Genomic DNA, 57,671 nt, shown 5'->3' with positions numbered 1-57,671 from the left:
GACGTCGCGTCCTCTCGTTTGTCCGCCGAGTGGGACGTCAATCCGGACTTCCAGCTTCGCTTCGCCGCCGACTACACCAAGGACGATTCGAACGCCCGTCAGGGCCACCGCCTGATCCCTGACCAGTTCGCACCCTTCACCTACCCTGTCCTCGACAGCGAATATGACACGCGGGCTGGCCTGAATGTCGTGAAGCAGGAATCGGAAGCCTATGGCGGCTCCATCGTCGGCGAATACACCCTGTCCGACACGATCACGCTCAAGAACATCCTCGCCTATCGCGAAGACGAGAGCACCTCGCCGATCGACTTTGATAGCCTTCCCGAAGCCGATCTCGACGTTCCGGCCAACTATGCGAACGACCAGTTCTCGGAAGAATTCCAGGTCCTGTATTCCAGCGAACGCCTCAACGGCATCGTCGGCGTCTACTATCTCGATGCCAATGCTTCGACCGTGTTCGACGTTCTGCTCGGCACCACCGGCGACCTGCTTTTGCTGCCTGGCCTGAATGCCCAGACTTTCGGCGATGTCGGTACCAAGACATGGTCGATCTTCGGCGACTTCACCTATGATCTGACGGATCGCTTCAGCGTCACGGTCGGCGCCCGTTACACCGAAGACGAGCGGACCGCGAAAGTCCTCCGTCGCACTTATATCGGTGGGTTCTCTGAATACTTCGGCGGCAACCCGCTCCTGATCGCGACAACGTCAGACTTCAACGGCTCGGCCACGTTTGACGATTTCAGCCCGCGCCTTTCGGTCAGCTACAAGGCGACCGATTCCAGCAACCTCTATGCAACCTATGCTCAGGGCTTCAAGGGGGGTGGCTTCGATCCACGCGGCCAGACAACGGCTGCTCCCGACCTCGACCTCAGCGGAACGGTCACTGATGCTGAAATCTACGAATTCATGCAGTTCGAACCGGAAGAAGTCGACAGCTACGAAATCGGCTACAAGGGCAGCCAGTATGGTGGCGACCTCAACTACAGCGTCGCGGCCTTCTATTCCGACTACAAGGATGTTCAGGTTCCCGGTTCGGTTGGCATCGACACCGACAATGACGGCGTCAACGATACATTTACCGGCGTAACGACGAATGCCGCCGCTGCCACGATCTGGGGTATTGAATTCGAAGGCAGCGCCACGCTCGCCGAGCAGGTGTTCAACCAGTCCGACCTGTTCAACCTTGGCTGGTCGGTTGGCTATGTCGATGCACAATACGACGAATACATTGATGCGTTCGGCAACGACGTCGCCAATGCCCGCGTCATTCAGAACACGCCGGACTGGACCGCAAGTGGCCGTCTTTCCTATGACACGCCGCTTACGATCCTCGACAATAACGGTCGCCTCCTCATGAACACGCTGGTCTCCTATCGTGGCGACTCCAGCCAGTTCGAGGTGCCGAGTGCATACCTCGACCAGCCGGCCTTCACGCTTGTCGACGTCGGCATGCGTTGGGAAACCGAAGGCGGACGTTGGGGCTTCAGCCTCAACGGCAAGAACCTCACAGACGAACGCTACATCGTGGCGGGCTATAATTTCGTGAACGTCAACACGAACGGCACGATCACACCGACACTCGGCCTCGAAGGCACGCTGACCGGCTTCTACGGCGATCCGCGTACCGTCACGTTCGGCGTCGACTTCAAATACTAGGACTTGAACTTTCCTCACGGAAACGACGGCGGCATGGCAACATGCCGCCGTTTTCGTTTCCGGATCAGGTCGGCCGGATCGACTCGAACCCTGCCGTGATGAAGCGCACGACATGTTCATACGCCCCGGCCAGGTCATCCGAGTGGCACAGGCCTTTCGACAGCAAGTCGATACGGCCGGTCTCGGCAAAGGTCAGGGTCAGCGCGCCGGAAAAACAATGGTACGACCAGTACAGCGCCTTCTCGTCGACACCGCCGAGGCTCAGTCGCAGCGCATCGATGAACTGGATGATCAGCGGATCAAAGAACTGGGTCATCAGCTTGCCGCCCCATTCGGTCGAATTGTTCACATAGGCGATCAGCGCATAATAATGCTTCCAGCCCGGCTCGGTGACATGCGATCCGGTCAGCAGCGGCCTGAGATAGGCCCTGACAATCGCCTCGACGCTTGGCGGGTTCGGCCTCGCCTCCGACAGCGCGTCCTCCAGCGCCTTGAGGCGCCAGGCGTTCAGCACTTCGGCCCGTCGCATCAGCACCGCGTCGAACAGGTCGCGCTTCTTCCCGAAATGGTAATTCGCCAGCGCGACATCCACGCCGGCATCGCGGGCGATCGCCCGCAGGTTCACACCATCATACCCGTGCTGGGCGAATTGTGCTTCTGCGGCGTCAAGGATCGCCGTCCGGCGAACGGGTTTGCCGTCATCGGGCAGTGCTAGGGACATGGGTTATTTCTCTTCGGGTTCGGTCGCAGGAATTCACTGATACTAACGGGCAGGACGCATTTGTCTTGCCCCTCATGTGAAAGCAGGCCATATTTCAACACTTGTTGAAGTGGGGATCAACCTCGCTCATTTCGCTTCAAGGGGAGCCGATAGCTGATCGCGCGAGACCTTTCGGTCTCCACTGCCTCTCCGGCTCTTCCCCTTCGTCCGCGTGCTGCGCGCCAGAATACAGGTCCCGACACATGTCCAATGCTCCGTCCCTCCCCGCGAAGGCTGCCAATTCAGGTCGCCTTTGGGTCCTTATGGTGCTGACGCTCGTCTACACGTTCAACCATGTCGACCGGCAGATCCTCGTCATCCTGCTCGAGCCGATCAAGACCGAACTCGGCCTGAAGGACAGCCAGCTCGGCATGCTCACCGGCATCGCCTTCGCGGCCTTCTATGCGACGTTGGGCATTCCGGTCGCGATGTGGGCCGACCGCGGCAACCGCCGTAACATCATCGCCATCGCCCTGACCATCTGGTCGGGTATGACCGCCCTGTCCGGCCTGTCGCAATCCTATTGGCAGCTCCTCGTCGCCCGCATGGGCGTCGGCGTCGGCGAAGCCGGCGGCACACCGCCCGCCACCAGCATGATCGCAGACCTCTACCCCCCTCAGGAACGCGCCACAGCCCTCGGCGTCTACACGACCGGCATCGGCCTTGGCGTCATGCTCGGCTTCGCCCTCGGCGGCCTGGTCTATGAAGCCTATGGCTGGCGCATGGCCTTCTTCGTTGCCGGCGTGCCGGGCCTGTTGCTGGCCCTGCTCGTCCGCTTCACCATTCGCGAACCCGTGCGCGGCCATTCCGAAGCGCGCCAGGACGACCGTCCCGCGCCGTCGCTGAAGGAAACACTTCGCTTCATCATGGGGCAGACCTCGTATCTGTGGCTCCTCGCCGGCTGCCTGCTAATCTGCATCTCGGCCAACGCCTTCCTCGTCTTCACGTCCAGCCACCTCCAGCGCACCTACGGCCTCACCCCCGGCCAGGTCTCATGGCCGCTCGGCCTCCTCATCGGCGGCGTCGGCAGTATCGGTGCGGTTGTCATCGGGCTGGTCTGTGACCGCCTGTCGAAGAAAGACCTGCGCTGGCGCCCGCTGATCATCGCCCTCTGTGCGGCCATCGCCCTGCCCTTCGCCTGGATGTTCCTGCGCGCGCCCACAGTCGGCCTCGCTTATGCGTGGAACGTGGTGCCCAGCTTTGTCGGCCTCATCTATGCCAGCATCGCCTACACGGCCTCACAGGAACTGGTGCAGCTGCGCATGCGATCCTTCGCCTCGGCTTTCATGCTGTTCTGCCTGACGCTGATCGGCATCGGCTGCGGTCCGTGGATCGCTGGCAGCCTCAGCGACTATTTCACCGCGCAGGGCGAGGCTCACCCGCTGGCACGGGCGCTCGAGCTCATCCTCATCTTCAATGCGCTCAGTATTCTCTGCCTGTTGATGTCCAGCCGGAACTACCGGGCCGACGCCGAACGGGCTGCCCGGCTCGACTAGGCGCCTATTCGGCGGTTACCGTCACGACGGGGCCGCCGCCAAGTGCCCGGAACAGGGCCACGACATTCAGGGCCCGGTCCAGTTCGGCACCGATCAGGTTCTGGCGCGACTGGTAGTCGGCCCGCTGGGCATCCAGAACGGAGAAATAATCGTCGATCCCGACGCGGAACCGTTCCTGCGACAGGTTGAGGGTCACCGACGTATCATCAACGAGGCGGCGCAGCGCGTCGATCCGCTCATCAACCGTCTGCGCGATCGCCAGCGCGTCTGCGGTCTCGCGGAAGGCCGTCTGGATCGATTGCTCATACTGCGCCAGCGCGAGGTCGCGGCTGGCCTTGGACACGCCAAGATTCGCCTTGCGGCTGCCACCGTCGAAGATCGGCAGGGACACTTGCGGGCCAATGCTCCACGCGCCGCTGCCATCGAACAGGTCGTCCAATCCAGTGCTACTATACCCGGCGCTGCCGGTCAGAGCGATCGTCGGAAAATAGGCGGCGCGGGCCGCACCGATATTCGCATTCGCGGCGCGCAACTGCCGCTCGGCCGACAGCACATCAGGACGATTGAGCAGGATGTCCGACGGCGCATCCACAGCCAGCCTGTCCTTGATCGGCGACGGGCTCAGCACGGCCTGCTCCGCCACATTCGCAGGCAGGTTCGCGCCGACAACCAGCCGCAGCGCATTCACGTCCTGCCGCACCAGTCCGGTAAACTGCGCCACCTGCGCCTTCGCCGTCTCGACACTGGCCGAGGCCCGGCGCACATCAATCTCCGTCACGACACCGGAATCAAACAATTCCCGCGTCAGTGCCAGCGACTTGCCCTGGCTCTCGACAGTTTCCTGCGCCAGCCGCAACCGCTCCTGATCCGCCGCAAGGGTCAGCCAGGATTGCGCGACAGACGAGATCAGCGAAATCTTCACGCTGCGCGCGCCTTCAACCGTCGACAGGTAGGCCTGCAGCGCTGCCTCATTCAGGCTCGCGACCCGGCCGAACAGGTCCAGTTCATAGGCTGTCACGCCCAATTGCGCCCGCGCGCTGTCAGTCAGGAAGGCGGACGCATCGTCGCCATCAAGCGCGCCCGCTTCCGTCACCGATCCCGTGGCTGACAGGGTCGGCAGGCGCGCGGCCCGCGTGATTCCGTATTGCGCCTCGGCGATCGCGATCCGCGCGGTTGCCGATCGCAGGTCCCGATTGTTCTCAAGTGCCAGCTGTATCAGGCTTTCCAGCGCATCGGATTCGACAAGATCCTGCCAGCCGCGTACATCCGCAGCCCCCGTGTCAGCATCCGAAACCGGCAACGCGTCCGGCACGGGGGCCGCCACGCGGTCATAGGCTGGCGCGAGATTGACACATCCCGCCAGCGCGACAGACAGCATCAGCGGGGCAAGGCGAAGCGTGTGGGTCATCATACAGTTCCATCGACTTGAGGGCGCGCCTTGGGCGTGCGGGTCGTCAGTTTCCGGACGACAACATAGAAAAGCGGCGCAGCAAACAGGCCGATCGCCGTCACGGCAATCATCCCGCTCAGGACAGTCGTACCCAGCGCGGCGCGAGACGCTGCCCCGGCACCCGAACTGAACACAAGCGGCGTAATACCCAGCCCGAAGGCCAGCGACGTCATCAGGATCGGACGGAAACGCAACCGCACCGATTCCATCGTCGCTTCGATCAGGCCTTTGCCTTCCGCTTCGAGCGCACGGGCGAACTCGACAATCAGGATGGCATTCTTTGACGCAAGCCCGACCGTCGTCAGCAGGCCCACCTGGAAGAAGACGTCATTGTCATACCCGCCCAGATGCGCACCGACGACCGCGCCAAGCATGCCCACAGGCGCAACCAGCAACACGGATATCGGCACCGTCCAGCTTTCGTAAAGCGCCGCAAGGCAAAGGAAGACGAACAGTCCGGACAACAGGTACAGCAAGGTGCTCTGGTTGCCGGAGCTGCGCTCCTGCGCACTGATACCCGTCCATTCGAGGCTCGTGCCAGCCGGCAGGCGAGACACCAGCTCTTCCATCTTGTCCATCGCGACGCCCGAGCTTTCGCCCGGTGCAGGCTGGCCCTGGATGTTCAGTGCTGGCGAGCCATTGTAGCGTTGCAGAAGCGACGCGCCATAGTCCCACTCGGACGACACGATCTCCGACACCGGCGTCATGTCGCCCGTACCGTTGCGCACGCGCCAGTCACCGATATCGTCTGGCTGCATCCGGAACGGGGCATCGCCCTGCACGTAAACGCGCTTGATCCGGCCACGGTCGATAAAGTCGTTCACATAGGTTCCACCCAGGCCGACCGACAACAGGCTCGTCGCATCGGCCAGGTCAATGCCCAGCGCCTGCGCCTTCTGGTAGTCGAGATTCAGCTTGAATTGCGGGCTGTCTTCCTGCCCGTTCGGACGCACGCTCGTCAGGCCCGGTTCCTGCGCGGCCATGCCAAGCAACTGGTTGCGGGCATTCACCAGCGCATCATGGCCGATGCCGCCCGTATCCTTCAGGTAAAGGTCAAAACCGCTGGCATTGCCCAGTTCGCGGATCGGTGGCGGGATAACGGCGAAGATCATCGCATCCGTGCGCTGGCTGAACGCAGCCGATGCCCGCCCGGCAATCGCCGACGAAGACTGGTCCTTGCGGGTCCGCTCCGACCAGTCCTTCAGCGGCGTGAAGGACAGGCCGACATTCTGGCCCGCTCCGGCAAAGCCAAAGCCGGCAATCGCCATGACGCCCTGCACGTTCTCGGTATCGTTCTCACGATAGTGCAGCGACACGGCATCCATGACTTCTGTTGTCCGCGCCAGCGTCGCACCCGTCGGCAGCTGGACAATCGTCATCACGGCGCCCTGGTCTTCGTTCGGCAGGAATGACGTTGGCAGGCTACGGAAACCCAGTCCCAGCAGGACAAGCATCACGGCGAACACACCGACGAACAGCCAGACACGGCGCAGCACACGCGCCACGACCGCTTCATAACCGTCACGCAGGCGCGAAAATCCGCTCTCGAACAAGGCACCGCCACGCGCCGCCAGGTTTTTCTTTTCGGACGCGGCATGTCCGTTCGCTTTCAACAGGGTCGCACACAAGGCGGGCGACAGGATCAGTGCCACCAGCACTGACAGGGTCATGGCGGTAACAATCGTGATCGAGAACTGGCGATAGATCACACCCGCCGATCCCGGAAAGAATGCCATCGGAATGAACACGGCCGACAGCACAACTGCGATGCCCACAAGCGCGCCGGTAATCTGTTTCATCGACTTGCGCGTCGCATCGCGCGGCGACAGGCCTTCTTCGGCCATCACCCGCTCGACATTCTCCACCACCACGATCGCGTCATCGACCAGGAGCCCGATCGCCAGCACCATGGCGAACATGGTCAGCGTGTTGATCGAATAGCCGAACATCAGCAGGACCGCGAATGTACCCAGCAGGACCACCGGGACCGCAATCATCGGAATGAAGCTGGCCCGGAAGCTTTGCAGGAAGACAAGGATCACGAGGAAGACCAGGATCACCGCTTCGATCAGCGTCTTCTGGACTTCATGGATGGACGTGCTGATGAAGGGTGTCGTGTCATATGGATAGACCACGCCGAGATCGTCCGGAAACTGTTTCCCCAGCGTGTCCATCGCAGAACGCACGCCTTCCGCCGTCTGCAAGGCATTCGCGCCCGATGCGAGCGAAATGCCCATGCCAGCGGCCGGCTGGCCATTATATTTTGCAACCGTCGAATAGTTCTCAGCACCCATCTCGACCCGTGCAACATCGCGGAGGCGTACCGAGGCGCCGTCGCCGGTCGTCAGGATCAGCAGGTCGCGGAACTGGCCGGGAGTGGAGAGGAGCGTCTGCAGCGAAATCGTTGCGGTTATTTCCTGGCCTTCCACCGCCGGGCTGCCGCCCAGCGCACCCGTCGAGACTTGCGCGTTCTGGGCGCGGATCGCCGCGATCACGTCGCTTGGCATCAAATTGTACTGGTTCAGTTTGCTCGGATCGAGCCAGATACGCATCGCATAGGGCGAACCGAACAGCCGCACGCTGCCGACGCCATCGACGCGGCTCAGCACGTCGGTCACGTTCGAGCGCGCATAGTCGCCAAGATCTGTCTGGTCGAACGTCCCGTTCGGCGAGATCAGCGCCGTCACCATCAGGAACCCGGACGAGGCCTTGCTCACGGTCACGCCCTGGCGCTGCACTTGTTCGGGCAAGAGCGGGGTCGCCAGCGCCAGCTTGTTCTGCACCTGCACCTGCGCGATGTCGGGGTCCGTACCCGTCTCGAAGGTCAGCGTGACGGACGCGGCGCCCTGCGAGCTGGACGAGGAGGAAATATAGTCGAGGCCGTCCAGCCCCGTCATCTGCTGTTCGATCACCTGCGTGACCGTGTCTTCCACGGCCTTGGCGGACGCCCCCGGATAGACCGCATTGATCGACACCGTCGTCGGCGCAATGTCCGGGTACTGGGCCACAGGCAGGGTCCGCAGCGCGATGCCACCGGCGATCATGACAATGATCGCCAGGACCCATGCGAAGATGGGCCGGTCAATGAAGAAATTAGCCATGGGGGTTCAACTCAGTTGAATTATTGTTTGACGACGGTTTTCGCCGCGTCGGTCGGTTGGACCGATGCCGTCATCGGAGGCACCAGCGCAACGGGCGCGCCGGGGCGAACCTTCTGCAGGCCGCCAATGATCAGCTTGTCGCCGTCTTCCAGTCCGTCCGATACGATCCAGTCGTTTCCGCTGGCTTCAATAATCGTCAGGTTGCGCACTTCGGCCGTGCCGTCATCACCGACCACCATCACCGTCGGATCACCCTTGACCGTGCGCGTCACGGCGCCCTGCGGCACCAGGAAGACATTGTCATAGGTCCCGGCACTGAAGCTGGCATTCACATACATGCCCGGCAACAGGTATCCGTCGGGATTGGGCACCACGGCGCGAATGATCACCGATCCGGCGCTTTCGTCGACGCTGACTTCGCTGAATGCCAGCCGGCCCGGCTCGGAATAGGTGCTGCCATCTTCCAGTGCAATGGTCACAGCCACGCTCTCGCCGTCGGAGGACTTGATCCGGCCCTCGGAAATGTCGCGCTTCCAGCCGAGAATCTTCGAGCTGCCCGCCGTCAGGTCGAGGTAGATCGGGTCCAGTTGCAACACCATGGCCAGCGGCGTGGCCTGGTTCTCGGTCACCAGCGCACCCGGAGTCACGCTCGAACGGCCGATCCGGCCGTCAATCGGCGAGGTGACCTTGGTGCGCGACAAGTCAATATTGGCCCGCTGCAGGGCCGCCTTCTGGATCGCTACGTCGGCCTCGGCCTGTTTCTGGGTCGCGATGGCCTGATCGAGGTTCTCGCGGCTCACGGCATTGATCTCGGCAAGGCGCTCGAACCGGCCTGCCGTCTGGCGCGCCGCTTCGGCTGTCGCCTCGGCGCGCTGAACGGCGGCTTTCGCGCTGTTTACGGCAGCAGCGTATTCGGAGGCATCAATCTGGTAGAGGGCCTGTCCCTGGCTGACCAGTTCGCCTTCCGTGAACAGGCGCGACTTGATCAGACCTGTGACCTGGGGGCGGATCTCCGCCTCCCGGAAAGCGCGGGCGCGGCCCGGCAATTCGCGCGTACTCTCAACGCGTGTCTTGTGCACGACCATGACGTCAACGGGCGCCGCAGCAGGGGCCTGCGCCGCAGCTTGCTCAGAGGCGCTGGGCTCTGACGCCCCACAGGCAACGACTGCGCCGATCAGTGCGGTTGCGATCAGCGCTCTGAAACTGTTTGATATGCTTGGCATTAATGTCACCTTGATCAATCGGGCCTATGTGTACGCGACGGATTGTAAAGTTAGAATGAACGTTCGAAATAATGTTGCAGCGCAACAAATCAAGTGCCTAAAGCAGAAGTTTTCATGAATATGACGAATCAGATCGACAAACGCTCACCTCGCACCAAGGCGCGGGTCATCCAGATCCTCGATGCCGCGACGGCCTGCTTCGTCGAGCAAGGCTTCCACGGCACGGGAATGGCCCGCATTGCCGAGCGCGCCGAGATGAGCGCCGGGCACATTTATCACTATTTTGACAGCAAGGACGCGATCATCGCGGCCATCGTTGAACGCGAAACCAGCGCCCATGAAGCCAAGATGCGGGAGTTCCAGTCCCTCCCCTGCGAGAATTTGAAGAATGAAATGGTGGCGCGCGCCGAAGAGGGTGTGCGCACCAATACAGACCCGTTCCGGTCAGCCCTCAGCCTCGAAATCGTGGCTGAAGCGAAGCGAAACCCGGACATTGCCGAACGGCTCCGCCGCCATGACGTCATCGTCAGGACCGAGTTCGCCCGCCTGCTAAGTGAAAAGCTCAAGCTGGATCACGCCGAAGGCCGCGTCGAAGTCCTGTTCACCCTGTTCGATGGCCTCGCCATCCGCATGCTTCGCCATCCCGATCTCGATCAGGCCGGCCTGACCCGCTTCATCCGTCAGGCCATCCTCGCCGTTCTCGCCGATTGATCGCGCCGCGCCGATAAACCGGCCACGGCTCTGGACAGCGCAGGGCAAAGCCGGGCAAATCAGCGCCATGACCCAATTCTCCGGACCGACCTCGAACAGCTTCATTTCCCAGCGCCTGCGCCTGCACTATGTCGACTGGGGCAACCAGGATGCGCCGCCGCTCGTCCTGGTCCATGGCGGCCGCGACCATTGCCGCTCATGGGACTGGGTCGCCGAGGAACTCAGCAAGGACTGGCACGTCGTCGCGCCCGACCTGCGGGGCCATGGCGACAGCGCCTGGTCGGAAGACGGCGAGTATTCGGTCCGCGCCTGCGTCTACGATCTCGCCCAGCTGATCCACCAGCAGAAGTTCAATCCTGTCACCATCGTGTCCCATTCCTATGGCGGCGCCATTTCCCTGCGCTATGCCGGCATCTACCCGGAAAATGTCCGCAAGATCGTCGCCATCGAAGGCCTTGGCCCGTCGCCGAAGATGATGAAGGAGCGCTTCAGCACCTCACCGGGCGAGCGCATGCGCGACTGGATCGATTCCAAGCGCGCCGCCGCCGGTCGCACGTCGAAGAAATACCCGACGCTCGAAGACGCCTATACGCGTATGAAAACCGAGAACAGCTACCTCACCGACGAACAGGCTCGCCACCTGACCATCCACGGCATCAGCCAGAACGAGGACGGCACCTATTCCTGGAAGTTCGACAATTATTTCCGCGTGATGACGCCCTACGACATCCCCTATGCCGACATCGAGACCCTGTGGCAGGCCATCACCTGCCCCACTCTCCTGCTCTATGGCGAAAAGAGCTGGGCCTCGAACCCGGCCGAGGACGGCCGCCTCGAGCATTTCCAGGATGCCGAAGTAAAGCTCTACGAGAATGCCGGCCACTGGCTCCACCACGACCAGTTCGACCGCTTCATTGCCGACCTGAAAGCCTTCCTCTAGCTCCGCTTCCTGTCTGACAGGCAAAACTTATCCACCCCCCTCCGGCGCGGCCGCATAATGGGCCGCATGACAGATACGTCCGCCCCCACCCTGTTCACCCGCGTGATCGACATGGTCGCCGAGTTCATCGACTGGATCGGTGGCCGTGAAACGCTGACAATTCCGCGCGCCTTCTACAGGAAGGCCCAGCGCCATCTCTGCGTCATCGAAGACATGTTGCGCGGCGCGCTCTACATCCTGGCGCTCGACATCACGGTCGCACCCTTGGCCCCGAAACCCGCCGCACCCGCGCGCGTCACACCCGAGACGCCCGCGCCTCTCCCCCGGAAAGCCACGACGCGTATCGGCCTGTTCAATATCCGCCCGGTCACCGACCGCGTGCCGCCGACGCCGCCCACCGGCCCGCGTGGCGTGTCCCCGCGTGCACACGTTTTCAAGCCAGACCTCACAACCGACGCCTTCCTGCGCCGTATCGCCCGCATCGAGGCGGCCATGGCCAATCCTTATACGCATGCAATCCGGCTCGCCCGGCATCTCGCCAAACCAGAGTCCAGGCCAAAACCAGCTCCCCGGCCCAAGGCCCCGTCACGCCCGCCATCGGTCCGCGCAACCGTCTCACCGCGCAGCATCCTCTGCCTGCAACCCCACTGGCCGCCGGGCTAAAGGTCTCGAAAATCAGAACTGCACAGCCGCCATGCGCGGCCGCTGGTGCTGGTGCTGGTGGAGATGCGCCTCCTTCAGAAGATCAGGTCAGCCCCAGCGCCTTCAGCGCATCCGCCACGCCCTGCATGCGCGGCTTCATGTCATCGGCCAGGTGCGCATGCGTCGGAATATAGAACAGGCCGAGATCCATGCCCTTCAGGGCAATCTCCGCGCATCGCTCCGGCATGATCAGGCCCAGTTCCGGCGGTGCCTTTGACGGGTCCGGTAAATGCTTCTCGATCAGCGCCGTATAGACGGCGCCCGGCATCAGCACATGCACGTCCACCGGCACATTGCCGCTGGCAAACTCGTCCCGCATCCATTCTGCCATCACCAGCACGCCATGCTTGGTCGCGCCATACAGGCCCAGCCCGTTGCCCTTCACCGCCGCAGGCACGCTCAGCGAATTCTCGGACCCCGTAATCATCAGCCGCCCCTCGCCGCCACTGGCTTCCAGCCAGCGCGCATAGGCCTGCGCCACACGCAGGTTCGCGAACAGGTTCACCTCGAACAGGCGCTCGGCCCGCTCGTCCAGTTCCTGCTTGATCAGCCGCCGGTTGAGCCCGATCCCCGCATTCGAACAGACAAGGTCCAGCCGTCCCTGCCACGTCCCCGCATCATGGATCAGTGTGGCCGCCGCATCATGGTCGGCCATGTCACACACCATCGCCAGCGCGTCGGCGCCAAGGCCGTCCGCCGTTTCCCGCACGCCGTCCTCATTGATGTCCGCGCACACGACTTTCGCGCCGCGCGCCACCAGTGCCTGCGCCAGCGCCCGGCCAATGCCGGAGCCGGCACCGGTCACCAGTGCCACTTTGCCTTTGTAATCGATCATGCGTGCCCTCCCCGGGCCCTATTCGTCAACGAACTTGCCAGCGCGCTTCTGCAGCCCGGCCATCACGGCCTCGATCTGGTTCTTGCTGCCCATCAGCTTGTCCTGCACGACAGACTCCGCCTGCAATGCCTCGGCGTCCGACTTGTCGCCAATCTCATTGTACAGCTTCTTCGCCGCCTGCACCGCGCTCGGGCTCTTCTCGGCAATCAGGCGCGCCAGGTTCATGGCGTCCTCATAAGGCGTCTCGGACAGCTTCGTCGCGAAACCATATTCCAATGCTTGCGTCCCGGAGAAGATACGACCCGTATATGTCAGCTCCCGGATGATGTCCTCGCGCGCCAGCCGCCGCATGATCGCGGTCGAGCTCATGTCCGGCACAAGGCCCCATTTCACTTCCAGGATCGACAGTTTCGTCTCCGGGTGCACGATCCGGATATCTGCGCCCAACGCCACCTGGAAGCCACCGCCCAAAGCGACGCCATGCACAGCGGCAATCACGGGCACACGCAGGCTATGCCAGCCCCACACGGCCTGCTGCGCCCGGTTGGCAATGCCGTGCGTGCGGGGCGTCAGCCGGCCACCCGCCGCGCTGTCATCCTTCGGACCGCCTTCAGCCATCTTGCCGAAATTGCCCATGTCGAGCCCGGCGCAGAATGCCCGGCCCTGCCCCGACAGGACGACAACCCGCACGGACTTGTCGGCATTGATCTCTTCGGCTGCCGAGATCAGCCGCGCGAACATCGCGTCGTCCAGTGCGTTCATCTTGTCTTCGCGCACGAGGCGCACATCGGCGACGCCATTGTCGATGAAGATATTTATGCGGTCGGTCATCCTGGAATTCCTGTCTTGTTGTGATTCATCCTATGCCCCCTGACAGGCATACTCAACGTACGCGCTCTCAGCGCGTGTCCATCAGGTTGCGCGCCACTACCATGCGGTGCACTTCCGACGGCCCGTCATAGATCCGCATGTTGCGGATACGCCCGGCAAACAGGTGCAGCGGCATCTCCTTGGTCATGCCCATCGCGCCAAAGCACTGCATGGCATTGTCGATAATCTCCTGCGCCATCTCGGTCGCATAATATTTCAGCATCGAGATTTCGGTCCGCACATCCTTGCCGGTATCCAGCTTCCACGCGCAATCATAGGCCATCAGCCGCGCCGCATGAATCTTCGCCGCGCCGTCGGCCACCCACCATTGCACGGCCTGCCTCTGTGACAGTTTCTGGCCAAAGGTCACCCGCTGCGGCGCGTAGTCGATCATCATGTCCAGCGCCCGCTGCGCCGCACCGATGCACCAGGCCGCCATCTCCATCCGGCGCGTTCCCAGGCGCACCTGCATCGGCCCGAACCCGTCGCCTTCCTTGCCGAGCAGTTTCCAGCCCGGCACCCGGCAATTCTCCAGCACCACTTCATACGTATATTCGCCGCCCAGCATCGGAATGCGCCTCAGCACATTGAAGCCCGGCGTATCCCGGTCGACGAGAAAAGCCGACATGCCGCCCCGCGCCCGCTTCACCGGATCGGTAATCGCCATCAGGATCGTGAAGTCGGCCTCCGCCGCCCGCGTGATCCATATCTTGCGGCCATTGATCACCCAGTCATCGCCATCCTTCACCACCTTGGTCAGCATGCCCGCCGGGTCAGCCCCGGCGCCGGGCTCGGAAATGCCGATCGCCGAAATCGTCTCGCCCCGCGCATACGGTTCCAGGTAAGCGGTCCGTTGCTGGTCGTTGACCGCTGTCATCAGCATCCGCAAGTTGGGTGAATCCGGCGGCAGCGTGTACTGGGCCACGGTCGATCCCAGCGCCTCGTTCACCCCCACCAGCGCCACATGCGGCAGGCCCATGCCGCCCGATTCCTCCGGCGCATCGAGGCTCCACAGGCCCATCTCTTTCGACACTTTGTCGAGCCGCGTCCGTTCGCCCTCAACAAGGTGCGACCCCTGCCCTTCAGCATCACGCGCCAGCACACCCGCCTCCAGCGGCATCAGTTCGTCCCGCACGAAGCGCTGCACCAGGTCGCGCAGCATCCGGTATTCTTCGGCCAGTTCAAAATCCATGACGCAGTCCTCGTCTCTTGCCAGCCAGTGTGCGCGTGGGTTCAGGTCGCGAATTCAAGGCCTTCCATCACGCCCGTATCGCGCCAGCCATCAAGGATCGCAAAATACGCATTCGACCCTGCCCCATAGGACGTGTTCTGCCGCGCCATTTTGCTCAGCTTGCCCTCATTATTGTAATAGCCGGGCGTACATTCCTCGAGGAACTTCTCGCGCATCATCGCCTTGCTGACAATCTCGTCGACCCAGGCCTCTTCCGCTTCGGCGCTGACCTCGAACACTTTCGCTTGGCGCTTCTCGGCTTCGGACACGAGATAGGCGATCTGCTTGGCCTGCTCGTCCAGCAGGTGCGGATAGTTGGCCGTGAAGCCGGCCTGCGTCGTGCCCATGACGATCAGGTTCGGGAACCCGTTGACCAGCATGCCGTGCAGGCTGCGATAGCCGTCAGCCCAATGTTCCGACAATTTGCGCCCGTCGCGCCCGCCGACATCATAACCGGCCCGCCGCGTATATTCGGTGCCAACTTCAAAACCGGTCGCATAGATCAGGCAGTCAATCTCATGCGTCTCGCCATTGGCGATGATCGCATTCTCCGTGATCCGCTCGACGCCCCGGCCTTGCGTATCGACCAGCGTGACATTGTCCCGGTTAAAGGTCGGCAGGTACCCGTCATGGAAGCAGGGCCGCTTGCAGAACTGGCGATACCACGGCTTCAACGCCTCGGCGGTGGCCTTGTCCTTGACTATCTCGTCAACGCGGGAGCGCACCTGTTCCATCTTCTGGAAATCGGCAATCTCGGCCAGTTCGGCCAGGTGTTCCGGGCTGAGGTCCTTGTTGCCTTCCTGCGAGGCGATAAACAACAGGTTACGGATGATATGCGTCCAGCCATCCATCACCAGGTCCTGCGGCGCAAACCCGCCCGAGACCAGCGTGTTGAAATTCTCCATCCGGTCCTTGTGCCATCCGGCCTCCAGGCTTTTCGCCCAGTCCGGATCGGTCGGCTTGTTGTCGCGCACGTCGATCGACGACGGCGTCCGCTGGAACACGTAGAGATGCTCGGCGCCTTCCGCGATATGCGGCACACACTGCACCGCCGTCGCGCCCGTTCCGATGATCCCGACGCGCTTGCCCTTCAGGCCGGTCAACGCGCCCGCATTAGTGCCGCCGGTATAATCATAGTCCCAGCGGCTGGTGTGGAAGCTGTGCCCCTTGAAGCTCTCGACGCCCGGAATGCCCGGCAGCTTCGGCCGGTTCAGCGGCCCGTTCGACATCACGACATGATCCGCCGTCATCCGGTCGCCGCGGTCAGTCTCGATCACCCAGACGTTGGCTGTGTCATCCCAGTTGAGGCCTGTGATTTCGGTCTGCATGCAGGCCTTGTCGTACAGGTTGTACTGGTTCGCGATGCGCCGGCTATGCTCGAGGATTTCCGGCGCCTTGGAATATTTCTCGACCGGGAGGTAACCCGTCTCTTCCAGCAGCGGCAGGTAGATATAGCTTTCGATATCGCAGGCTGCGCCGGGATAGCGGTTCCAGTACCAGGTGCCGCCAAAGTCGCCGCCCTTTTCGATGATCCTGATATCCTTAACGCCGGCATCGCGCAGGCGCGCCCCGGCCAGCATCCCGCCGAAGCCGCCGCCAATGATCACGACATGCGTATGGTCGGTCAGCGGCGCCCGCTCGACCCGTTTGACATAGGGGTCCTCGATATAGTGCGCGAACTCGCCCGCCATGTTGACGTATTGCTCGTTGCCATCGTCGCGGATGCGCTTGTCGCGTTCTTCGCGATACTTTGCCCGCAACTCGTCCGGATCAAGTCCGAGCCCTTCAACCACATTGTCCGAGGCCATAGCGCGTCACTCCCATTGACTGCATTTCCGGACATCTTCGGCCCGTGAAATTGCGGAGACCGTCGCACGGTGCGAAGTCTCTCTCTGTGGCGAGTTTACCCGACTATTCCCCCCTGCAAATCTATTCCCTTGCGGAACCTGACGCGCTGTCTCTTCCGGCCCCGGCGCCAAAGGAGAGCGCATCACATCATGCCTGACGGTTCCCAGCCAGACAGGACCGCAATCTCGGCCCCACTCTCTGTCTCTTCATTCGTCGAGAGCCCCTGCGACAGGAGGCTTTCCCAGGCCTCCTCGGCATCATCGGCAAAGTCGAAGCGCGCAAGGTCCGTCTCGGCGATCACGCCCGCGTCGACAAGCGCCTCGAAATTCACGATCTTGTTCCAGAATGCCCGGTCATACAGCACGACCGGCATCTTCGGAGACTTGCCGGTCTGGTTCAGCGTCAGCAGTTCGAACAATTCGTCCAGCGTGCCGAACCCGCCCGGAAAGACAACCAAAGCCCGCGCCCGCATCGCAAGGTGCATCTTGCGCATGGCGAAATAGTGAAACTGAAGGCACAGGTCCGGCGTGATATAGGGGTTCGGCTCCTGCTCGAACGGCAGGGCAATGTTGAAGCCGATCGTCACTGCGCCCGCGTCCTGTGCGCCGCGATTGGCGGCTTCCATCACACCCGGTCCGCCACCCGTGGCGATCACATTTGTGCGCCAGCCGTCATTCTCGGCCAGCGCCCCGCCGCGCGCCGAAGCCAACCGGCCAAACTCGCGCGCCGCCGCATAGACCCGCGCCTGCCATTCATTGCCATCCTCACGTACGCGGGCGCTGCCGAACACAACAATCGTCGACAGGATTTTCTGCACCCGCAAGTGCTGCTCGGCCTTGGTATATTCCATCATGAAGCGCGCACCGCGCATGGAATCGCCGAGGATGAAATCCTGGTCCAGCGCCGCCAGGCGATAGGCGGCCTCCTGCTCGTGCTTGTTCATGCGGCCTGCTCCTTTTTCAATCCGTGCGTTCTTACGTGTGGTCAGCCACCGGGGCCATGCCACTGTCCGCGATACCATGCGACCGCCGCGTTCCCGGCACCCTGATATCCTCGACAAGGTCCTGGATATCCTGCGGCGGTGCCTTGGTGGCCAGCGACACGGCAATGCCGACGGCGAGCGACACGAACATGAAGACGAAGCCGATCCCCTCCGGCGAGACGCCCAGGAACCAGTCAGCAGCTCCCGCTGCCTTCCCCGCCCCGATCTTGAAGTGCCAGATATAGGCGAAGGTTGGCACAAGGCCTGTGAGCATCGAGGCAATCGCCCCTTCCCGGTTCATCCGCTTCCAGAAGATGCCAAGGAAGATCACCGGGAACAGGGACGCCGCCGCCAACCCGAAGGCAAAGGCCACGACCTGCGCCACGAAGGCCAGCTGGGCCGAATAGATGCCCATGAAACCCGCCGCGACCACAGCCCCCGCCGCCGCAAGGCGCGCCACCCGCAGCTCGGTCTTGTCATCCATGTCCTTGAACAGGGTGCGCCGGCACAGGTCATGCGAGATCGATGACGAGATCACCATCAGCAGTCCCGCTGCCGTCGACAGGGCCGCCGCAAGGCCACCCGCAACAACGAGGCCGATCACCCAGCCCGGCAGGTTGGCAATCGACGGATTGGCGAGCACGAAAATATCCCGGTCGAGTTTGGTGACTTCATTGTCGGTCCCGGCTCGGTACTGGACCCTGCCATCGCCATTCTTGTCTTCGACGGCCAGCAGGCCCGTTTTCTCCCAGTCCTTGAACCATTTCGGAATGGGTTTGCCGCCAGCCGCAACAATCGCCGCCGCCTCGGCGTCGTAATTGTCGAGGCTTTCGACATAGGTCGACTCGTTCACCGTATCGATGAAGTTGAGCCGCGCGAAGCCCGCCACTGCCGGCGCCGTCGTATACAGGAGCGCGATGAAGACCAGCGCCCAGCCCGCCGAGACGCGCGCCGCACCGGCACTGGATACAGTGAAAAACCGGATGATCACGTGCGGCAAGCCCGCCGTGCCGAACATCAGTGCGCCCGTTATGGCGAACATATCGAACATGGACTTTTCGGTGCTCGTATATTCCTTGAATCCGAGATCGGTGACGACCTGGTTCAGCTTGGCCAGCATCGACACGTCCTCGCCCTTCACATCGGAGATGAAACCGAGCTGCGGGATCGGATTACCGGTGATGATCAGCGAGATGAAGATCGCAGGCACCGTATAGGCGAAGATCAGCACGCAATACTGGGCCACCTGCGTGTACGTGATGCCCTTCATGCCGCCCAGCACGGCGTAGACGAAGACGATGCCCATGCCGACATAGATGCCGGTATTGAACTCGACCCCGAGGAAGCCGGAAAAGGCAACGCCGACGCCCTTCATCTGTCCCGCAATATAGGTGAACGAGACGAACAGGGCGCAGATGACGGCGATCATCCGCGCGGTCGTCGAATAATACCGGTCGCCGACAAAGTCCGGCACGGTGAACTTGCCGAATTCGCGCAGGAATGGCGCCAGCAACAGCGCCAAGAGCACATAGCCGCCCGTCCACCCCATCAGGTAGACCGAGCCGCCATAGCCCATGAAGGCAATCAGGCCCGCCATTGACAGGAAGGAGGCCGCCGACATCCAGTCCGCTGCCGTGGCCATCCCGTTGACCATCGGATGAACGTCATGGCCTGCTACGTAGAAATCGTCGGTCGATGCGGCCCGCGCCCAGATCGCGATGCCGATATAGATGGCGAACGTCCCGGCGACGAAAATATAGGTCCACATTTCCTGTGACATCGCGCTCACCCCTTCACGCCGAATTTGCGTTCAAGTCGGCGCATCGCCACGCAATAATAGAAAATCAGCGCTACGAAGACATAGATCGAACCGTTCTGGGCAAACCAGAACCCCAGCGGCGCACCGCCGATCGATACCTGGTCCAGGACGTCGCGAAACAGGATGCCCGCGCCGAACGAGACCATGAACCAGATCGTGAGCAAAGACAGCGTCAGGCGGAGCACCGCCCGCCAATAGCCCTTCCCGTCTATTTCAGCCGCATCTTTCGACATGTTCGTCCTCCCATAGCCGTGTTCTTGTCACGCGATGATACCCGCGCGCTACACGCTGCACTGCCACGAAGCAGATGAACAGATCAACTTTCGACTTCGTCCTCGACCGTCTCGTCCCCAGCCGCACGATTGGCGCGAACATGGCGCCATTCGGCAAGGCCGCCGATGATCAGCCAGACAGACAGGACCAGCCCGCCGGCGAGGTAGGCCTCGGCAATCCCAAGCCCCGGAGTCAGAATGGCCCGCGCCAGCCGCAGCGCGAAGGTCAGCCCCAGCACAAGGCCGAGCGCGATCATGATATGGTGCTTCACGGTCCGTCGCTTTCATGCCCGGCATGCACGGCGCACACCCTCGAAATACAGGCACGCACCCTAGGCCCAGACATCCGCGATGGAAACGGTCAGCTATCGGCAAACACAATCGTCTTTCCGTCTTTGACGACGGTCTCTTCACGCACCGTGGTAATCCTGTAGGTCGGCAGCAGGACCGTATCGACGGCCACGAACGCGACATCCGCCTGCTCCCGCGTCAGCACGACGCGGACATAGCCCTGATGGAAATTGTCGGTCCAGCGCACTTCATCGAGCGACTGCGCGAAAACGCGGTCGAGCTTTTCGGCCGTTTCAGCGTCCCATCCGGATTCGACAAAATCCCCCGGCGAGGAGACGCCCGCCGTGCCGAGTTCCAGCCCCATCGGCCGCCCCTCGCCGTCGCTCACCGTGTTCGACCAGAAACTGTGGCTGTCACCGGTCAGGAACAACAGGTCTTCCGCGCCAGCCTCCCGGCTCAGCGCATAGAAGGCTTCCCGCGCGGCGGGGTAGCCGTCCCATGTATCGGTATAGAACGGCAGGTTCCATTTGCCTTTCCAGAACAGGTTCGGCCCCTCGCCCGGTGCCTGGCCTTTCGGTGCCTTGGCCGGATCGATGCCCAGCGCGGCCACATCCGGCACCAGCATCCGGGCGATGGGGCTGGCATTGCCGATCAGGCGCCAGGGCTGGCCCGCCGCCACGGACTGCGCCAATCCTTTGGCAAGCGTGGCCTCCATGCGCGGTGAAATCATCGTACGCGCCGGATCGTTCATCACGTCACGCATGAAGGCGTCGCGGGCCTCCGGCGTCGTGATCGACTCGTAGTAGACGCTGTAATCAACCTGCTGCCCGCGCCCGGTATGACGCGATTCCAGTGTTACCAGCGTTGCCAGGTCGCCGAACACATAAGTGCGCCAGAATTCCGCGCGGCTGAAGCCCGGTTCCGGTTCGCGGATCGGCATCCATTCGTAATACGCCCGGATCGAAGCGGCCCGTCGCGTTGCCCAGTCACCTTCGGTTTCGGGCTGGTGGTTCTGCGCGCCGCCTGTCCATGGGTTATTCGCGCTCTCATGGTCGTCCCAGCAGGCGATGAAGGGATGCGCCGCATGCATGGCGCGTGACCCGGCATCCGTCTTGTACTGGGCATGGCGGCGGCGATAATCGTCCAGCGTGACGATCTCATGCGCCGGCTCATGCAGGCGTCCGATGCTGGCGCCGGTTTCCGCACCCCAGCTGTCAGCCCCGTATTCGTAGATATAGTCACCGGTGTGCAGGACCACGTCTATCGCCTCATCGCGGGCTATCGCGTCATAGGCGTTGAAATGACCGAACGGATAGTTCGAGCAGGAGACGAGTGCGATGCCCAGCCTGTCCAGCGCGCCAGCGGGCAGTGTTTTCGTCCGGCCGGTGGACGAGGTCTCACCGGCGGCGGTGAATCGATAATAATAGGTCGTGCCGGGCTCAAGGCCTTCCGGGGTGACCTTGACTGTATGGTCGGCGGCGGCGCTGGCAGTGGTCTCGCCCTGAAGGACGATATCCGTGAATTCAGGATTGCGAGCGAGGGTCCAGCTGACCGTCTCTGCCTCGGAGGTGGTTGTCACGCGCGTCCACAGGACGATGCTTTCGGTCTGAGGGTCGCCGCTGGCGACACCGTGGGCAAAGGTGGCCGAATTGGCCGGGGTGGTCGGGGATGCCTGCGGTGCTGCGCAGGCCCCGACGGTTCCTGCAGCAATCAGGGCGAGTGCCTGTCGGCGATCCAGTGTGGGCATGTCAGTGTCCTCGGCTTGGCCGCATGTTGCGGTCGTAAGATTGAAAAAGAAAATGAAAAAGGCGGACCCGCAGGGGCCCGCCTTTTCCGGATGCGATATGTCTAGAAGTCAGCGGTGACCGTGAACACGACCGTCCGCGGGGCCGAGATCCAGGCGCCGTTGCCTGAAATACCCGCCAGCCAGTCACCGTCGAACAGGTTGTTCACCGTCAGGCGGAAATCAACGTTCGACAGGTCGTCAGACAGGGCCGAACCCGAGACGCCGGCATAGAGGTCGGCGTCATAATAGCTCTCTGCGGTCCAGCTATTGGCCAGGTCCACGAAGCGGTCATCGACCCATTTGGTCGACAGGCCGGCATAGAAGTTGCCTTCCCGGTAATCCGCGCTGAGGACGGCCATGTTCTTGGCAATCCCGGGCACATCATTCCCGACGACCGTGCTCACGATGTTGCCAGAGAGGTCGACTGCAGTCAGCCCGGTTGCAACATCCTTCGAGACAACGCCCGTACCCAGAATGGTGGCATCGCTGATGCTGGTATAGGACGCAAACAGTGACAGGCTGTCATTGACGAGGAATTCGCCCGAGGCCTCAAAGCCGCTCGACTCGATGCCGCCGCCATTGATGTAGCCGCCATTCGACGCTTCGAGATAATCGATCCCGTCAACCGTCTGGTTGGCGACGGCCAGCAACCGGTTTTCAAAGGTCGAGTCGAAGTAGACGAGAGAGCCGCGAAGACGGTCCCCGGAATAGCGCACGCCAACTTCCATGTTTTCCGACGTTTCCGGATCGGGTGTGCCGCCCGGCGCCAGGACTTCGAGCACCGTATCCGGGATGGCTTTGAAGTTTTCGGCATAACCGGCGAAGACTTCGAGGCCCGGCATGGCACTTGGGGCCCATGCCGCACCGCCCGAGAACAGGACGTCGGAATCGGTCGACACCTTGAAGTTCAGGGCCGGATCGTTCGGCGTGAAATTGTCGGCGCGTTCGATTTCATTGCTGAACTGTTTGACGCCAAGACGGAACGAGAAGTCCGATACTTTCACGACGTCTTCGAGATACCATTTGAAGGTCGATTGCGGGAACTCGCGGTTATACTGCACCCAGTAGGCCGTGTGGTCATAATCGGCACCGATGCGGGAATCGATCAGCTGGTGCCAGTCGCGATATTCGTAGCGCGTTGCATCTTCATACCAGAGACCGCCACGGACCGTGTTGTCGATCGCTTCACCGAGCTGGGTGTTCCAGTCGAAATCGGCATAGGCGCCGGTCCGCTCTTTCTGGTAATGCGTGTGACGGTAGGACGAGACCGGGATGGAGCCGGCCGGGAAACAGGCCGCATCATATTCCGAGCCACCGCCGCCATAGGGATAAGTTATTGACGACACGCAACCGGCTTCAGGCGTGAGCGGCGTACCGGCGGGATCCGTGAATGTCACGAGCGGAACAGCGGAAGCGCCGAACTGGCCGACATTGACCACGTATTGCGGCACCCAGTCACCACGGCCGGCATTATCATGGCGATAGAGGCCGGCTTCCAGATTGAAGCCGTCAAACAGTTCCTTTTCGCCCTTCACATAGAAGAACAGGTTTTCCCGCAATGTGCCCCAGGCTTGGCGATAGAGCTGGTCGATATAGGGAACGCCCGTCCACTCACCGGTCAGTTCGTCCGAGTCTGGATTGGCCGCGAACTGGTCCGGCGAAAACAGGCGCTGGTAATTGTTTTCCTGCGTGTCGTCATAGGAAATGTAGCTGGTCCAGTCGATGCCGAATTGTTCGGTCTGCAGCTTTGCCGCCATGTGGTCACGCCGATTATCGGCTGACTGGTTGACATGATCCGTCGCTGACTGGGTCGACAGCGAGACCCAGAACTTGGTCTTGTCGTCAGACAGCAAGCCGCTGTCATAACGGCCATAGAAACGCTGCGAGTCGAAATCGCCAAGCGAGGCCGAAACACGCACGCGGCGCTCGTCCAGCGGATTCTGCGTCGTGAAGTTCAGCGTACCACCCAGCGCGTCGTTCGAACGCGAGGCGATGTCTGCCGTACCCTGCGACACTTCGATGGCGCCGGCATTCTGTGTGTCGATATAGCGGTTGGCCTTCGCGCCGCCACCATAGTTCGACCCGCCATTCGGCATGCCGTCAATCGTGATGCCGACCTGTTGCTCGCCGAGATTATTCTGGAAGCCGCGCACCGCGACACCGGTCGACCAGTCGTCGAATCCGAAAGCGTCGCCTTCCTGCACCTGCACGCCGGGGAGGTTGTCGATTTGCGCCAGGATGCTCGTCACCGGCGCCTGCTGCAGCGCCATGGCTTCCGTCGACTCGACCGAAGAATAGGTCTGCTGCGCGCCGAGCACGATGACCGTGTCCAGCTGCCTCGCCGTGTCAGGCGCTCCTGCAGCGTCATCAGCGAATGCCGCGCCAAGCACAACGCTCAGGCTAACTCCGGCCATGAGGCCGGTCTTCCAATATGTATTCATCATTTTCCCTCGTGGAATACGTGTGACCCAGGCCCGCACAAGTCCGTTCACGTTGGTCCCGAACCAACGCGTTTTGCCTCCCGGACTCCCGTGTCCGGAACGGTTTGTGCGGCTGTTGGAGCCAGCTACGGCCTGTCGGTGACGCGCAGATGACAGTCGCGGGCACGCCGCGAAGGGAAGCTGAAATTTGATAAATCGTTCACACAAGGTCCAGGCATTGAGGCATGCCCGGGGGAAACTGTAACGGAACGGGTCAGGCCATCACTCCCGCCAGCATCACTGATTCTCGAATGAAAGGTCCGAGACGGCTACAGCGCGAAGCGGACGAGTAGAGCCCAGTCCACGTCAGAATGTTTCAAGTCGTCAGAAGGCATCGGCGGATCAGGTGCTCAGTGACACCCGGCGGCGGCCTTTGGCCGGCTCGTTCGAACGGCGCAGCATGGTCTGGAATGATTCAATGTGGGCCGTCAGGATATCCCTGCCCTGTTCGGTCGCTGCCCCCCGCAGGACCATGGCATAACCGAGGGCTGACGACGGCCGCAGGTCGCGGGTCGGCAGCACGCCCATCGCCCAGGACAGCATCACCCCATTGGCAAAGAAGGACAGCGTCCTTTCGAGCAAATCGGCAGGCACGGCGGAGTCGAGCAGGCCCTCCTGTTGGGCCGCCTCCAGTAGCATGTGCCAGGCCTCACGGTTCTGCTCCAGGCGCTCCGGCGTCGCCAGCCCCGTTTCGTTGCCGCCCTGCGCATCCAGCAGGGCCCTCCAGAGCGGCCTGTAGAAATCCGGATCGTCCGTGAAATAACTCGTCGCCAGCGCATGGGCATCGAACAGCCGCTCAATGGCATTGGCGGCCTTCAACCGGCTGAAGCGTTCGGCGAAATCGCGCTCATCCTCAAACACGGCCAGAACGACCGCATGCTTTGACCCGAAGAGATTGTAGGGCGTAGCCAAGCTGACATCGGCCCGCTTGGCGATCATGCGCATCGACAGATTCGTATCGCCCGTCTCACGAATGAGATCGCGCGCAGCATGGACGATCCGTGACCGACGCTCTGCTTTCGCCAGCTCGCGCTTTCCCGTCTCGTCAGCCTGCATCGGTCGAATCCCGCCTGTCCTGCATCACGCACCCTGCGCGATACGGTCGATATCTGCCTGGAAGTCCAAAGACAATGCCTGCATCATCTCGCGCCGTTCCGGGCCGGGCTTGGGCGGGTAGGCAACCGCATTGCGCTTCTTTCCCCGCATCCAGTAATAGAACACCTTCGCGAGGTTCCGCGGCCTGCCGAGCCATTTGTTCGGATGTTCCAGCATATGGAACCCGCGCATCGCTTCCCGCATCAGGGCAATGTCATAGCGTACCGCGACGCCGACACCGTCTTCGAAAAAGCTTTCCATCAGCTTGGCGCGGCGGCTCTTGCGATAGCCGGGCGTCAGGGCCTGACGGGCGCGCTTGATCGCCGAGCGGTCCTGTGTGCGCTGGTTGATGTAATAGGGCTTCAACTCGCTATGAAGACGCTCGTGGAAGGCCAGGGCCCGCGCGTCCGGATCAGCACTCTCATCGAGTGTTTTCCGCAAGACCTGCGCGCTGGCGGCCGCAAACGAACAGCCCCGGCCATAGAGCGGGTTCGTTCGGATCAGCGTGTCGCCAAGGGCAAAATAGCCGTGTGTTGCGGGCTTGCCGTCGACGACGAGTTCGCGCCACCGGCTGATCAGGTCACCCATGCCATGAACCCGGCCAACCGGATCGGACCGGTCTGCATTCGTCCAGGGTTTCAATCCGGGCAGCTGCAGCGTCATGGCGTGGAAAATGTCAGGATCCAGGATGGCCTTGCGCAGTTCCATTTCGATTTCCGGAATCGCAAGCGTGATCGAGAAGCAGCCATTGTCGCCGGGAAAGACACCGAATTTCACGAAACCGAGGTCGCCGGTGGCTGGCGGGTTCTCTGTCCGCGACGGCTCATCCATGCCCGGCTTCAGCCTGTAATGGCGGGTGAAGTAGAGGATACCTGCCGATTCCTGTTCCTCGGACGTGTTGGCGCTGTCTTTCATCACCTGGTCGATAATGAAACCGCTCTTGCCCGACGCATCGACAACCACGTCGGCATTCACCATCACCTCATCGCCGCCGCTGTCTCCAACCACGCCGAGCACGTCGATCACGCCACCAGATCCCTTCCGGGTGAGCAGCCGGCGTACAAGGAAGCCGGACCGGATCGTGACGTTTTCCAGCTTTTCGACATAGCGCCGCATCGCCAGTTCGAGTGTTGTCCGGCGGCTTGTAATGATGGTCAGTTCTGAATCGTCCGGCGTGGCCTTGTAAGACTCGCGCTGCATTTCGCTCAGCATGGCTTCAAACGGCAGTTCCCGCACGCCAAGTGCCAGCAGGTCTTCCAGCAGCCCGGGATGCTCGGTCTTGATGATCGAGCGCAGCCGGGCGAGGAAGGCATGGCTCTGGCGCAACTGGCCGACACCGGTATGGCGCCATTCGTGGAACACCGTATCGGGATCATCGCTGGGCGGTGACGCATCGCGCTCCAGCAGGATGACTTTCCGTCCCGTAGGCGCCAGTGTGAGGGCCGTGCAGAGTCCGCCGATCCCTGCGCCGATGACGGCAACTGTCTCGGTCATCCGTCTATCTCTTTCAGGAATGCAAGGATGTGCTGATTGACCGCTTCGGGCGCCTCCTGCTGCGTCCAGTGACCGATCTTCGGGATCAACGTGTTGATGCGCAGATCCGTCACGAAGTGCGGCATGATCTTCACCAGCTCTTCGGCCATCATGATCACGCCGTCATTTGCGCCAGCGAGGAAAAACGCGGGTTGCGAGATCGTCGTGGGCGAATCCTTGGTCAGCTCCCAGGTCAGGTCGTGGTTGCGATAATAATTAAGCGGCCCGCGCATGCCTGAACGCTCGAACTCTCCGGTATAGAAATCCAGGTCTGCTTCGCTGACCCAGGCAGGAAGCGTTTCGGGATCGGGCAGGCTGGAGAACATGTCGTCATCTTCCGCCTTCGGCGGCAAAGCCGACAGGTCCGTTTCGCCGCCTGCCATGACGAGGAATTTCTTCAGGGCCATGCGAATGTCGGCTTCAAACTCGGCTTCGGCGACCCCCGGCTCGAAGAAGTAGAGCTGGTAGAAGAACTGGCCCTTATAGACTTCGCGCATCATCGCCATCGGCGGAACTGGCGATCGCGGCAGGAACGGCACGGACAGCGCCCCGACGGCGCGGACCACGTCGGGATGGTTCAACGCCGTAGCCCATGCCGTTGGCGCGCCCCAGTCATGCCCGATCACGACGGCCTTTTCATATCCAAGCGCCGGCACGAGACCGATAATGTCATTGACCACTTCGACCTGGTTATAGGCCTTGATCTCCGACGGCTTGTCGCTCTTGCCATAGCCCCGCATGTCAGGCGCCACCACGTGGTAACCGGCATCCGCGAGAGGCTTGAACTGGTGCCGCCAGGAATACCAGGATTCCGGAAACCCGTGCAGCAGCAGGACAAGCGGCCCCTCGCCAGCCTCGGCTATATTAAGCTCAATTCCGTTGGTCGCGATCCGCCGCTCGGTGATGCCCGGCCAGCTCATGCGGCCACCTTCTTCTTCACGTCGGCACCGGGAAGAACTTCACCACAGGCATCCTTGTAACCATCCTTGGCCGTCCAGGCGATTCCGCCACCAACGATCACGGTGTCCACGCCATGGGAATCCCGCACATAGCGGTATCCGTCGCCCGGCACGTCATTCACGAATTTCTCTTCGCCACGTTCAATCGTCGCCGCATCGAATACGGCAATATCGGCGACATAGCCCTCCTGCAGCAGGCCCCGTTGCGGGATGCCCCAGATGGCCGCGGTGTCGGACGTGATCTTCTTCACGGCGGACTCGAGGCTCATGGCATCAAGATCGCGGACGAAGTGCGAGAAGAGGTAGCCTGTGTCACCATAGGTCGAGAAGGACAGGATATGTGCGCCGCCATCGCTGGCGCCGATATGGACCCGGGGATGATTGAGCAGGTCGCCGACGACCTTGTCGTCATTGTGCCCCATGCCGGAGGACAGGAAATGCGCGTCCAGCTCCTCTTCCAGTGACAGGTCGATCATCGCTTCGACCGGCGTGGTCCCACGCGCCTTGGCAATCTCGCCCAGCGTCTGTCCGATATATTTCTGGTTCGCCTCGGTGTTGGCGTGACGGAAAATCAGGGTTGGCCACAGCGGCCCGAGCGCTGACGCTTCCTGCAGAAGTTTCGAGCGTTTATCCGGATCGCTGAACGCGGCCATGATGTCTGCTGGCGTGCCGAACCGAATGATCCCGTACCAGGTCGGCATCCGCATGAACAACAGGCTCGGAACGGCAAAGCTGAAGCTGATGTCGATCGGACGCGTCTGAACTTGCGGCCAGACCCGTGCGCCCCGATCGAACTGCTCGTCGACGCGCTTCATCACACGCTCGACAGCATCGACATTGTCGGCATTGGCGAACACTGGCGAGAAAGTCGTCGGGATATTGTACTTCAGCGACAGCTCAGCGAGTTGGTCGAGACGCGCAATCGTCAGGTCCGCGTCATAGAATTCCGGCACGATCTGCAGCACCCGGCCATATTCGCCAAGGACGCTGGCCAGCGCCTCGACTTCGCGGGAATCGGCGTAACGGCTCGGCACGGGCTGCAGGCGTTCATCCATGTCGACATAGCTCGTCGACAGGCCAACGGAACCCGCGTCGAGGCATTCACGCAGCACGCTCTGCATCTCGGCGATTTCGGCGTCCGTCGCGGTCCGCTCCATGGCCGCATCATTCATCACCCAGAGACGGATGACGCTATGACCGACCAGCGGTGCAACATTGATCGCCAGGCCCTTGCGGATGCGCGCAATATAATCGGAGAAGGTTTCCCAGTCCCAGACGACGCCTTCCTTGAAGGCTTTCAGCGGCATCTCTTCGATCTGGTTGAACATGCCGACCAGTTTCATCCGGTGCTTGGCCTTGAGCGGCGCCAGCGACAGGGAACAGTTGCCGGACACAATGGTCGTCACACCATGGGACAGTGCAGGCTTCGCACATCCGTCCCACAAGAGCTGGGCGTCGAAATGCGTATGGGGATCAATAAAGCCGGGCGTCACGACCTTGCCGGCCGCGTCGACTTCCGACCGCGCCGCTTCGGTGATCTTCCCGATCTTGACGATCCGGTTCCCATTCACCGCGACATCCGCATTATAGGCGGGCGCGCCCGAACCATCGACGACTTTTCCGTTTCTGATGACAAGATCATACATTGTCGGATCCTTCTCTCATTGAGCGTTTGAATTTGAATTCATAAATCTGTTCGAGGATGCTTCCAGCGCGTCGCGCACAAGCCCCCACCCTTTCCCGACAAGCTCGTCAGGATCGCTGGCACCGGACGATTCCATCAGGACCCGCACGGCATGTTCATCCAGTGGCACCAGTGACTCTCCGCCATTTTCAAAGAGAAGCGTCACCACCAGTTCGGCGTCGCCGTCATGGGCGGCGGCGAGTTGCACCCGGCTGATGACAGCTCCGCTCATCAGGTCGCCAGCGGCGGCTCAATGAAAACGACATCACTTGGCAGGATCGGGTTGCCACCACCGGGCGCGGCCATTGCCCCTGCTGCCCGCATGAAGACGTGCAGGTTCCAGCTTTGCAGCTTGGCCAGCGCCTCATCCGGGGCGAGTTCCGGAAGTTCGCGTTTGGCGACGATGCTCCATGTATCTCCCTCTGTAGGAAGAATGGATTTTCGTACGCGAGAGAGATTATCGACTGGCATGAAGAAGGCTCCGTTGTTTTGCTAATTAGAACACGTTCTAATTTTATGACAAGGGATGCCGTAGAGGAATGCCGGGAATATCGTTAGGGTTGTGACGCCCATTATCAGGCGCGGCGCCTTTCGAACGGCACAATGGATGGCAAAGTTGACACCGCGCCACGCCCTGCCCGGCAGCCGCCAGGCTGGCATTCAGACCCCGCAGCAGCAGGGCCAGTGTCGCTCGCCGAACGTGAGTGCGGGGTTTCAGAGCCCCAGGACGAGTTTCGCCATGATATTGCGCTGGACCTCGTTCGAGCCGCCATAGATCGAGCCGGCCCGGTTGTTGAGATAGCGCGGCATCAGGGTGAGCAGGTTCGACGGGCCGACCGGGTCGACATTTGTGCCCGGCTGGCGCGCCTCGATCTGCTCGACCCCGGCATAGGTGCCTCCGAGTTCGATGCCGAGCGTATCGATCCGTTGCATCATCTCGGTGCGCTGGACCTTCAGCATCGACGCAGCCGGTCCCGGATTGGATCCGCTCGACAGCGCGGACGACACGCGCTGCTCGGTAATCTTGATCGCCTCGAGGGCGACCTCGGTCGCGGCAAGATCGCGGGCAAAGCCGGAGTCGCGCGCCAGCAATCCGTTTTCCTCGGCGAGCGCGCGGATGCGCGCCACATTGACTTCCAGTCCGGCCGACGAGCCGCCACCGCGTTCGAATTCGAGCAGGTATTTCGCGACAGTCCAGCCATTGTTCTCGTCACCCAGCCGACCGGCTTGTGGCACACGGACATCGTCAAAGAAGACCTGGTTCACTTCATGCTCGCCGGCGAGGGTGATGATCGGCTCGACCGTGATGCCGGGCAGGTTCATGTCGAGCAGGAGGAAGGTGATGCCCACCTGCGGCTTGCCGTCGAAACGCGTGCGCACGAGGCAGAACATGCGGCTGGCCCATTGCGCGTGCGTGGTCCAGATCTTGGTCCCGTTGAGGATGTAATCGTCGCCATCCGCGACAGCCTTGAGGCCAAGGCTTGCAAGGTCCGACCCGGCATTCGGTTCTGAATAGCCCTGGCACCAATAGTCCTCGCCAGACAGGATACGCGGCAGGTAGTGGGCTTTCTGTTCAGGCGTGCCGTGCCCGATAATGCAGGGGCCCACCATACTCAGCCCCATCGGAGAGAGCGACGGCGCACCGGCGCGCGCGCATTCCGACGCGAAAATGTAGCGCTGCATCTCGCTCCAGCCTGTACCGCCATATTCGACCGGCCAGCCCGGCGCGGCCCATCCGCGTGCGTGCAGGATCCGCTGCCAGGGCAGGCTGAACTGCGGCTCGATGAAGACGCTGGTCGTCAGCCGGCCGGCCTGCGCCAGGTCATCGGTCAGGTTATCCCGGAGGAAGGCCCGCACTTCGTCGCGAAAATCACTATCAGCCTGCGTAAGCTCGAGATCCATTTTTGCCTCCGGGTTGGCATGATGCCGGTGTCTTGTCCGGCCTGCGAACGACATTGGCAGGGAGACACACGGTCAGGCAACCGTGCCCATGCGATAAGCTCAAATTTATTGGCGCGCATCACGGAAAAGCAGGACTCCACCCGACTTGATTCCAATCAATCAGCACGTCGACCTCGCGGCGTAAAGTGACTTGGCATCGAACGATGGCACGTAAGATTTACTGTGATTGAGGAGTTGAAAAATGACGAGTTTGCAAAAGAAGGAAGACCGCACACCGAGCCAGCCATTCGGATGGCTGCGCAGTCATGATCCCGTTTCCCAGCTGAAAGCAGAGATGGACGACCTTTTCAGCAGCTATATTCCGGCGCTGCCCGCATTTGGTCGCGCCAATGGCGGACAGGCATTCACCCTCCCTACAGACCTCGACGTCAGCGAGACCGATGACGCAATCGAACTTGTCCTCGACCTACCGGGAATCGACCGCAAGGATATCGACATCAGCCTGACCGACACGGGCGTGATGATCAAAGGCAAGCGCGAAGAGAAAAAGGAAGAAAAGGGCAAGAACTTCCATCGCATGGAGCGCGCCTACGGCACCTTCGAGCGGCACGTGCCCCTGCCGTGCGAAGTCGATGCCGCGAAAGTCAACGCAACGCTGAAGAAGGGCGTTTTGTCGATCACATTGCCGAAATCCGAAACAGCCCGGCAGCCAGCGAAAAAAATCGCTATCAAGTCCGACTAGAGGGAGGCCGCCTACCGGGCGGAATTACACGATGACCCACACAAGTTTGCACCAGTTCGACGAGGCGCTCCAGACGGCCAATGTATGGCTGAAGGATGTGATGGAGGTTCTCGCGTGGACCGAACCTGCCCAGGCTCATCAGGCCCTCAAGGTCGTAATGCATGAAATTCGCGACCGGCTGCCGGTGCCGCTGGCCGCGAACTTCTCATCGCAGATGCCGTTGATCGTGCGCGGCATATTCTTCGAAGGCTGGTCGCCCGGGTCAGAGCGCCCAACTGACAGATCGCTGGAGGCCTTCCTCGCGCCGATTGCAGACGCGTTCAGGAACTTTCCCGGCGTCAAAGCCGACGCGGTCACCGCTGCCGTGTTTGAAGTGCTCAGCATGTATATTTCACCCGGCGAAATCGAGAATGTGCTGCAGGCGCTCCCCAAGCCGATCCGGGATCTGGGCAAGGCCTCCATCCGCACCACGCCCATCGCCGGTCTCTAGCGCCACCCCCAACGCGATACGACAGGGTTGCATGCGTCCCTTTTGCAAGGTCACATGCGATAGCCTGATTTCAAGCGGATGCGTTGCGCGCAGTCCACCCTTGCCGATACGGTCACCGAGGAAGCCGACACATGACACTTCAACTCAAGTTCCTCGGCGGCGTTGGTACGGTGACCGGGTCAAAATACCTGGTCGACACGGGCGAGGCGCGCATCCTGGTCGATTGCGGCCTGTTCCAGGGCTACAAGCAGCTGCGCCTGCGAAACTGGAAAGACCTGCCGGTCGATCCGGCAACCATCGACGCCGTGGTCCTGACCCATGCGCATATCGACCATTCCGGTTACCTGCCTGTCCTCGTCAAGAATGGCTTCAGGGGCAAGATACATTGCACCGAAGCAACCTATGACCTTTGCCGAATCCTGCTGCCCGACAGCGCCTACTTGCAGGAGCGCGAAGCCGAGCGCGCCAATCGCTATGGCTATTCAAAGCACAAGCCCGCCTTGCCGCTCTATGGCGAGAAAGACGTCAATCGAACACTCGAAATGTTTGACACCTCGCCCTTCGACGCACCGACCAGCGTGGCAAAGGACGTGTCCGCGACATTCCGGATTGCCGGCCACATCCTCGGCGCGGCCATTGTCGAGCTCCAGGCGCCGACGAGCAAGATCGTCTTTTCGGGGGATCTCGGTCGCCCGAACGACCCGATCATGTATGATCCTGCACCTATCCGGCAGGCTGACTACCTGCTCGTCGAGTCGACCTATGGCAACCGCCAGCATGGCGCGCGCAATGCGCAGGATGCGCTGGCCGACATCATCAACCGGACGGCCAAGCGCGGCGGCACAGTGCTCATTCCGTCCTTCGCTGTCGGGCGCGCCCAGACACTGCTCTACCACCTCCACGAGCTGAAAGCGGCCAACCGCATTCCGGACCTGCCCGTCTATCTCGATAGCCCGATGGCAATCGATGCCACCGAACTCTTCTGCAAGCATGCCTATTGTCACAAGCTCAGCAAGACGCAGAGCCTGAACACATGCCATGTCGCAAAATATGTTCATGATAGCGAAGACTCCAAGGCCCTCGACTATGACCAGATGCCCAAGATCATCATCGCGGCGAGCGGCATGGCGACCGGCGGCCGGGTCCTGCACCACCTGAAATTCTATGCGCCGGACGCCCGCAACTCCGTCCTGTTTGCAGGGTTCCAGGCAGGCGGCACGCGGGGCGCCGCCATGGTCGCCGGAATTGACCGGATCAAGATCCACGGCGAGTACCATGACGTGCGCGCCGAAGTCGCCACCCTGCACATGCTCTCGGCGCATGCCGACGCGGATGAAATCATGCACTGGCTGGGCGGCTTTGAATCACCGCCGAAGCAGACCTTCATCGTCCATGGCGAGCCGGACGCCGCCGATGCCCTTCGTCACCGGATCGAGGAAGAACTGGGCTGGTCCGTTATCGTGCCTGAACACAATGAAACGCAGAATCTCGCTTGATGGACGCGCAACCTCCGGGCCCGCCAACCTTGACCAATGTGCTGACCGCGCGGCGGCTCGGGCTTGATACCCAGCATGAAGCCATGGCCTTCGTTCAGGCAGACAGTCCTGTCTGCCGATCCGAAGGGTTTTCCGCGCATTCCCGTGTCGAGCTGACCAATGGCACCTGCTCCATTATCGCCACGCTATACCAGACATCGACCGACCTCGTTTCCGATCAGGAGATCGGCCTGTCGGAGGCCGCCTGGCGCCTGCTCGGTCTTGTCGATGGTTGCGAGATTTCCATCAGCCATCCTGCGCCGCTCGAGTCGCTCAAAACGGTTCGGGGCAAAGTGTTCGGCCAGCGGCTCGACGCAGCTGGCACGCTGGCCATCATCACTGATATTGTCGCAGGGCGCTATTCGGACATCCATCTGTCCTCTTTCGTCACCGCATGCTCGGCTCTGCCACTGGACGTAACCGAAACCATCGCCCTCACCCGCGCCATGGTCGAAACCGGCAGCAGGATGACCTGGGACCGCATGCCCATTGCCGACAAGCATTGCGTCGGCGGCCTGCCGGGCAACCGGACAACACCTATTGTCGTGGCGATCTGCGCCTCGCTCGGCCTGACCATCCCGAAAACATCGTCCCGCGCGATCACGTCGCCCGCCGGCACCGCCGACACGATGGAAGTCCTGACCGATGTCGACCTCGATCTTGAAAGCATGCGGCGGGTCGTTGACCAAGAAGGCGGCTGTTTCGTCTGGGGCGGCGGCATGCATTTCAGTCCCGCTGACGATGCCCTGATCCGGATCGAGCGCGCGCTGGATCTCGACAGCGAGGGCGCGCTCGTCGCATCCGTCCTGTCAAAGAAGATCGCCGCCGGCGCCACCCATGTCGTGATCGACATTCCGGTGGGGCCCACAGCCAAGGTCCGCAGCCAGGCCGCTGCCCTGTCCCTGCAATCCCTTCTTGAAAAGGTCGCCGCTGAATTCGGCCTGAAAGTCCTCTCCCTCGTCACCGACGGCACCCAGCCGGTCGGGCGCGGCATCGGCCCCGCGCTCGAAGCGCGTGATATTCTCGGCGTCCTGCGCAACGATCCGGATGCCCCTGCCGATCTTGCAGACCGCGCCTGCCTGATCGCCGGGGCCCTGCTTGAACTTGTCGGCAAGGCCGATGCGGGAGCGGGCAAGGCCATGGCACTGAACGTGCTCCGCAGCGGAGCAGCCTACACCAAGTTCGAAGCCATCTGCCGCGCCCAGGGTGGATTTCGAGAGCCGACCCTTGCGGAACACAGCCGCCCTGTCCTGGCGCCAGCTCCCGGCCGGGTGACCTGCATCGACAGTCGGCACCTCGCCCGGGCCGCCAAACTCGCAGGCGCGCCCGGCGACAAGACCGCCGGTCTTGATCTCCATGTCAGGCTGGGCGACAGGGTCAAAGGCGGGCAGCCGCTCTATACGCTCTATACGGAGACTCCCGGCGAACTCGCCTACGTCATCGACTATGTCATGGCCAATCCGGACATCATCGAATTGACCAAACCATGAAGCCGCTCCTGATGCCCCTGCAGGATACCGCGCAGATGTCCGCCCCTCTGGCCCGCGCGCTTGGTGCGGAGACGGCTGAAATCGACCTGCGCCGGTTTCCCGATGGCGAAACCTACCTGCGCTTCGACACGCCGCCGGAAGGGCGCGACGTCGTCCTGCTTGCGGGCCTCTCCCAACCCGATTCAAAGCTGCCTGCGCTTGCCTTTGCCGCGCAGACAGCCCGCGCTCTTGGCGCCAAATCAGTCGGGCTGGTCGCGCCCTACCTGCCCTATATGCGCCAGGACAAGATGTTCCAGCCGGGCGAGGCGATCACGTCCGTGCATTTTGCGAAATGGGTCTCGTCCTGCGTCGACTGGCTCGTCACAACCGATCCCCACCTGCACCGCTGGAAGGCGCTATCGGACATTTACGACATCCCTTCCGTGGCGGCCCATGCCGCGCCTGCAATGGCCGCATGGATCAGGCAGGAAATCGACACCCCCCTCCTGATCGGCCCGGATGCGGAAAGCGAGCAATGGGTTTCGGAAATCGCTGCGCTGGCCGGCGTGGATCATATCGTCCTGACCAAGACGAGGCATGGCGACCGGGACGTGGACATCTCGCTTCCCGATCTGGAAAAATGGCGCCATCACACACCGGTCATTGTCGATGACACGATCTCAACGGCCTCCACCATGATTGCGGTGACGCGTCAGCTCGTCCAGCAGGGTCTTCGTCCCCCGACATGCTGCGCGGTGCATGGTATTTTTGCCGATGGCGCGCATGAAGCACTGCTGGAAGCTGGTGCCGCCCGTATAGTAACGAGCAACACCATTTCCCATCCAAGCAACGCCATTGATGTGAGCGGCATTCTGGCAGACGCCACGTCCAGCCTGCTCAAGACGGCCAGACCATCCCGGACATGAGCCGCAACCCGCTGATCGAAACCAGACCTATTCTTTCGCGAGTGCCGTCTCGATGAACTCGATCGTGCGATGGGCATAATCCTTCTGGACTTCACCGCGAACCCGCTTCTTCACCTGGTCTGAGAGCGCGCTCCGCAACACGCCGAGCGTTCGGCTGTCGGACACGATAACAAGATCGTTGAAGCGCTTGTTATTTTCCCACCGGCCGAGCTTTTCTGCCAGGTCCTGGGCGAAACGGGTCTCCTCGAGTTGGTGCCAGTCGGTCTCCTGGGTCGTTCCGCGCCGGTCCGGCGAGATCGCGAACCGTCCTGGCCGATCCGTACCCTGGTCGCTGGTCGCTGGATTGACGGCTTCATCATGTGCGACCACGCGCAGGTCCATGATATCCTCGTCGCCATTGTTTTCGAGCAGCAGGAATTTGCCGCTGTCACATACAAGTACCCAAGTTCCGTTTTTCAGCTTCATGGCAACTGCCTCCTGTTCCCTGATTGGATATCCCATAAGAGACGGTCTGGCGACCGGACGCTTGATTTCCATCAAGCTCCGCTGCGCCCTATCTCCCGCGCCCCGGGCGGCGATACCATCCACGATTGGTATGCACCCAGCTATCGGGCACCCAAACGCGGCTATGTGGATGTGGCTCCCAGAAACCATCGACCCAGGCGAACCTCACCCCCGTCCAGCTCCAGTATCCGTCGACCCAGACTGCCGTCGCAGAAGGCCGCGGAGGCAAATGAACCCGTCACGGTGGCGGTGGCGCCGAGCGAACATAAACGATGCTGATATCGGGCGTGACCGGCCCATGCCGATAATAAGGATGAGAATGTGTGGCGCAGCCCGCTACTGCCAAGGCGCAGGCGCCCAGCAAGAAGGGTATCGCCTTTGATTTCAATGGCACTACCTGATCTCCTCCACGGGCTTGCGACGTCGCACATCATCCCTATACCGGACCGTTGCCGGGCAGGTTGATCTCGCTCAAGCACAGCGCCATCACCCTCCGTATGTCACGAAGGGCCTTGCGTGCCTGCCACCCTTGGTGTGCCCCTTCGGCCGGCACCGGAACCCGGATCTTGCGCGTCTCGCGCCTATGAATCCTTCGATGGCACACGTCGCTTTGATCAATACGGCGTCTTCTAGGTAGTTTCCCGCAATTCAATTTTCGCGTGGTGCTCCATCTTGTCTGGGAGAGGCCGAACGGGTGACCCAGCCCAAAACACAGGAGGTAGAAAATGACCGCTCACACCATTCTTCAACTCCCTACTGCTGCACGCTCTGCGGGCGTCCGCGCATCACATGCGCACAGGGACGAGCATGGTGTGCCGCGAAACAGGCTGCATTTTGCGCCGCACGAGCATCTGTTCTTCCAGGGAGACCAGCCGACCGGCGTGTTCCAGATCATTTCCGGCACGGTAATCCTCTACAAGCTCATGGCCGATGGGCGCCGTCAGATTCAGGATTTTTCTAGCGACGGAGATTTCCTCGCGCTGACCTTCGCCGACATTCACAATCTCAGTGCTGAAGCCCTGACAGATGTCGAGGTCGACTTCATCGCCCGAGCCAGTTTTGATCGCGCACTACAAGACAATGCCGTATTTCGCCGGAGCATCTTCACCCTGATCGGGGACATGCTGAATGCCTCGCGCGAGCAAGCCCTTCTGCTCGGGCGCAAATGCGCGATGGAACGCACGGCAACCTTTCTTCTCTTCCTCGACAGCCGCTTCGCAGACCCCGCGACGAGCTTTGTCGATATCCGGATGAGTCGCTGCGACATGGCCGACTATGTCGGGCTGACACTGGAGACAGTCAGCCGCATGATGAACCAGCTGAAGCGGCAAGGGATCATTGAACTGCCACAGTCGAACCGAATCCGGATATCTGACCGCAAGCGCCTCATTGCCGCCGCTGGCGAACCCACCGAAGAAGAATACGCGTCCGTGGTCGGTTACTGATAAGGCGGGCGAATGAACGCCAACCACGATGGGGCACTCGTCCAATGACTCAAAGCAGCGCCGAACAAGGCGATCCGCACGACGCCTTCGCGTCAATCCTCTCACGCGCAGACGGCGCCCCGATAGCGACGGCGGTTATTCACCCCGTTAGCCAGAATGCCCTTGCGGCTGCTCTCGACGCGCAGGCGACCGGTCTGATCAAGGCGGTCCTGATAGGGCCGGAGCAGCGCATTCGCGCGGCAGCAGATCAATTCAGTCTCGATCTGGCAGGCGCCGAGATCATCGACACACCGCACAGCCACGCCGCCGCCCAGACGGGCGTCGAACTCGCCCGGGCCGGCAAGGTACAGGCGCTGATGAAAGGCGCCCTGCACACAAACGAACTGATGGCAGCCATTGTTGCCCGCAATACCGGCCTGCGCACCGACCGCCGGATGAGCCATGTCTTCGTGATGCAGACCCCCGCTTATCCGAAATACCTGCTCATCAGCGATGGCGCCCTGAATATCTCGCCGGACCTGCACACCAAGAGATGGATTGTCCAGAACGCCATCGACGTGGCCAATGCCATCGGAATAGACTCCCCGAAGACGGCGATCCTGGCTGCCACCGAAGAGGTCGATCCCCACATGCCGACGACCGTCGACGCAGCCGCGCTCTGCAAGATGGCCCAACGGGGGCAAATCACCGGCGGTGTGCTCGATGGTCCACTCGCCTTCGATCTGGCTGTCTCGAAACAGGCCGTAAAAATCAAGGGCCTGGTCTCCGATGTCGCTGGCGACGCCGACATTCTCATCGTGCCGGATATCGAGGCCGGCAACATGCTCGCCAAGCAACTCGACTACCTGGCCGGCGCCGCCGCCGCGGGCCTGGTTGTCGGCGCTCAGGTTCCGATCATCCTGACCAGCCGGTCCGACAGCGTGAGAGAGCGGCTGGCCTCCTGCGCGCTGGCCAAGTGCTACCTCGCCTGGAAGGCGAGTGCGCCATGACCACTCCGGTTATTGCCACCTTCAACACCGGATCGTCCAGCCTGAAATTTTCGCTCTACCGCGCCGGGGCAGACCAGCTTGCAGGGCGCCTGCTTGGCGGCAAACTGACCGGACTGGGCGCAAACCTCAAAGTCGATATGGATACGACGAGCGAAAGCCATGAGCGCCAGTTCGTCGATGCCCTGTCAAAGGTCGACCCGGCACCTGAACAACTCATCCCGGAATTGGCGCGCTGCCTGAGCGCCGCCATCGATGGCACCGAATTGATCGCAGCGGGCCACCGGATCGTGCATGGTGGCCAGTCCTGCGACGGTCCGCGCCTCGCGACGCCTGAACTGCTGGATGCGCTGGACAGGCTCTCCGTCTTTGCGCCCGATCACCAGCCCTACAATCTGGCCGGCGTTCGCAGCCTGGCAAAACAGTTCCCGGGCCTTCCCCAATCCCTGTCCTTCGACACCGCCTTCCACAGCGCACAGCCAAGAGAAGCCCGCCTCTATGCGCTGCCACGGGAACTGACCGAGTCCGGCCTCCAACGCTACGGATTTCATGGCCTCTCCTACGCTTATATCGCGGGCGCGATGACACAGACCTTTTCCGATCGGCCACATCGCAAGACGGTCATGGCCCACCTTGGCAACGGGGCGAGCCTCTGCGCGATACAGGACGGCACCAGTATCGCCACCTCTATGGGACTGACCGCCCTGTCGGGTGTCCCTATGGCCACCCGGTGCGGCGACCTTGATCCGGGCGCGGTCCTCTACCTGATTGGCAGCCAAAAGATGACGCCGGACGCGGTCTCGGACATGCTGCATCACAAATCCGGCCTGCTCGGAGTCTCCGGAATAAGCGGGGATGTCCGTGACCTGCTCGCCAGCCTCGCGCCGGAAGCGGAGGAGGCCCTTGATGTGTACACATACAGGATTGCGCGGGAAATCGGGTCCCTGACGGTCGCGCTCAATGGCCTCGAGGCCATCGTGTTCACCGGCGGTGTCGGCGAGAACTCACAGGAGATCAGACGGCGTGTCATCGCGCGCCTGTCTTGGATGGGGATCGAACTTGATGCGACGCTGAACGAATCCGGTGCTGGCATTATTTCCACGCAGCGCTCCGAGATCGCGGTTGCCGTAATCCCCACCAATGAGGAAGAAGTGATTGCGCGCGAAGCCTTTTCCCTCTGCCGGTATGCCGCATAATGCTGCCTGCTCCTTGCTGAATGGATGGTCCCGGATATGTCCCGATGATACCTGAGACGCCCCTCACCGGTCTGCTGACTGCGCTCGGCATTGGCTTGCTGATCGGGCTGGAGCGCGGCTGGAAAGATCGGGCCGATCCCGACGGCTCGCGCGTTGCCGGGTTCCGGACCATCGGACTGATCGGATTTCTGGGCGGTTTGTGCGCCCTTGTCGATACGGGAAATGGCTTTGTCATCGCGGCCGGCTTTGTCGCGCTCGCGCTGCTCTTGCGGGAAGGGTTCGAAGCCCAGATTGATGTTACCCGCATCGTCAGTGTCACGACGATGGTGGCCGCGCTCAGCGCCTATGCACTCGGCGCCGTGGCGGTGCTCGGCCATTCCCAGGCAGCCGCGGCCGGGGCCGTGATCGTGGCATTCGTGCTCTGGCTGAGAACACCCCTTCACGCCCTGCTGCACCGGATCGAGGAAAAGGAACTCAGCGCTTTCCTCCGCCAGTTGCTGATCTCGGTCGTCGTCCTGCCCGTACTGCCCGACCAGGCCTACGGGCCCTATGACGCGTTCAATCCGCGCGCGATCTGGTGGATGGTCGTCCTGATCAGTGGCCTGGGGTTTGTCGGCTATCTCGGCGTCAAATGGCTGGGGAGCCGGCGCGGCATCGGACTGCTGGCACTCGCGGGCAGTTTTGCCTCATCAACCGCCGTGACCCTTTCCTTTGCGCGGTTCAGCCGGAACGACGCGGGCGATGCGCGCGCCCTGGTCGGAGGCACGGCCCTGGCCTGGGCCGGCATGATCGTCCGGACCGCTTTTATTCTCGGCGCCTTCGCACCATCACTCGTCGCCCCCCTCGCCTTGCCATTCGGGTCCATGCTGGTTGTCGCATTGGCCATTGCTGCAATTTTCCTCCTGCGCCGGGGAACACAGGCCGCGCCGGACCTCGTCCTGTCCAACCCCCTCGACGTCAGGTCGGCACTATTCTTCGCGGCCCTTCTGGCGACGGCGCTCCTTCTGTCGAGGGCTGCCGCCGACATGCTGGGGCCGACAGGGATTTACGGCGTCGCCCTTGTGGCGGGCGCCGCAGATGTGGATGCCATCAGCCTCTCCATGATCCAGATGAGCGCGAAAGGACTGAGCACCGAAACCGCCGCCATCGCCGTCGCACTGGCTGCGATCGCCAATACGCTGCTGAAGGGCACGATTGCACTGGTCGCGGGTGAAGGCGCCTACAGGCACCAATGCATGGCTGTCGCGGTGTTCATGGCGCTGGCGGGCGCAGCAGGCCTGGGCGTCGCAGCGGCCATCGGACTGATCTGAGACCGCGCGGCTGCCTACTGCGCCACGAAGCCGCCATCGACCGGGATGTTCGCGCCGGTGACGAAAGACGCGCGCGGCGAGCACAACCAGACGATCAGTTCGGCCACTTCCTCCGGCGTACCGATATGCCCGATCGGGTGCATTGGATCGAGCATGTCGCGGGACGTCATCTTCCCGTCGCTCGATTGCTCTGCGAGCGAATCCAGCATCCTTGTATCAATCCCGCCGGGGCAGACCGAATTCACGCGGATACCTGCCTTGCCATATTCAAGCGCGGCATTCTTCGTCAGGCCGTTCACGCCATGCTTTGACGCCACATAGGGGCTGAGGCCCGCAAATCCGACAAGGCCGGCAACCGAGGCGAGATTGACGATTGCCCCGCCGCCAGTTTTGACCATCTGCTGTATCTCTGCGCGCAGGCACAGGAAGACGCCCTTCAGGTTGACCGAAATGATCCGGTCGAAATTCTCTTCCGTCTGCTCTGCGAACGGCGCAATGGTCCCTTCAATCCCGGCATTGTTGCAGGCGCAATCGATCCTACCGAACGTCTTGACCGTCTGCTTGATCAGCGCCTCGACCTCCTTGGCCTGCGATACGTCGGCCCGCATGAAGAAGGCCTCGCCGCCAACTGCCTCGATCAGGCGAACCGTTTCCTCGCCGCCTTCGACATTCACGTCCGACACGGCGACACGAGCGCCTTCGGCTGCGAACTTGAGCGCCGTTGCGCGCCCGATGCCCGCTCCGGCACCCGTGATCAGAGCGCTCTTTCCGTCAACCATTCCCATCGTTCTTCTCCCTCTTCCCGCTTCAGGAGGCCTCGTAATCATCGACGGAATAGCCCATCTGGCTCAGTCCCTCGATGAGGTACGTGCTCGCGAGCGGCGTCTCTGCAAGATACTTGGCCAGATGCATGTCGGCGACATCGGTGGCCTGATGGCGCGCTGTCGCCCAGTCCTCGGGCCTGTAGTCACCGCGCCCCACCCACATCAGCGCGAGCAAGTCTCGCTGCGCATCGACATTCAGGAGATTGACGGCAGCGCCAAGCGCGTCCAGCGCCGGATCAGCCGGGTCCTTCTCCTCCTGTTCGAGCAGGTCCTCCTCGTCTGCGAAGGCCTCATCGCCCGAATATTCCTCGCCCGTCGGATCGATATCCTCCGTGTCGAACTCGCGCACCAGCATGGCAATCTGCATCGCGTCGGCCGGGTCGAGAATGAGGTCGAAATTTCTTACAAACATATGAGGTTCCTTTTCCTGTCGCTCAATCGCCGCGCAGGTGAACGGCAACCGCCTGCGGGCCCTTGTCGCCCGGCTCGACCCTGAACGTAACATCGTCGCCGACTTTCAGCGCCTTGAACTGCGCATCGGTGACCGAGCGGGCCTGAAAGTAATAGTCCTGCCCGTCTTCGGCGACAATGAACCCCGCCCCCTCCTCGGCCAGGAACCGCGCGATCTTGCCGGCGACCCGCGTGTCGTCACCAGCCCCTTCGGCCCTGTGGTCAGGCTTGAGCTTCTTGATCTGTCGCTGGGCGGCCTTGAACGCATCCCGGACACTGACCAGGACGTCCTCATGCGCATGATTGTCGTCGGCCACGTGTGTGACGGCAATATCCTTGCGGCCCGGGGCCGTCAGGTGGATCCGGACCGATGCCAGTCCGCCCGCATGTTTGTGCCCGCTCGGGCCGTCCACCAGAACCGTGCAGGAGATCAGCTCCGGGTCAATTTTTTCGAGCTGGCGGATTTCCTTGTTGATCCGCTCCTGCAATTGCTGGGACGGCTCAATGTTTCGATAGGATATTTCAGGTTCGATTTTCATGGATGCAAGAAAGCACGGCTTCGCCGCACGCAAATTGATCCTTGTCATCCGCGTGACATTTTTTACGCGCTGATGGCCTCAGGCTCAGCTGTCCTGGAAAGCCACCGCAGAACTGAGACGCCACATCTCGGCTATCTGATCGGACAGCGTCATCGGATCGAACGGTTTGGGAATGACCCCCACCGCAACCAGCTGCATATACGACTCGCGCTCGTGCACCTGGACCCGCGCCGTCATGAAGACCGCCGGAATGGCATCGCCACCCGGCATGGATCGGATGTTCTGCAGGGTCTGGGGCCCATCCATTTCGGGCATCATCACATCCAGCAGCAGCATCTGCGGAGAAAATTCGGGAAACGCCGCAATCGCGTCGGCCCCGGACGCGCAATGACGCACGTCGAATCCACCAAATGTCGTCAACACCATGCCCGCCAGCTCGGCGATGATCGGATCGTCTTCCACATAGAGAATTCTGTTCAGGCCGCCTGCCATTTGGTATCTCCCGTCTTCTCCGCATTGGCACAGGTTGGAAGAACGATCGTGAACGTCGTCCCCTGCCCCTCAACGCTCTCGAATGAAATCTCGCCATCGAGCGTTTCGATGATCGTTTTGGTGATGTTCAGTCCCAGCCCGGATCCGCCGGTCGAACGTGTTGCCGAACTGTCAGCCTGTGCAAATCGCTGGAAAATCTTGTTCCGGAACGCGGCTGGAATGCCAGGGCCGGTATCAGAAACCGATATCCGAATGCGGTTGTCTGCCTGCTCCGCGATCTCGATGCCAACGGGTTCACCTTCAGGCGAAAATTTGGCCGCGTTGGACAGCAGGTTCACAAGCGCCTGATTGAAGCGGGATGGGTCCACCCGGCAATGGGCGTTCGGAATCTGCGTGTCGAGACGGAAGATGACGCGGTATTTCTCGGCCAGGCTCTGGTGACGCTCCACGATATCGGTCACCAACCCGACCATTTCGCAGGTCTCCGGATAGAATTCCATTTTCCCGGCCGCAATCTTCTCGACGTCCAGGATATCATTGACGAGCAGGCCAAGTCGCTGCGTGCCTTCCAGCGAGATATCAAGCAGGCGCTCTTCCTTGGGTCCGACCTTACCCTGCAGCATTTTCTGCAATATCCCCAAGGCGGCCTGAATCGACGTCAGCGGCGTCCGCAGTTCGTGGTTCACTGTCGACACAAACTCGCTCTTGATAGTGTCCATCTGTTTGCGTTCGGTAATGTCGCGAACAATCCCGACAAACATGATCTGCCCGCCGGCATCGACCTTGCTGACCGACACCTCCATCGGAAATACAGAACCATCCTGCCGATTCCCAACCACCTCACACGTGACACCTATCGTGTCCTCCGCGCCCGACTCCCGGGCCTCGTTGAGCCGACGATCATATTGCGTGAAAATTTCGTCCGGCATCAACAGGCCAATGTCCTGTCCTATGACGTCTTCGAACGGAAATCCGAACATTCGCTCCGAGGACGAATTGTAACTCTGAATGGCGCCGGCCTCGTCAACGGTAAAGACGCCATCCACGACATTACCGAAGATCGCCCGGATTTGCGCTTCGCTTCCGGTCAGGTTCTGGGCGAGAGACTGGAAAGCGACCGCCAACTCTCCGATTTCATCATCCCGGCCGACCGGAAGATCGGGAACATCGCCTGAATGGCTCGCCTCTCGGACAGATCGGGTCATGCGCAATAGCGGCCCTGTTAGCTCTGTCGCAGCCCAGGCGGCAGCCCCGAGCGAAAGCGCAATGAGCAAAAGGGCGAGCAGGATGCCTTCCTTCCTGATCTGGTTGGCCCCTGCAAACAATTCGTCGTTCGGAACGCGTATCGACATGATCAGATGCGAATCGTCGAGCCGTTCGCTGATCGGCATTCGCACAGAATAAATGAGTTCGTCACCGGTCCTTGCGACCCATGAATCCGACCCGCGCTCTTTTCCGGGAAGCAGCGCCGCAAGCAGCTCGTCGCCCTCACCCGATCCGCCATTATGGTAGCGAAGGTCAGCCACCGTACCGTCGGAAAGCTGCTCCATATAGTCGCCCGATTCATTCGAGACGATGATATTGCGGGTGATATTTATCGCCTCGAAGCGTCTGCGAAGCATGGCGGCATAGTCGGCATTGATGACGACCATGCCGAAGATTTCTCCGTCCAGATCGAATATCGGTACGACGACGCGGAGCGTAGGGACGAGTTCGCTATCAAGCTGTCCAAGCTCGCGGTTGTAGGTCACTTTTGAAAAATAGGCCTCGCCCGGCTCAAGCGTCAGCGCTTTCTGGAAATAGGATTCCTCGGATTTCGTCTGCAGGAGGGATACCGGGACCATTTCAAATCCGTCATCATGCCGGTTGACGCGCACCAGCTCCCTGCCGTCATTGTGGGCACCGATATAGCGGATCTGTGTGTAGCTGGTCCGCGCATTCATGATCGATGCGAAGATGGCCTCCAGGCGCTCACGCCATTGATCTGTCGTAGAGCCGTCGCGGGGGTCGATGTGATTAGATTCCGCACTCCGCAGCATCCCCTGGATCGGCGGCGTCCGAGAGATGACAAAGGCGTCATTCTCGATTTCATTGTACGCACACTTGAAGTCGAGTGCGACCAGTTGCGTTTCATGCGCGACGTTTTCGACGGCCAAGTCGTAGGAAATGCTGGTGGTACGCATCACCAGCAGCACACCTAGCGCGATCGACGTCAGGAGCGACACGCAACAGGCAAGCACGATGATCCTGTTTCGAAGGGAACCTGGAAACAGATCGCGCCAGAATGTCGTAGGAGTGTTCATCACAGCTCTCGTTTCACGGCCCCCGAATGCATCGGGCGCAACAGATTTTCGCAACGCTGGGTGGGAAACGTGTACAAACATTTACCTCGGCTGCTATTCAGATCGGGCAAATAGGCGCCCTAACTCGCTGCCAATCGCTGCAACCACAGGGGAACAGCCGAAGCGGCCAGATTCAAAATCGGGCATGATGACTTCAGGGATGCGGCTCCAGGTCGCTACCGGTCGTTTTTGACATATCCATTGCCTCAGCTAGGCTTCGGGCGAACAGGAGTACCGTCATGACTCAACCGAGCCCTCTACCTGCCCGCGAAGCCGTCGGCGTTTTTCAGACCGAAGAAACGCTCCAGGCGGCCATTGATGACCTGCTGTCGCATGGTTTTGACCGGGCAGAGATCAGCCTGCTTGCGCGCTCCGATAGTGTTGAGCAGAAATTGGGCCATGCCTACCGGAAAGTGGCCGAGGTCGAGGACGATACGGCTGCGCCCCGGATCGCTTACGTCGCCGAGGAAGATGTCGGCAATGCCGAGGGTGCCGTCATTGGAACGTTGATGTATGTCGGCGCGCTGGCGGGCCTGATCCCGGTCGTCGCATCCGGCGGGGCCCTGGCGGCCGGACTGGTTGCGCTTCTCGTTGGCGGCGGCAGTGGCGCCGCGCTCGGTGCCGCCCTGGCAAGAATCATCGGTGGTGAGCACGCCGAATACATCGCCGATCAGGTCGAGCATGGCGGCCTGACTTTGTGGGTGCGCACCTGGAATGAAGGGGATGAAGCCCGCGCGACCAAGATTCTGAAAGCCCATTCCGGGCAAGACGTGCACTTGCATGGCCTGCCGGACCTGCACCCGGTCCTGGAGGACCGCTATCTTGGGGCGATTTCGGCAGCCGAAGCCGACGCCTATCGCGATACCGGTTTTGTCCACTCGGGCGACGATGAATATTATGTTTCGGGCAAGGTATTCTCAAACGCCGATGAGGCGAGATCCTATGTCGAACGATTGAGGTATCTCGAATCCCTCTATGCATCAGCGCGTTCTGAAAAAATTGATCTGAATGCGGCCCTGATCGATCCCGCCAACACATTTCATACTATCGAGAAGCTTCTGGCCGCGCGTTTCTCAGACGCCATCAAACTGGAGCTGCTCCGACGCTGGGCATATGATGCGAAGCAGCTTGAAGTCGCAGAAGGCGAAGGCATGCTCGCCCCCTCCAATGGCGATAAGCTCCAGGATATCGCATTGGCGATCGCCGCCCTCAAAACGCCAACCTGACACCCGGCGCCCAGCCCCAACGCCTCATTCTTGCCGCCCGACTGATGTCCGGGCGGGATCGCGCAGCCGCGCGAGAAAGGGCTTGGCGTGAATAATGTTAGCGTGTGGCCGAAGGCACGAAAGTCGCGGTCATCGGCCCGAACGCCGACAATGAACTGACCCTGGTGGCAAACTATTTCGGCTACCCGACCGCACCGGTCACCGCGCTCGAGGGTGTGATGGCGAAGGCGGGTGCCGAAAATGTCGTCTATGCGCCGGGATCCGCCCTGGCCGGTGGAGTCTTCGGCAATCATAAACCCGTCGAAGCGAGCGTCCTGAAACACGCCAATGACAAGGGCGCACTTGAACCCGGCCTGACAATGACAAGCTCGGACAATCCTGCACGCGAAGGCGACCCGGTATCTGTGACGGTCGACGCGCAGCTCGACCATCACTGGAAGACATCCCCAATCGACGGCAGCATTGCAGACGAGTTCGGGATCGTCTGGGAAGGCTTTATCGTACCGGAAGAAGACGGTGCCTACAGCTTCGAGACCGCGCGCGAATCCGAAGCCATCATCGGCGGCCAGAATGTCAGTGACGGCCCGGTCGAGATGAAGGCCGGTGAGGCCTATCCCGTGTCATACACGTTGACCGTCGAGCGCTTCTGGCCACGCAACACGATCGAGCCGATGGCCAGCCTGTCATGGGTCAACAGGTCCCGCAATTGGGCCGGCGAGGCGCTGGCCGCAGCTGAGGAGGCTGATGCTGTCCTCTTCTTCGGCGGCATCGACGCTGACCTCGAAGGCGAGGAGTTGAGTGTCGAAATCGACGGCTTCCTCGGCGGCGACCGCACCCACCTCAAGCTGCCGCGAGTGCAGGAAGACCTGCTGAAGAAGCTGCACGCAACGGACAAGCTGGTCGTTCTCGTCAACTTCTCGGGCAGCGCCATGGCGCTTAACTGGGAGGCCGAGAACCTGCCGGCCATCGTCCATGCCTTCTATCCCGGCGAGAAAGCTGGCAGCGCCATCGCCGACCTGCTCTGGGGCGAGTTCAGCCCGTCAGGCCGCCTGCCGGTAACGTTCAACACATCGCTCGACGGCATGCCCGCCTTCGATGACTATTCGATGCAGAACCGGACGTACAGATACTATGAGGGCAAGCCGCTCTATCCGTTCGGACACGGCCTCAGCTACACCAGCTTCGCCTATTCCGACATCTCGGTGCCAGAAGCGCAGGACGGCGCGGAGGCCATGCCGGTCTCCGTCACCGTGACCAATACGGGCGAGCGCGCAGGACGCGAAGTGGTGCAGGCCTATATCCAGCTCGACGAAAGGCCCAACCCCTCGACGCCGCGCGTGGAACTGGTCGCGTTCGATGTCGTCGAACTGGCGCCCGGCGAAAGCCAGACCGTGAAATTCGACCTGTCACCTGAACGGCTTGGCTATTTCGATAAGGACGGCGCGCTTGTTGCCCCGGCGGGCATGTCGGCGACGCTCTCGCTCGGCGGCGGCCAGCCCGGCTTTGTCGAGGACACCGGCGCGGCCTCGGCCCGTGTCACCTTCACCGCCGACTGATCCGGCGCAGCAAAGCTGCGAGACCACCAGACAAGGGGCGCTGCTCGCCAGGAGCGGCGCCCCTTTGTCGTTCTGAACGGCGCCGACTGGTATCGACCCAGCGCACCAACAATGCATGCCCTCGCCCCGCCGCGACGGCGCCAATGCTCGCTCTGACGCCATCATCGCAGCACGCAGCCCAATGTTTGAGAATGACTTGCATCCGCAATATCGGGCTGCTAGGGACCGTCGCATCCTTCCACCAACGCCGAGTATCGCTTGACCTCCCTGCTGACTGAATCCCCATCACAGGCCGCGACAGACCGCGCGCAGGCCAAGGCGGGCCAGCGCCGGATGCGGTATGCGTTCTGGAAACGCCAGATCCGCACCATCCACTGGATGTCGGGCGCCGTCTGCCTGATCGGCATGCTCCTGTTCGCCGCAACGGGAATCACGCTCAACCACGCGGCCGACATTCCGAGCCGTCCGCAGGTCAGCGAAGTGGAAACCACGCTGGCGCCGTCTTTGCTCGCCCTGCTCGAAGCAGGCCCGGACACAGGCACGACGCCGGCCCTGCCCGTCGCCGTCGCCCGCCAGCTCAAGACCGAACTCGGCGCCGATGTCGGCGGCCGGCAGGCGGAATGGACCGACGTCGATGTCTATATCGGTCTGCCCCGTCCCGGCGGCGACGCCTGGCTCAGCATCGACCGCGAAACCGGCGACGTCGCCTTCGAGACCACCAGCCGCGGCGCGGTCGCCTATCTCAACGACCTGCACAAAGGCCGCAATACCGGCACCGCCTGGGCATGGTTTCTCGACATCTTTGCCGTCGCCACAATGCTATTCTGCCTGTCGGGTCTCTGGCTCCTGCAGATCCACTCGGCCCGGCGCGCCACCACCTGGCCGCTCACCATCGCGGGTTTCGCGGTGCCCATCCTGCTCCTTCTTTTCTTTGCCCACATTTGAGGATCCCATGCGCGCAATCATGACCCTGGCCGGAATGGCCCTCCTGACCGGCCCCGCCGTCGCTGACTCGATGGAGATCGGCATCGCCATCCCGCAGCTCAACGTCGCCGAATATCACCGGCCCTATCTCGCCGCATGGATCGCCCGCCCCGACCAGACCGTCGCCGCCAACCTGGCTGTCCTCTACCAGCAGGAACGGCGCGGCGAAGAAGAGGGCGAAACCTGGCTGAAGGATTTGCGCCAATGGTGGCGCCGCGCCGGCCGCGATCTCACCATGCCGGTTGATGGCGTATCCGGACCGACGCGTGGCCCCGGCACGCACAGCTTCAATATCGCTGGCGGCTCGCCCGCCTTGGCCGCGCTCGAACCCGGCGACTACATCCTCACCGTCGAGGCTGTCCGCGAAGTAGGCGGGCGCGAAATGGTGCAGGTGCCATTCACATGGCCAGCCAATGGCGCCGCGCCGCTGACTGTCTCGGGCGAAACCGAGCTCGGCCAGATCACGCTCACGCTTACCGACGAAGACTAGACCCGGGGCCGCCGCCCGGCGCGCGCCTATCCTCAAGGAGACTCTCCCCATGAAACACTTTGCCATCCGGCTCCTCGCCGCATCTTCCGTACTCTTCGCCTTGGCTGGCACGGCCAGTGCCCACCGGGCCTGGATGCTGCCCTCGACCTTCACCTTCTCCGGAGACTCGCAATGGGTGACCGTTGACGCCGCCATCTCCAACGACCTCTTCTTCCCGAACCATCACGCGATTGATCCGGCATCGGTCACCGTCACCGGGCCTGACGGTTCGGTCGTCGAGATCAAGAATGCCGCGTCCGGCGAGATTCGCGCGATGTTCGATTTCCAGATGAACCAGCAGGGCACCTATCGCGTCTCCACCGCAGGCGAACCCTTCTACTTCGCCAGCTGGTCCGAAGCGGGCGAGCGCAAACGCTGGCGCGGGACGCTCGAGACCCTTCGCGCCGAAGGCGTGGACAAGAAGCCCGACGTGCAGATCTCGCTGTCGAACCGCAGAGTCGAGACCTACGTCACGCTGGGCGCCCCTTCGACCGAAGTGTTTGCCGCCACAGGCAAGGGCCTTGAATTCCAGCCCGTCACCCACCCCAATGACGTCTTCACCGGCGAACCGGTCAGTTTCAAATTCCTGCTCGACGGCGCACCGGCCAGCGGCCTTGAAGTGACTGTCCTGCCGGGCAATGACCGCTATCGCGACACACCGGGCGAATTCAAGCTGACGACGGATGCCGATGGTGTCTTCACCTTCACGCCGACAATTCCGGGTCCCTACTGGTTCACGGCCGGGTCGGAAGGCGAAACCGTGATTGACGGCTTGCCGATGAAAGTCCGGTCCTCCTACACGGCAACCTTCGAAGCCCTGCCCCTATAGAACGCTTTGAACCTGCTCATCCCTCATGACCTGCCGCAGCCCGACGCGGTTCGTCCTCTTGTCGCCGCTGGGCCGCTCTTGCGGCTCAGCGGCACAACGATGGGTACGGACTGGTCGGTCTCGGCCCACGCGCCTCCCGGCGTCGGAGCCGAGGACATTCGCAGCGCGCTTGAATCGGGATTCGCCCGCATCATCTCCGAGATGAGCACATGGGAGCCGAACTCCCTGATCAGCCGGTTCAACCGCCTGCCAATCGGCGACAGCGTGATCCTGCCGGAAGACTTTCGGCAGGTACTGGACATCACGCTGCAGGTCGCAGCAGCCACGGACGGCGCGCTCAATCCCTGCCTCGGCGCCGACGTCTCCCGCCTCGGGTTCGGATCCCCTGCGATGCCGCTGGCAGACCAGGCGACGGACCGTGATGCGTGGCGGGCCTTCGCGCTTGCCGGTCCCCTGCTGACGCGCCACGCGCCGTTCCAGCTCGACCTGTCGGCCATCGCCAAAGGCTATGCCGTCGACGGCATGGGAGACGCTCTGCGCGCCTTGGGCATCACAAGTTTCCTTGCAGAGATTGGCGGCGAGTTCACAGCCGGTGGCGCGAAGCCTGACGGCCTGCCCTGGTGGGTCGATTTAGAATCACCCGCCGCGGCCGCTCCATGGCGTGTTGCCCTCTGCAATCTCTCACTCGCCACCTCAGGCGACTACCGCAAGCTCCGCATCGAGAATGGCCAGCGTGTCTCGCACATCGTGCGCCATCCGGACGCCAATCGCGATGACGGCGACCTCGCCAGCGTCAGCGTTCTCCACGCCAGCTGCGCCTTCGCTGATGCCTGGGCGACCGGTCTCTTTGCCAGTGGCGCTTCGCAAGGCCTCGACCTCGCTAATCGTCATGGCATCGCCGCCCTGTTCCAGTTTCGCGACCAGCCGGCCCAGCCTTCCTTGGCGATCACGAGCATGCTGGCCTGACATGACATCACACACATCTCCGCCTCGTTTTCCGAACACCCCCAATCTTTTTGAGAATTATTCTCAATTGCTGTTGCCACCTTACCGTTTTGCAATTAGTTCGCATTCTCAGAATGTAAAGCAAAGGACGCACATCATGGATTTCAAGACGGCCGCCCCGGAAAAACGTCAGGTCACCTCTCTTCTGGCTACAACAGCGCTCGGGCTCGTCCTGTTTCCGCTGAGCGCCAACGCGCAATCGACAACATCGTCCCAGGAGGCCGATCCGGTCGAGATCGGCGAAGTCTCCATCGAGGCCGCCACGCCGGACTACAAGGCCGAGCCGGAATCCCCAAAATACACCGCGCCCCTGATCGACACACCGCGCTCCATCACCGTGGTCACTGATAAAGTGCTGGAAGACACGGGCGCCACGACGCTGGTCGATGCCCTGCGCACTGTACCCGGCATCACGATGGCCATGGGTGAAGGCGGCCAGCCCTTCGCCGACCGCCCCTTCATTCGCGGCGCTGAATCCACCAGCGGCATCATGGTCGACGGCGTACGCGATGCCTCAGCTCAATCGCGTGACGTGTTCAATCTCGAACAGATCGAAGTCTCGCGCGGCGCCAATGGCACAATGGCCGGTCGCGGCGCGGCCGGCGGCAGCCTCAATCTCATTACCAAGACCGCCAAGGCAACTGACTTCATCGCCGGCTCCATCGCCCTCGGCAATGCAGAGCACAAACGCGCCACACTGGACGTGAACGAAGCCCTCTCCGAAAACGTCGGTATACGTCTCAACGGCATGTGGCAGGAATCTGAAATCCCGGGCCGCGACGGCGTCTATGACAATCGCTGGGGCTTTGCGCCCACGATCACCTGGGGCCTCAATAGCCCGGACCGCGCCACACTCAGCTATTCGCACTATGAGAGCGACGGCATCATCGACTATGGCCATCCGCTCGACACGACGACCGGCCAGCCCGTCGAAGGTATCGACAAGGACAATTTCTATGGTCTCCTCAACCGCGATTTCCACGACACGCAGGCAGATTCTGCGCAGCTCGAACTCTCCCACGAGCTGAATGATTACATGACCCTGCGCAACATCACGCGCATCGTCCGTTCGGAGAATGCCTATATCGCGACCAACCCGGATGACAGCCAGGGCAACGTCGTCAACGGCCTCGTTTTCCGCAACACGAAGAGCAACAACTCCAAGACCGATTCGATCATCAACCAGACGGATATCCAGGCCAGCTTCGATGCTGGCGGTCTCGCGCATTCCATCTCGGCAGGCCTCGAACTCGGCCATGAAGAAACCGAACGGGCGACCTATTCCGTCTCGCTGTTCGCGCCCGGCGATGTCGAGATCCCACGTGGCGGCTGCGACCTCTTCGGCGCAGGTGCCGCCAGCGGCTACAATTGTACCGACCTCTACGATCCCGATCCGAACGATCCGTGGAGCGGCACGGTCACGCTCGGTGACGTCACCAAAACGCAAGTCGATACGGCCGGCATCTACCTGTTCGACTCCGTTACCCTCAACGACCAGTTCATCCTGAACCTCGGTGTGCGGGGTGATGATTTCAGCACCAAGACATCAACTGACCTGTCCAACCACGACTTCATCTTCAGCTACCAGGTCGGCCTGATCTACAAGCCAACCTTCGATACCAGCGTCTATGCTTCCTATGGCACATCAGCGAGCCCATCCGGCGTAACTGCAGGTGATGGCAGCGACAATCTTTCGACGGCAGAAGAAGACCTGAAGCCCGAGAAGAACCGCAACATCGAAGTTGGCGTGAAATGGGAACCGGAAGGCCGCGACCTCGCTCTCAATGCCGCCATCTTCCGCAACGAGATCGTGGACGGTCACGTTGCGGTCGAGGCCGGACGCGGCGGTGCGCAGCAGGCTTTAGGCGAGCAACGTGTGCAGGGGGTCGAACTCAGTGCAACCGGCTCGATCACACCACAATGGGACGTGTTTGCGGGGTACAGCTACATGGACTCCGAAATCATTGATGCCGGTCCGATCAACATCGACCAGGTGGGCAACACGCTGCCAAACACGCCGGAACACAGCGTCTCGCTCTGGACCACGTATGACATCCTGCCGAAGCTCTCGGTCGGCGGCGGCGCGACCTACATGTCCGAACGGTTCGGCGATACGGCCAATACCAAGAGCGTGGACAGCTACTGGAAATATGATGCGATGCTCTCCTACGCCATCACCGGGAATATCGATTTCCAGCTCAACGCGAACAACCTGACAGACGAGCGTTACTACGACCGGGTCTACACGACCCACATGGCAACCATTGCACCGGGACGGTCCATCATCGGCAGTCTCAAATTCAAATACTGACAACCAGGAAGGGGCTGCAGCTGAAAGGCTGCGGCCCCCGCCTCCCCACATACGAGACCACATCACGCCATGCTGATCCGAATTCCAGAAGTCCTGTCCAAGGCAGACGTCGCCGCCATGCGCGGCCTCATCGATTCAGGGCCCTGGATGGATGGCAATGTAACATCCGGCGCCCAGGCAGCCCAGGCCAAGCGCAACGCCCAGCTTGACGAGACCAGTCCTCAGTCCCGCAAGGCGGGCGACGCCGTGCTCGACGCCCTGCAGCGCCATCCGCTTTTCATATCGTCGGCCCTGCCGCTCAAAGTCTATCCACCGCTGTTCAACCGCTATGAAGGTGGCCAGAATTTCGGCAACCATGTCGACAATGCAATTCGCCCCGTACGCGGCAGCGATTTCCGCATCCGCACAGACCTCTCAGCCACGCTCTTCCTCGCCGAGCCTGACGCCTATGATGGCGGCGAACTCGTCATCGACGACACCTATGGCTCCCATTCGGTCAAGCTTCCGGCCGGCGACATGATCCTCTATCCCTCGACCAGCGTGCACCGCGTCACGCCCGTGACGCGTGGTGCCCGCGTCGCCTCATTCTTCTGGATGCAGAGCATGGTGCGCGACGATGGCCAGCGCACGCTCCTGTTCGAACTCGACAGCAGTATCCAGTCACTCAGCGCCACAGGCGCGGACCAGGCCTCTGTCGTCCGCCTGACTGGCATCTATCACAATCTCGTCCGCAGGTGGGCCGATGCCTGACCTGCGCACCCATTTCGTCCTGAAAGGCAATTGATCATGGATTCCAGTCTCGCCCCCGCGGAACACCCGGAGACAGTCAATGGTGCATTGGATCTCGTCTTGGCGGGCGGACCCGTTGTCTGGCTGCTCATCGCCATGTCGGTCATCGCCTTGACCACGATCATCTACAAGCTTGTCCAGTTCGGCATGGCCGGTGTCGGCCGCTCGGGCAATGTCGAGAAGGCCGTCACGCTCTACCGCAACGGGAACCGCCGCGAAGCGCTCGCCGCCGTGCAAAGCGCCGGCGATCCAGCCTCCATCACCGTCGCCACCGCCATAAGGGGGTCACTGCGCACCGATGTCAGTGAGGCATCAGTCCGCGAAGAGGTCGAGCGCGTCGCAACAGCCGAGATCAACACCCTGAAATCCCATCTCGGCCTGCTCGAGACCATCGGTTCGCTCGCGCCCCTGCTTGGTCTGCTTGGTACCGTGCTCGGCATGATCCAGGCCTTCCGCGCGATGGAAGCGGCTGGCCGCAATGTTGACCCGGCCATCCTGTCGGGCGGCATCTGGGCCGCCCTGTTGACGACCGCTGCAGGCCTGATCGTCGCCATCCCCGTCGTCGCCATCGCCAGCTGGTTCGACCGCTCCATCCTGCAGGTCGCCCGCAAGACCGAAGACGCCGTGACCCGCATCTTCACCCCCGACCTCACCCGCCGCACCGAAAGTCCCGTTGATGAAGTTCGCGCAGCCCACGTCTAGGTCTTCCGGGACCAGGATCGGACTGACACCCCTCATCGATGTGGTGTTCATCCTCCTCCTGTTCTTCATGCTGACATCGACCTTTTCCGACCGGCGCAGCCTGGACATGGCAACGCCTGCCCCGTCATCGCTCCCGGACCTGGACGACAAGGTTATCGCTCTGGAGCTGACCGCAGAAGGCCTGCATTTCGATGGCCGGCCGCTGCCGCTCGACGAGATTGACACCATCCTCCACGCCCGTCTCGCAACCGGAGACCCGGTCAGCCTGACGGTCGCTACCGGAATCGGCCTTGAAACATGCGTCACCGTCATGGACGCCCTGAAAGCGTCCGGCGCACGCTCTATCGCCCTGAAGGGGCCGAAGGGCATGCAATGAAACTCTCCGCCCGCCTCGCCGCGTCCGAACTCGCCAGCATCGATGATCGCATCATGCCGCTCATCAACATCGTGTTCCTGCTGCTCATCTTCTTTCTCGTCGCCGGCGCCATCCGCGAGGTCGAGCCGGTGGAGGTCAACCCGCCACGCTCCCTCGTGGAAGCCGAAAGCGTGGCCGATGCGCTCACCATCTATGTCGCCCGTGACGGCCGCATCGCTCTCGGTGAAACCATGCTCGAGCGCAATGGCTTCGACCTGGCGATCGCCGCCGCCGTTGCCACCGACCCGGACCAGCCCATCCGCATCGTCGCCGACCGCGAAGTTGAAGCTGTGAATGTGATCAGCATCCTCGAAACGCTCCGGGCATCGGGCTCAAGCCGCGTGAAGCTCGTCACGCAGATGCAGGACGCCCGATGAAACGCAAACCGGTCGTCTGGAGCCTCGCTTTCATCGGCGCCCTCGCGGCGCACGGATTGGGTCTGACCA

Annotated in this window: 52 protein-coding genes (1 of these 52 running past the window's edge); 25 read left to right on the top strand and 27 right to left on the bottom strand. The window is 61.8% G+C overall.

Annotation, left to right across the window (positions count from 1 at the left end; genetic code table 11):
- A protein-coding gene (locus tag AADA04_RS03770; protein ID WP_340691903.1) for a TonB-dependent receptor crosses the window boundary here: on the top strand, positions 1-1,659 show its 3' portion. The gene continues 690 nt to the left of window position 1, outside the view; the window shows 1,659 of its 2,349 coding nt (coding positions 691-2,349); the start codon falls outside the window, past its left edge; it ends in the stop codon at positions 1,657-1,659.
- Positions 1,660-1,723: 64 nt separating this feature from the next.
- Here the strand turns inward: AADA04_RS03770 and AADA04_RS03765 are convergent, their stop codons facing one another.
- Positions 1,724-2,380: a TetR/AcrR family transcriptional regulator gene (locus tag AADA04_RS03765; protein ID WP_340691902.1), complete on the bottom strand. Its 657-nt coding sequence runs from the start codon at positions 2,378-2,380 to the stop codon at positions 1,724-1,726.
- 242 nt (positions 2,381-2,622) lie between these two features.
- Between AADA04_RS03765 and AADA04_RS03760 the strand changes: the two genes are divergently transcribed.
- Positions 2,623-3,915 carry an MFS transporter gene (locus AADA04_RS03760; protein ID WP_340691901.1) on the top strand — a complete coding sequence of 431 codons (1,293 nt, stop codon included), beginning with the start codon at positions 2,623-2,625 and terminating at the stop codon, positions 3,913-3,915.
- Positions 3,916-3,919: 4 nt separating this feature from the next.
- Here the strand turns inward: AADA04_RS03760 and AADA04_RS03755 are convergent, their stop codons facing one another.
- From AADA04_RS03755 to AADA04_RS03745, 3 genes are read right to left on the bottom strand one after another with little or no spacing between them, the layout of a single operon-like run.
- Entirely contained in the window at positions 3,920-5,323 is a 1,404-nt protein-coding gene (locus AADA04_RS03755) for an efflux transporter outer membrane subunit (RefSeq protein WP_340691900.1), read from the bottom strand.
- A complete protein-coding gene (locus AADA04_RS03750; RefSeq protein ID WP_340691899.1) occupies positions 5,323-8,466 on the bottom strand; it encodes an efflux RND transporter permease subunit in 3,144 nt (1,047 codons plus the stop codon). Before AADA04_RS03750 ends, AADA04_RS03755 begins: the two co-directional genes overlap by 1 nt.
- Before the next feature lie 20 nt (positions 8,467-8,486).
- Positions 8,487-9,689 carry an efflux RND transporter periplasmic adaptor subunit gene (locus tag AADA04_RS03745; protein ID WP_340691898.1) on the bottom strand — a complete coding sequence of 401 codons (1,203 nt, stop codon included), beginning with the start codon at positions 9,687-9,689 and terminating at the stop codon, positions 8,487-8,489.
- A gap of 114 nt (positions 9,690-9,803) precedes the next feature.
- On the opposite strand from AADA04_RS03745, the gene AADA04_RS03740 reads away from it, so the two are divergent.
- The 3 genes from AADA04_RS03740 (at position 9,804) to AADA04_RS03730 (ending at position 12,003) form a co-directional block, all read left to right on the top strand.
- Positions 9,804-10,400 (top strand): TetR/AcrR family transcriptional regulator, encoded by a 597-nt coding sequence (locus AADA04_RS03740; RefSeq protein ID WP_340691897.1) that lies wholly within the window; start codon positions 9,804-9,806, stop codon positions 10,398-10,400.
- Between the two features lie 67 nt (positions 10,401-10,467).
- Positions 10,468-11,340: an alpha/beta hydrolase gene (locus tag AADA04_RS03735; protein WP_340691896.1), complete on the top strand. Its 873-nt coding sequence runs from the start codon at positions 10,468-10,470 to the stop codon at positions 11,338-11,340.
- 66 nt (positions 11,341-11,406) lie between these two features.
- Positions 11,407-12,003 (top strand): hypothetical protein, encoded by a 597-nt coding sequence (locus AADA04_RS03730; RefSeq protein ID WP_340691895.1) that lies wholly within the window; start codon positions 11,407-11,409, stop codon positions 12,001-12,003.
- An 82-nt stretch (positions 12,004-12,085) separates the two neighbouring features.
- On the opposite strand, the gene AADA04_RS03725 is transcribed toward AADA04_RS03730, so the two are convergent.
- From AADA04_RS03725 to AADA04_RS03645, 17 genes are all read right to left on the bottom strand, one after another.
- Entirely contained in the window at positions 12,086-12,877 is a 792-nt protein-coding gene (locus AADA04_RS03725) for an SDR family oxidoreductase (RefSeq protein ID WP_340691894.1), read from the bottom strand.
- 18 nt (positions 12,878-12,895) lie between these two features.
- Positions 12,896-13,708, bottom strand: a complete 813-nt coding sequence (locus AADA04_RS03720) for a crotonase/enoyl-CoA hydratase family protein (RefSeq protein ID WP_340691893.1) — start codon at positions 13,706-13,708, stop codon at positions 12,896-12,898.
- A 67-nt stretch (positions 13,709-13,775) separates the two neighbouring features.
- Entirely contained in the window at positions 13,776-14,939 is a 1,164-nt protein-coding gene (locus AADA04_RS03715; RefSeq protein WP_340691892.1) for an acyl-CoA dehydrogenase, read from the bottom strand.
- A 41-nt stretch (positions 14,940-14,980) separates the two neighbouring features.
- A complete protein-coding gene (locus tag AADA04_RS03710; RefSeq protein ID WP_340691891.1) occupies positions 14,981-16,786 on the bottom strand; it encodes an NAD(P)/FAD-dependent oxidoreductase in 1,806 nt (601 codons plus the stop codon).
- Between the two features lie 182 nt (positions 16,787-16,968).
- Complete coding sequence (locus AADA04_RS03705; RefSeq protein ID WP_340691890.1) at positions 16,969-17,769, bottom strand: TIGR00730 family Rossman fold protein; 801 nt, start codon at positions 17,767-17,769, stop codon at positions 16,969-16,971.
- Between the two features lie 31 nt (positions 17,770-17,800).
- Positions 17,801-19,588: a sodium:solute symporter family protein gene (locus tag AADA04_RS03700; RefSeq protein ID WP_340691889.1), complete on the bottom strand. Its 1,788-nt coding sequence runs from the start codon at positions 19,586-19,588 to the stop codon at positions 17,801-17,803.
- Positions 19,589-19,593: 5 nt separating this feature from the next.
- Positions 19,594-19,860, bottom strand: coding sequence for a DUF4212 domain-containing protein (locus AADA04_RS03695; RefSeq protein ID WP_340691888.1), 267 nt, complete (start codon positions 19,858-19,860; stop codon positions 19,594-19,596).
- Between the two features lie 83 nt (positions 19,861-19,943).
- Positions 19,944-20,171 carry a hypothetical protein gene (locus AADA04_RS03690; RefSeq protein ID WP_340691887.1) on the bottom strand — a complete coding sequence of 76 codons (228 nt, stop codon included), beginning with the start codon at positions 20,169-20,171 and terminating at the stop codon, positions 19,944-19,946.
- A gap of 89 nt (positions 20,172-20,260) precedes the next feature.
- A complete protein-coding gene (locus AADA04_RS03685) occupies positions 20,261-21,937 on the bottom strand; it encodes an alkaline phosphatase D family protein (protein ID WP_340691886.1) in 1,677 nt (558 codons plus the stop codon).
- Between the two features lie 101 nt (positions 21,938-22,038).
- Complete coding sequence (locus AADA04_RS03680) at positions 22,039-24,420, bottom strand: TonB-dependent receptor (protein ID WP_340691885.1); 2,382 nt, start codon at positions 24,418-24,420, stop codon at positions 22,039-22,041.
- A 378-nt stretch (positions 24,421-24,798) separates the two neighbouring features.
- On the bottom strand, positions 24,799-25,512 hold the full coding sequence (locus tag AADA04_RS03675) for a TetR/AcrR family transcriptional regulator (protein WP_340691884.1): 714 nt from the start codon (positions 25,510-25,512) through the stop codon (positions 24,799-24,801).
- Positions 25,513-25,536: 24 nt separating this feature from the next.
- On the bottom strand, positions 25,537-27,045 hold the full coding sequence (locus AADA04_RS03670) for an FAD-binding protein (protein ID WP_340691883.1): 1,509 nt from the start codon (positions 27,043-27,045) through the stop codon (positions 25,537-25,539).
- Entirely contained in the window at positions 27,042-28,004 is a 963-nt protein-coding gene (locus AADA04_RS03665; RefSeq protein ID WP_340691882.1) for an alpha/beta hydrolase, read from the bottom strand. Before AADA04_RS03665 ends, AADA04_RS03670 begins: the two co-directional genes overlap by 4 nt.
- On the bottom strand, positions 28,001-29,689 hold the full coding sequence (locus tag AADA04_RS03660; RefSeq protein ID WP_340691881.1) for an amidohydrolase family protein: 1,689 nt from the start codon (positions 29,687-29,689) through the stop codon (positions 28,001-28,003). The genes AADA04_RS03665 and AADA04_RS03660 overlap by 4 nt, the downstream gene beginning before the upstream one ends.
- Before the next feature lie 15 nt (positions 29,690-29,704).
- Positions 29,705-29,959, bottom strand: a complete 255-nt coding sequence (locus AADA04_RS03655; protein WP_340691880.1) for a hypothetical protein — start codon at positions 29,957-29,959, stop codon at positions 29,705-29,707.
- Positions 29,959-30,198 (bottom strand): hypothetical protein, encoded by a 240-nt coding sequence (locus AADA04_RS03650; RefSeq protein ID WP_340691879.1) that lies wholly within the window; start codon positions 30,196-30,198, stop codon positions 29,959-29,961. Before AADA04_RS03650 ends, AADA04_RS03655 begins: the two co-directional genes overlap by 1 nt.
- A 243-nt stretch (positions 30,199-30,441) precedes the next feature.
- Positions 30,442-31,629 carry an acyl-CoA dehydrogenase family protein gene (locus AADA04_RS03645; RefSeq protein WP_340691878.1) on the bottom strand — a complete coding sequence of 396 codons (1,188 nt, stop codon included), beginning with the start codon at positions 31,627-31,629 and terminating at the stop codon, positions 30,442-30,444.
- Positions 31,630-31,870: 241 nt separating this feature from the next.
- On the opposite strand from AADA04_RS03645, the gene AADA04_RS03640 reads away from it, so the two are divergent.
- The 5 genes from AADA04_RS03640 to AADA04_RS03620 all read left to right on the top strand — a co-directional run bounded on the left by AADA04_RS03640 (position 31,871) and on the right by AADA04_RS03620 (position 36,791).
- Positions 31,871-32,371 carry an Hsp20/alpha crystallin family protein gene (locus AADA04_RS03640; protein ID WP_340691877.1) on the top strand — a complete coding sequence of 167 codons (501 nt, stop codon included), beginning with the start codon at positions 31,871-31,873 and terminating at the stop codon, positions 32,369-32,371.
- Between the two features lie 31 nt (positions 32,372-32,402).
- On the top strand, positions 32,403-32,861 hold the full coding sequence (locus tag AADA04_RS03635) for a DUF2267 domain-containing protein (RefSeq protein ID WP_340691876.1): 459 nt from the start codon (positions 32,403-32,405) through the stop codon (positions 32,859-32,861).
- A 131-nt stretch (positions 32,862-32,992) separates the two neighbouring features.
- Positions 32,993-34,357, top strand: a complete 1,365-nt coding sequence (locus AADA04_RS03630; protein ID WP_340691875.1) for an MBL fold metallo-hydrolase — start codon at positions 32,993-32,995, stop codon at positions 34,355-34,357.
- Positions 34,357-35,886 carry a thymidine phosphorylase family protein gene (locus AADA04_RS03625; protein WP_340691874.1) on the top strand — a complete coding sequence of 510 codons (1,530 nt, stop codon included), beginning with the start codon at positions 34,357-34,359 and terminating at the stop codon, positions 35,884-35,886. The genes AADA04_RS03630 and AADA04_RS03625 overlap by 1 nt, the downstream gene beginning before the upstream one ends.
- The gene (locus AADA04_RS03620) at positions 35,883-36,791 is read left to right on the top strand and encodes a ribose-phosphate pyrophosphokinase (protein ID WP_340691873.1); all 909 of its coding nucleotides are present in this window, start codon (positions 35,883-35,885) and stop codon (positions 36,789-36,791) included. Before AADA04_RS03625 ends, AADA04_RS03620 begins: the two co-directional genes overlap by 4 nt.
- Positions 36,792-36,818: 27 nt before the next feature.
- Here AADA04_RS03620 and AADA04_RS03615 read toward each other — a convergent pair whose 3' ends face one another.
- Entirely contained in the window at positions 36,819-37,256 is a 438-nt protein-coding gene (locus tag AADA04_RS03615; RefSeq protein ID WP_340691872.1) for a host attachment protein, read from the bottom strand.
- Positions 37,257-38,020: 764 nt separating this feature from the next.
- Between AADA04_RS03615 and AADA04_RS03610 the strand changes: the two genes are divergently transcribed.
- Genes AADA04_RS03610 through AADA04_RS03595 form a run of 4 tightly spaced genes read left to right on the top strand, consistent with a single transcriptional unit; the run spans position 38,021 to position 42,232 of the window.
- The gene (locus AADA04_RS03610) at positions 38,021-38,740 is read left to right on the top strand and encodes a helix-turn-helix domain-containing protein (protein ID WP_340691871.1); all 720 of its coding nucleotides are present in this window, start codon (positions 38,021-38,023) and stop codon (positions 38,738-38,740) included.
- A 44-nt stretch (positions 38,741-38,784) separates the two neighbouring features.
- Positions 38,785-39,729, top strand: a complete 945-nt coding sequence (locus AADA04_RS03605; protein ID WP_340691870.1) for a bifunctional enoyl-CoA hydratase/phosphate acetyltransferase — start codon at positions 38,785-38,787, stop codon at positions 39,727-39,729.
- Complete coding sequence (locus AADA04_RS03600; RefSeq protein WP_340691869.1) at positions 39,726-40,922, top strand: acetate/propionate family kinase; 1,197 nt, start codon at positions 39,726-39,728, stop codon at positions 40,920-40,922. The genes AADA04_RS03605 and AADA04_RS03600 overlap by 4 nt, the downstream gene beginning before the upstream one ends.
- Before the next feature lie 44 nt (positions 40,923-40,966).
- Positions 40,967-42,232 carry a DUF4010 domain-containing protein gene (locus tag AADA04_RS03595; RefSeq protein WP_340691868.1) on the top strand — a complete coding sequence of 422 codons (1,266 nt, stop codon included), beginning with the start codon at positions 40,967-40,969 and terminating at the stop codon, positions 42,230-42,232.
- A gap of 14 nt (positions 42,233-42,246) precedes the next feature.
- Here the strand turns inward: AADA04_RS03595 and AADA04_RS03590 are convergent, their stop codons facing one another.
- The 5 genes from AADA04_RS03590 to AADA04_RS03570 form a co-directional block, all read right to left on the bottom strand.
- Positions 42,247-43,017, bottom strand: coding sequence for an SDR family oxidoreductase (locus AADA04_RS03590; protein WP_340691867.1), 771 nt, complete (start codon positions 43,015-43,017; stop codon positions 42,247-42,249).
- A gap of 22 nt (positions 43,018-43,039) precedes the next feature.
- On the bottom strand, positions 43,040-43,468 hold the full coding sequence (locus tag AADA04_RS03585; protein WP_340691866.1) for a DUF3775 domain-containing protein: 429 nt from the start codon (positions 43,466-43,468) through the stop codon (positions 43,040-43,042).
- Between the two features lie 22 nt (positions 43,469-43,490).
- Entirely contained in the window at positions 43,491-44,045 is a 555-nt protein-coding gene (locus tag AADA04_RS03580; RefSeq protein ID WP_340691865.1) for an HPF/RaiA family ribosome-associated protein, read from the bottom strand.
- Positions 44,046-44,129: 84 nt separating this feature from the next.
- A complete protein-coding gene (locus AADA04_RS03575) occupies positions 44,130-44,537 on the bottom strand; it encodes a response regulator (RefSeq protein ID WP_340691864.1) in 408 nt (135 codons plus the stop codon).
- The gene (locus tag AADA04_RS03570; protein ID WP_340691863.1) at positions 44,522-46,840 is read right to left on the bottom strand and encodes an ATP-binding protein; all 2,319 of its coding nucleotides are present in this window, start codon (positions 46,838-46,840) and stop codon (positions 44,522-44,524) included. Before AADA04_RS03570 ends, AADA04_RS03575 begins: the two co-directional genes overlap by 16 nt.
- 278 nt (positions 46,841-47,118) lie before the next feature.
- On the opposite strand from AADA04_RS03570, the gene AADA04_RS03565 reads away from it, so the two are divergent.
- The 11 genes from AADA04_RS03565 (at position 47,119) to AADA04_RS03515 (ending at position 57,602) form a co-directional block, all read left to right on the top strand.
- A complete protein-coding gene (locus tag AADA04_RS03565) occupies positions 47,119-48,105 on the top strand; it encodes a hypothetical protein (RefSeq protein WP_340691862.1) in 987 nt (328 codons plus the stop codon).
- Positions 48,106-48,209: 104 nt separating this feature from the next.
- Positions 48,210-49,661 (top strand): glycoside hydrolase family 3 C-terminal domain-containing protein, encoded by a 1,452-nt coding sequence (locus tag AADA04_RS03560; RefSeq protein WP_340691861.1) that lies wholly within the window; start codon positions 48,210-48,212, stop codon positions 49,659-49,661.
- A 258-nt stretch (positions 49,662-49,919) separates the two neighbouring features.
- On the top strand, positions 49,920-50,606 hold the full coding sequence (locus AADA04_RS03555) for a PepSY-associated TM helix domain-containing protein (RefSeq protein ID WP_340691860.1): 687 nt from the start codon (positions 49,920-49,922) through the stop codon (positions 50,604-50,606).
- 7 nt (positions 50,607-50,613) lie between these two features.
- A complete protein-coding gene (locus AADA04_RS03550) occupies positions 50,614-51,135 on the top strand; it encodes a DUF2271 domain-containing protein (RefSeq protein ID WP_340691859.1) in 522 nt (173 codons plus the stop codon).
- 49 nt (positions 51,136-51,184) lie between these two features.
- Positions 51,185-52,003, top strand: a complete 819-nt coding sequence (locus AADA04_RS03545; protein WP_340691858.1) for a DUF4198 domain-containing protein — start codon at positions 51,185-51,187, stop codon at positions 52,001-52,003.
- Positions 52,004-52,009: 6 nt separating this feature from the next.
- Positions 52,010-52,969 (top strand): FAD:protein FMN transferase, encoded by a 960-nt coding sequence (locus AADA04_RS03540; protein WP_340691857.1) that lies wholly within the window; start codon positions 52,010-52,012, stop codon positions 52,967-52,969.
- A 136-nt stretch (positions 52,970-53,105) separates the two neighbouring features.
- A complete protein-coding gene (locus AADA04_RS03535) occupies positions 53,106-55,319 on the top strand; it encodes a TonB-dependent siderophore receptor (RefSeq protein ID WP_340691856.1) in 2,214 nt (737 codons plus the stop codon).
- A 69-nt stretch (positions 55,320-55,388) separates the two neighbouring features.
- Positions 55,389-56,069: a Fe2+-dependent dioxygenase gene (locus AADA04_RS03530; protein WP_340691855.1), complete on the top strand. Its 681-nt coding sequence runs from the start codon at positions 55,389-55,391 to the stop codon at positions 56,067-56,069.
- A 36-nt stretch (positions 56,070-56,105) separates the two neighbouring features.
- A complete protein-coding gene (locus AADA04_RS03525) occupies positions 56,106-56,810 on the top strand; it encodes a MotA/TolQ/ExbB proton channel family protein (RefSeq protein WP_340691854.1) in 705 nt (234 codons plus the stop codon).
- Positions 56,785-57,186 (top strand): biopolymer transporter ExbD, encoded by a 402-nt coding sequence (locus AADA04_RS03520; protein WP_340691853.1) that lies wholly within the window; start codon positions 56,785-56,787, stop codon positions 57,184-57,186. Before AADA04_RS03525 ends, AADA04_RS03520 begins: the two co-directional genes overlap by 26 nt.
- Positions 57,183-57,602 (top strand): biopolymer transporter ExbD, encoded by a 420-nt coding sequence (locus AADA04_RS03515; protein WP_340691852.1) that lies wholly within the window; start codon positions 57,183-57,185, stop codon positions 57,600-57,602. The genes AADA04_RS03520 and AADA04_RS03515 overlap by 4 nt, the downstream gene beginning before the upstream one ends.
- The last annotated feature ends 69 nt before the right edge of the window (positions 57,603-57,671 follow it).

Origin of the sequence: Hyphomonas sp. (assembly GCF_037969335.1) — a bacterium.
Classification (GTDB): domain Bacteria; phylum Pseudomonadota; class Alphaproteobacteria; order Caulobacterales; family Hyphomonadaceae; genus Hyphomonas.
The sequence above is the reverse complement of the archived record's forward strand: the minus strand, read 5'-3'. Positions and strand labels throughout refer to the sequence as shown.

Coding starts and splice junctions, on each gene's coding strand:
- AADA04_RS03765 (WP_340691902.1), bottom strand. CDS start 2,380: ATGTCCCTAGCACTGCCCGATGACGGCAAACCCGTTCGCCGGACGGCG.
- AADA04_RS03760 (WP_340691901.1), top strand. CDS start 2,623: ATGTCCAATGCTCCGTCCCTCCCCGCGAAGGCTGCCAATTCAGGTCGC.
- AADA04_RS03755 (WP_340691900.1), bottom strand. CDS start 5,323: ATGACCCACACGCTTCGCCTTGCCCCGCTGATGCTGTCTGTCGCGCTG.
- AADA04_RS03750 (WP_340691899.1), bottom strand. CDS start 8,466: ATGGCTAATTTCTTCATTGACCGGCCCATCTTCGCATGGGTCCTGGCG.
- AADA04_RS03745 (WP_340691898.1), bottom strand. CDS start 9,689: ATGCCAAGCATATCAAACAGTTTCAGAGCGCTGATCGCAACCGCACTG.
- AADA04_RS03740 (WP_340691897.1), top strand. CDS start 9,804: ATGAATATGACGAATCAGATCGACAAACGCTCACCTCGCACCAAGGCG.
- AADA04_RS03735 (WP_340691896.1), top strand. CDS start 10,468: ATGACCCAATTCTCCGGACCGACCTCGAACAGCTTCATTTCCCAGCGC.
- AADA04_RS03730 (WP_340691895.1), top strand. CDS start 11,407: ATGACAGATACGTCCGCCCCCACCCTGTTCACCCGCGTGATCGACATG.
- AADA04_RS03725 (WP_340691894.1), bottom strand. CDS start 12,877: ATGATCGATTACAAAGGCAAAGTGGCACTGGTGACCGGTGCCGGCTCC.
- AADA04_RS03720 (WP_340691893.1), bottom strand. CDS start 13,708: ATGACCGACCGCATAAATATCTTCATCGACAATGGCGTCGCCGATGTG.
- AADA04_RS03715 (WP_340691892.1), bottom strand. CDS start 14,939: ATGGATTTTGAACTGGCCGAAGAATACCGGATGCTGCGCGACCTGGTG.
- AADA04_RS03710 (WP_340691891.1), bottom strand. CDS start 16,786: ATGGCCTCGGACAATGTGGTTGAAGGGCTCGGACTTGATCCGGACGAG.
- AADA04_RS03705 (WP_340691890.1), bottom strand. CDS start 17,769: ATGAACAAGCACGAGCAGGAGGCCGCCTATCGCCTGGCGGCGCTGGAC.
- AADA04_RS03700 (WP_340691889.1), bottom strand. CDS start 19,588: ATGTCACAGGAAATGTGGACCTATATTTTCGTCGCCGGGACGTTCGCC.
- AADA04_RS03695 (WP_340691888.1), bottom strand. CDS start 19,860: ATGTCGAAAGATGCGGCTGAAATAGACGGGAAGGGCTATTGGCGGGCG.
- AADA04_RS03685 (WP_340691886.1), bottom strand. CDS start 21,937: ATGCCCACACTGGATCGCCGACAGGCACTCGCCCTGATTGCTGCAGGA.
- AADA04_RS03680 (WP_340691885.1), bottom strand. CDS start 24,420: ATGATGAATACATATTGGAAGACCGGCCTCATGGCCGGAGTTAGCCTG.
- AADA04_RS03675 (WP_340691884.1), bottom strand. CDS start 25,512: ATGCAGGCTGACGAGACGGGAAAGCGCGAGCTGGCGAAAGCAGAGCGT.
- AADA04_RS03670 (WP_340691883.1), bottom strand. CDS start 27,045: ATGACCGAGACAGTTGCCGTCATCGGCGCAGGGATCGGCGGACTCTGC.
- AADA04_RS03665 (WP_340691882.1), bottom strand. CDS start 28,004: ATGAGCTGGCCGGGCATCACCGAGCGGCGGATCGCGACCAACGGAATT.
- AADA04_RS03660 (WP_340691881.1), bottom strand. CDS start 29,689: ATGTATGATCTTGTCATCAGAAACGGAAAAGTCGTCGATGGTTCGGGC.
- AADA04_RS03655 (WP_340691880.1), bottom strand. CDS start 29,959: ATGAGCGGAGCTGTCATCAGCCGGGTGCAACTCGCCGCCGCCCATGAC.
- AADA04_RS03650 (WP_340691879.1), bottom strand. CDS start 30,198: ATGCCAGTCGATAATCTCTCTCGCGTACGAAAATCCATTCTTCCTACA.
- AADA04_RS03645 (WP_340691878.1), bottom strand. CDS start 31,629: ATGGATCTCGAGCTTACGCAGGCTGATAGTGATTTTCGCGACGAAGTG.
- AADA04_RS03640 (WP_340691877.1), top strand. CDS start 31,871: ATGACGAGTTTGCAAAAGAAGGAAGACCGCACACCGAGCCAGCCATTC.
- AADA04_RS03635 (WP_340691876.1), top strand. CDS start 32,403: ATGACCCACACAAGTTTGCACCAGTTCGACGAGGCGCTCCAGACGGCC.
- AADA04_RS03630 (WP_340691875.1), top strand. CDS start 32,993: ATGACACTTCAACTCAAGTTCCTCGGCGGCGTTGGTACGGTGACCGGG.
- AADA04_RS03625 (WP_340691874.1), top strand. CDS start 34,357: ATGGACGCGCAACCTCCGGGCCCGCCAACCTTGACCAATGTGCTGACC.
- AADA04_RS03620 (WP_340691873.1), top strand. CDS start 35,883: ATGAAGCCGCTCCTGATGCCCCTGCAGGATACCGCGCAGATGTCCGCC.
- AADA04_RS03615 (WP_340691872.1), bottom strand. CDS start 37,256: ATGAAGCTGAAAAACGGAACTTGGGTACTTGTATGTGACAGCGGCAAA.
- AADA04_RS03610 (WP_340691871.1), top strand. CDS start 38,021: ATGACCGCTCACACCATTCTTCAACTCCCTACTGCTGCACGCTCTGCG.
- AADA04_RS03605 (WP_340691870.1), top strand. CDS start 38,785: ATGACTCAAAGCAGCGCCGAACAAGGCGATCCGCACGACGCCTTCGCG.
- AADA04_RS03600 (WP_340691869.1), top strand. CDS start 39,726: ATGACCACTCCGGTTATTGCCACCTTCAACACCGGATCGTCCAGCCTG.
- AADA04_RS03595 (WP_340691868.1), top strand. CDS start 40,967: ATGATACCTGAGACGCCCCTCACCGGTCTGCTGACTGCGCTCGGCATT.
- AADA04_RS03590 (WP_340691867.1), bottom strand. CDS start 43,017: ATGGGAATGGTTGACGGAAAGAGCGCTCTGATCACGGGTGCCGGAGCG.
- AADA04_RS03585 (WP_340691866.1), bottom strand. CDS start 43,468: ATGTTTGTAAGAAATTTCGACCTCATTCTCGACCCGGCCGACGCGATG.
- AADA04_RS03580 (WP_340691865.1), bottom strand. CDS start 44,045: ATGAAAATCGAACCTGAAATATCCTATCGAAACATTGAGCCGTCCCAG.
- AADA04_RS03575 (WP_340691864.1), bottom strand. CDS start 44,537: ATGGCAGGCGGCCTGAACAGAATTCTCTATGTGGAAGACGATCCGATC.
- AADA04_RS03570 (WP_340691863.1), bottom strand. CDS start 46,840: ATGAACACTCCTACGACATTCTGGCGCGATCTGTTTCCAGGTTCCCTT.
- AADA04_RS03565 (WP_340691862.1), top strand. CDS start 47,119: ATGACTCAACCGAGCCCTCTACCTGCCCGCGAAGCCGTCGGCGTTTTT.
- AADA04_RS03550 (WP_340691859.1), top strand. CDS start 50,614: ATGCGCGCAATCATGACCCTGGCCGGAATGGCCCTCCTGACCGGCCCC.
- AADA04_RS03545 (WP_340691858.1), top strand. CDS start 51,185: ATGAAACACTTTGCCATCCGGCTCCTCGCCGCATCTTCCGTACTCTTC.
- AADA04_RS03535 (WP_340691856.1), top strand. CDS start 53,106: ATGGATTTCAAGACGGCCGCCCCGGAAAAACGTCAGGTCACCTCTCTT.
- AADA04_RS03530 (WP_340691855.1), top strand. CDS start 55,389: ATGCTGATCCGAATTCCAGAAGTCCTGTCCAAGGCAGACGTCGCCGCC.
- AADA04_RS03525 (WP_340691854.1), top strand. CDS start 56,106: ATGGATTCCAGTCTCGCCCCCGCGGAACACCCGGAGACAGTCAATGGT.
- AADA04_RS03520 (WP_340691853.1), top strand. CDS start 56,785: ATGAAGTTCGCGCAGCCCACGTCTAGGTCTTCCGGGACCAGGATCGGA.
- AADA04_RS03515 (WP_340691852.1), top strand. CDS start 57,183: ATGAAACTCTCCGCCCGCCTCGCCGCGTCCGAACTCGCCAGCATCGAT.